This is a genomic window from Burkholderia sp. WSM2230 (assembly GCF_000472445.1).
In the GTDB taxonomy this organism is placed as follows: domain Bacteria; phylum Pseudomonadota; class Gammaproteobacteria; order Burkholderiales; family Burkholderiaceae; genus Paraburkholderia.
The window spans coordinates 1-56,887 of the sequence record NZ_AXAJ01000022.1 but is presented as its reverse complement, the minus strand read 5'-3'; the positions used below and the strand labels follow the sequence as shown (position 1 = coordinate 56,887).

The 56,887-nt window shown below is 61.7% G+C and carries 53 protein-coding genes (1 of these 53 cut by a window edge); 32 read left to right on the top strand and 21 right to left on the bottom strand.

Translation table 11 applies throughout. The features are described 5' to 3' along the window. Positions 1–455 carry the start of a D-xylose ABC transporter substrate-binding protein gene (xylF, locus tag A3AC_RS0127680; protein ID WP_025602717.1) on the bottom strand. Its footprint begins 574 nt before the window's first position, so only the first 455 of its 1,029 coding nucleotides appear in the window; it begins with the start codon at positions 453–455; the stop codon falls past the left edge of the window. Positions 456–601: 146 nt separating this feature from the next. Further along, positions 602–1,924: a xylose isomerase gene (gene xylA / locus A3AC_RS0127675; RefSeq protein ID WP_025602716.1), complete on the bottom strand. Its 1,323-nt coding sequence runs from the start codon at positions 1,922–1,924 to the stop codon at positions 602–604. 265 nt (positions 1,925–2,189) lie between these two features. Here xylA and A3AC_RS0127670 point away from each other — a divergent pair, with 265 nt between their 5' ends. The 5 genes from A3AC_RS0127670 to A3AC_RS0127650 all read left to right on the top strand — a co-directional run bounded on the left by A3AC_RS0127670 (position 2,190) and on the right by A3AC_RS0127650 (position 6,495). Further along, positions 2,190–3,413: a XylR family transcriptional regulator gene (locus tag A3AC_RS0127670; protein ID WP_025602715.1), complete on the top strand. Its 1,224-nt coding sequence runs from the start codon at positions 2,190–2,192 to the stop codon at positions 3,411–3,413. A gap of 34 nt (positions 3,414–3,447) precedes the next feature. Continuing rightward, positions 3,448–4,521: an aldose epimerase family protein gene (locus A3AC_RS0127665; protein ID WP_025602714.1), complete on the top strand. Its 1,074-nt coding sequence runs from the start codon at positions 3,448–3,450 to the stop codon at positions 4,519–4,521. A gap of 173 nt (positions 4,522–4,694) precedes the next feature. Next, positions 4,695–4,988, top strand: coding sequence for a DUF4148 domain-containing protein (locus A3AC_RS0127660; protein ID WP_025602713.1), 294 nt, complete (start codon positions 4,695–4,697; stop codon positions 4,986–4,988). Positions 4,989–5,128: 140 nt separating this feature from the next. Next, on the top strand, positions 5,129–5,509 hold the full coding sequence (locus A3AC_RS0127655) for a hypothetical protein (protein ID WP_025602712.1): 381 nt from the start codon (positions 5,129–5,131) through the stop codon (positions 5,507–5,509). Between the two features lie 353 nt (positions 5,510–5,862). Further along, a complete protein-coding gene (locus A3AC_RS0127650) occupies positions 5,863–6,495 on the top strand; it encodes a helix-turn-helix domain-containing protein (RefSeq protein WP_025602711.1) in 633 nt (210 codons plus the stop codon). A 13-nt stretch (positions 6,496–6,508) separates the two neighbouring features. On the opposite strand, the gene A3AC_RS0127645 is transcribed toward A3AC_RS0127650, so the two are convergent. Continuing rightward, positions 6,509–7,630, bottom strand: coding sequence for a 4-hydroxyphenylpyruvate dioxygenase family protein (locus A3AC_RS0127645; RefSeq protein WP_025602709.1), 1,122 nt, complete (start codon positions 7,628–7,630; stop codon positions 6,509–6,511). 261 nt (positions 7,631–7,891) lie between these two features. Then, positions 7,892–8,890: a pca operon transcription factor PcaQ gene (pcaQ, locus tag A3AC_RS0127640; RefSeq protein WP_025602708.1), complete on the bottom strand. Its 999-nt coding sequence runs from the start codon at positions 8,888–8,890 to the stop codon at positions 7,892–7,894. Positions 8,891–8,997: 107 nt separating this feature from the next. Between pcaQ and pcaH the strand changes: the two genes are divergently transcribed. Beyond that, complete coding sequence (gene pcaH / locus A3AC_RS0127635) at positions 8,998–9,702, top strand: protocatechuate 3,4-dioxygenase subunit beta (protein ID WP_025602707.1); 705 nt, start codon at positions 8,998–9,000, stop codon at positions 9,700–9,702. Positions 9,703–9,705: 3 nt separating this feature from the next. Next, complete coding sequence (gene pcaG, locus A3AC_RS0127630) at positions 9,706–10,293, top strand: protocatechuate 3,4-dioxygenase subunit alpha (protein WP_025602705.1); 588 nt, start codon at positions 9,706–9,708, stop codon at positions 10,291–10,293. A 317-nt stretch (positions 10,294–10,610) separates the two neighbouring features. Here pcaG and A3AC_RS0127625 read toward each other — a convergent pair whose 3' ends face one another. Next, entirely contained in the window at positions 10,611–10,877 is a 267-nt protein-coding gene (locus A3AC_RS0127625) for an H-NS family nucleoid-associated regulatory protein (protein ID WP_025602703.1), read from the bottom strand. Positions 10,878–11,362: 485 nt separating this feature from the next. Between A3AC_RS0127625 and A3AC_RS0127620 the strand changes: the two genes are divergently transcribed. The 4 genes from A3AC_RS0127620 to A3AC_RS0127605 all read left to right on the top strand — a co-directional run bounded on the left by A3AC_RS0127620 (position 11,363) and on the right by A3AC_RS0127605 (position 14,877). Further along, the gene (locus A3AC_RS0127620; RefSeq protein ID WP_025602701.1) at positions 11,363–11,998 is read left to right on the top strand and encodes a LysE family translocator; all 636 of its coding nucleotides are present in this window, start codon (positions 11,363–11,365) and stop codon (positions 11,996–11,998) included. A gap of 387 nt (positions 11,999–12,385) precedes the next feature. Beyond that, positions 12,386–12,589, top strand: a complete 204-nt coding sequence (locus A3AC_RS0127615) for a cold-shock protein (RefSeq protein WP_013341906.1) — start codon at positions 12,386–12,388, stop codon at positions 12,587–12,589. 292 nt (positions 12,590–12,881) lie between these two features. Continuing rightward, positions 12,882–13,106 carry a hypothetical protein gene (locus A3AC_RS0127610; RefSeq protein WP_025602699.1) on the top strand — a complete coding sequence of 75 codons (225 nt, stop codon included), beginning with the start codon at positions 12,882–12,884 and terminating at the stop codon, positions 13,104–13,106. A gap of 211 nt (positions 13,107–13,317) precedes the next feature. Beyond that, positions 13,318–14,877, top strand: a complete 1,560-nt coding sequence (locus A3AC_RS0127605; RefSeq protein WP_025602697.1) for a methyl-accepting chemotaxis protein — start codon at positions 13,318–13,320, stop codon at positions 14,875–14,877. A gap of 123 nt (positions 14,878–15,000) precedes the next feature. Here A3AC_RS0127605 and A3AC_RS0127600 read toward each other — a convergent pair whose 3' ends face one another. From A3AC_RS0127600 to A3AC_RS0127595, 3 genes are all read right to left on the bottom strand, one after another. After that, on the bottom strand, positions 15,001–16,143 hold the full coding sequence (locus A3AC_RS0127600; RefSeq protein WP_025602695.1) for a porin: 1,143 nt from the start codon (positions 16,141–16,143) through the stop codon (positions 15,001–15,003). A 743-nt stretch (positions 16,144–16,886) separates the two neighbouring features. Then, complete coding sequence (locus tag A3AC_RS29570) at positions 16,887–17,087, bottom strand: hypothetical protein (RefSeq protein ID WP_035476003.1); 201 nt, start codon at positions 17,085–17,087, stop codon at positions 16,887–16,889. A 123-nt stretch (positions 17,088–17,210) separates the two neighbouring features. After that, entirely contained in the window at positions 17,211–17,684 is a 474-nt protein-coding gene (locus tag A3AC_RS0127595; protein WP_025602693.1) for an Lrp/AsnC family transcriptional regulator, read from the bottom strand. An 11-nt stretch (positions 17,685–17,695) separates the two neighbouring features. On the opposite strand from A3AC_RS0127595, the gene A3AC_RS0127590 reads away from it, so the two are divergent. The 8 genes from A3AC_RS0127590 to A3AC_RS0127555 are packed head-to-tail and all read left to right on the top strand — an operon-like array spanning position 17,696 to position 26,176. Beyond that, positions 17,696–18,697: an alpha/beta hydrolase gene (locus A3AC_RS0127590; RefSeq protein ID WP_156924675.1), complete on the top strand. Its 1,002-nt coding sequence runs from the start codon at positions 17,696–17,698 to the stop codon at positions 18,695–18,697. Next, positions 18,694–19,635, top strand: coding sequence for a tryptophan 2,3-dioxygenase (locus tag A3AC_RS0127585; RefSeq protein WP_025602689.1), 942 nt, complete (start codon positions 18,694–18,696; stop codon positions 19,633–19,635). Before A3AC_RS0127590 ends, A3AC_RS0127585 begins: the two co-directional genes overlap by 4 nt. After that, on the top strand, positions 19,635–20,867 hold the full coding sequence (kynU, locus tag A3AC_RS0127580; protein WP_025602687.1) for a kynureninase: 1,233 nt from the start codon (positions 19,635–19,637) through the stop codon (positions 20,865–20,867). The genes A3AC_RS0127585 and kynU overlap by 1 nt, the downstream gene beginning before the upstream one ends. A 54-nt stretch (positions 20,868–20,921) precedes the next feature. Next, on the top strand, positions 20,922–22,322 hold the full coding sequence (locus A3AC_RS0127575; RefSeq protein WP_025602685.1) for an amino acid permease: 1,401 nt from the start codon (positions 20,922–20,924) through the stop codon (positions 22,320–22,322). Then, positions 22,319–23,380 carry a carbon-nitrogen hydrolase family protein gene (locus A3AC_RS0127570; RefSeq protein ID WP_025602683.1) on the top strand — a complete coding sequence of 354 codons (1,062 nt, stop codon included), beginning with the start codon at positions 22,319–22,321 and terminating at the stop codon, positions 23,378–23,380. Before A3AC_RS0127575 ends, A3AC_RS0127570 begins: the two co-directional genes overlap by 4 nt. Further along, positions 23,373–24,470 (top strand): cupin domain-containing protein, encoded by a 1,098-nt coding sequence (locus A3AC_RS0127565; RefSeq protein ID WP_025602681.1) that lies wholly within the window; start codon positions 23,373–23,375, stop codon positions 24,468–24,470. Before A3AC_RS0127570 ends, A3AC_RS0127565 begins: the two co-directional genes overlap by 8 nt. A 21-nt stretch (positions 24,471–24,491) precedes the next feature. After that, the gene (locus A3AC_RS0127560; protein WP_025602679.1) at positions 24,492–25,406 is read left to right on the top strand and encodes a fumarylacetoacetate hydrolase family protein; all 915 of its coding nucleotides are present in this window, start codon (positions 24,492–24,494) and stop codon (positions 25,404–25,406) included. A gap of 11 nt (positions 25,407–25,417) precedes the next feature. Next, the gene (locus tag A3AC_RS0127555) at positions 25,418–26,176 is read left to right on the top strand and encodes a maleate cis-trans isomerase family protein (RefSeq protein WP_025602677.1); all 759 of its coding nucleotides are present in this window, start codon (positions 25,418–25,420) and stop codon (positions 26,174–26,176) included. 16 nt (positions 26,177–26,192) lie between these two features. Here A3AC_RS0127555 and A3AC_RS0127550 read toward each other — a convergent pair whose 3' ends face one another. From A3AC_RS0127550 to A3AC_RS0127530, 5 genes are all read right to left on the bottom strand, one after another. Further along, positions 26,193–27,443 (bottom strand): aminotransferase-like domain-containing protein, encoded by a 1,251-nt coding sequence (locus A3AC_RS0127550; RefSeq protein ID WP_025602675.1) that lies wholly within the window; start codon positions 27,441–27,443, stop codon positions 26,193–26,195. Between the two features lie 182 nt (positions 27,444–27,625). Continuing rightward, positions 27,626–28,798, bottom strand: a complete 1,173-nt coding sequence (locus tag A3AC_RS0127545) for an NAD(P)/FAD-dependent oxidoreductase (RefSeq protein ID WP_025602673.1) — start codon at positions 28,796–28,798, stop codon at positions 27,626–27,628. Positions 28,799–28,947: 149 nt separating this feature from the next. Next, complete coding sequence (gene amaB, locus A3AC_RS0127540) at positions 28,948–30,447, bottom strand: L-piperidine-6-carboxylate dehydrogenase (protein ID WP_025602671.1); 1,500 nt, start codon at positions 30,445–30,447, stop codon at positions 28,948–28,950. Between the two features lie 164 nt (positions 30,448–30,611). Next, a complete protein-coding gene (locus A3AC_RS0127535) occupies positions 30,612–33,557 on the bottom strand; it encodes an FAD-binding and (Fe-S)-binding domain-containing protein (protein ID WP_198018039.1) in 2,946 nt (981 codons plus the stop codon). A gap of 73 nt (positions 33,558–33,630) precedes the next feature. Further along, on the bottom strand, positions 33,631–34,659 hold the full coding sequence (locus A3AC_RS0127530; protein ID WP_025602667.1) for a DUF1338 domain-containing protein: 1,029 nt from the start codon (positions 34,657–34,659) through the stop codon (positions 33,631–33,633). A 158-nt stretch (positions 34,660–34,817) separates the two neighbouring features. Here A3AC_RS0127530 and A3AC_RS0127525 point away from each other — a divergent pair, with 158 nt between their 5' ends. Both A3AC_RS0127525 and A3AC_RS0127520 read left to right on the top strand, forming a co-directional pair. Then, the gene (locus tag A3AC_RS0127525; protein WP_025602665.1) at positions 34,818–35,723 is read left to right on the top strand and encodes a LysR substrate-binding domain-containing protein; all 906 of its coding nucleotides are present in this window, start codon (positions 34,818–34,820) and stop codon (positions 35,721–35,723) included. Between the two features lie 106 nt (positions 35,724–35,829). Continuing rightward, a complete protein-coding gene (locus A3AC_RS0127520) occupies positions 35,830–36,558 on the top strand; it encodes a YrzE family protein (protein ID WP_025602663.1) in 729 nt (242 codons plus the stop codon). Positions 36,559–36,672: 114 nt separating this feature from the next. Here the strand turns inward: A3AC_RS0127520 and A3AC_RS0127515 are convergent, their stop codons facing one another. Beyond that, the gene (locus A3AC_RS0127515) at positions 36,673–37,632 is read right to left on the bottom strand and encodes a LysR family transcriptional regulator (protein ID WP_025602661.1); all 960 of its coding nucleotides are present in this window, start codon (positions 37,630–37,632) and stop codon (positions 36,673–36,675) included. Between the two features lie 98 nt (positions 37,633–37,730). On the opposite strand from A3AC_RS0127515, the gene A3AC_RS0127510 reads away from it, so the two are divergent. From A3AC_RS0127510 to A3AC_RS0127475, 7 genes are all read left to right on the top strand, one after another. Then, positions 37,731–39,788, top strand: coding sequence for an NADH:flavin oxidoreductase (locus A3AC_RS0127510; protein ID WP_025602659.1), 2,058 nt, complete (start codon positions 37,731–37,733; stop codon positions 39,786–39,788). 413 nt (positions 39,789–40,201) lie between these two features. Continuing rightward, entirely contained in the window at positions 40,202–40,450 is a 249-nt protein-coding gene (locus A3AC_RS0127500) for a hypothetical protein (protein WP_025602656.1), read from the top strand. Between the two features lie 140 nt (positions 40,451–40,590). Then, positions 40,591–40,983: an RcnB family protein gene (locus A3AC_RS0127495; protein ID WP_025602654.1), complete on the top strand. Its 393-nt coding sequence runs from the start codon at positions 40,591–40,593 to the stop codon at positions 40,981–40,983. 549 nt (positions 40,984–41,532) lie between these two features. Then, positions 41,533–43,851, top strand: a complete 2,319-nt coding sequence (locus A3AC_RS0127490) for a sigma 54-interacting transcriptional regulator (RefSeq protein WP_025602652.1) — start codon at positions 41,533–41,535, stop codon at positions 43,849–43,851. Next, on the top strand, positions 43,841–45,067 hold the full coding sequence (locus A3AC_RS0127485; RefSeq protein WP_025602650.1) for a DUF917 domain-containing protein: 1,227 nt from the start codon (positions 43,841–43,843) through the stop codon (positions 45,065–45,067). The genes A3AC_RS0127490 and A3AC_RS0127485 overlap by 11 nt, the downstream gene beginning before the upstream one ends. Next, complete coding sequence (locus A3AC_RS0127480; protein ID WP_025602649.1) at positions 45,064–45,789, top strand: aspartate/glutamate racemase family protein; 726 nt, start codon at positions 45,064–45,066, stop codon at positions 45,787–45,789. Before A3AC_RS0127485 ends, A3AC_RS0127480 begins: the two co-directional genes overlap by 4 nt. An 810-nt stretch (positions 45,790–46,599) precedes the next feature. After that, positions 46,600–46,791 carry a hypothetical protein gene (locus tag A3AC_RS0127475; RefSeq protein WP_232231993.1) on the top strand — a complete coding sequence of 64 codons (192 nt, stop codon included), beginning with the start codon at positions 46,600–46,602 and terminating at the stop codon, positions 46,789–46,791. 27 nt (positions 46,792–46,818) lie between these two features. Here A3AC_RS0127475 and A3AC_RS0127470 read toward each other — a convergent pair whose 3' ends face one another. The 4 genes from A3AC_RS0127470 to A3AC_RS0127455 all read right to left on the bottom strand — a co-directional run bounded on the left by A3AC_RS0127470 (position 46,819) and on the right by A3AC_RS0127455 (position 51,622). Then, complete coding sequence (locus A3AC_RS0127470) at positions 46,819–48,027, bottom strand: MFS transporter (protein ID WP_025602645.1); 1,209 nt, start codon at positions 48,025–48,027, stop codon at positions 46,819–46,821. Positions 48,028–48,126: 99 nt separating this feature from the next. Further along, the gene (locus tag A3AC_RS0127465; RefSeq protein WP_025602643.1) at positions 48,127–48,525 is read right to left on the bottom strand and encodes a hypothetical protein; all 399 of its coding nucleotides are present in this window, start codon (positions 48,523–48,525) and stop codon (positions 48,127–48,129) included. A 70-nt stretch (positions 48,526–48,595) separates the two neighbouring features. Then, positions 48,596–50,665 carry a TonB-dependent receptor gene (locus A3AC_RS0127460; protein WP_051361691.1) on the bottom strand — a complete coding sequence of 690 codons (2,070 nt, stop codon included), beginning with the start codon at positions 50,663–50,665 and terminating at the stop codon, positions 48,596–48,598. Positions 50,666–50,971: 306 nt separating this feature from the next. Continuing rightward, a complete protein-coding gene (locus tag A3AC_RS0127455; RefSeq protein WP_025602639.1) occupies positions 50,972–51,622 on the bottom strand; it encodes an FMN-dependent NADH-azoreductase in 651 nt (216 codons plus the stop codon). 125 nt (positions 51,623–51,747) lie between these two features. Between A3AC_RS0127455 and A3AC_RS0127450 the strand changes: the two genes are divergently transcribed. After that, positions 51,748–52,635, top strand: a complete 888-nt coding sequence (locus A3AC_RS0127450; protein ID WP_025602637.1) for a LysR substrate-binding domain-containing protein — start codon at positions 51,748–51,750, stop codon at positions 52,633–52,635. A gap of 60 nt (positions 52,636–52,695) precedes the next feature. Here A3AC_RS0127450 and A3AC_RS0127445 read toward each other — a convergent pair whose 3' ends face one another. The 3 genes from A3AC_RS0127445 to A3AC_RS0127435 form a co-directional block, all read right to left on the bottom strand. Continuing rightward, a complete protein-coding gene (locus A3AC_RS0127445) occupies positions 52,696–53,649 on the bottom strand; it encodes a universal stress protein (protein ID WP_025602635.1) in 954 nt (317 codons plus the stop codon). Between the two features lie 51 nt (positions 53,650–53,700). Continuing rightward, complete coding sequence (locus tag A3AC_RS0127440; protein ID WP_025602633.1) at positions 53,701–54,390, bottom strand: CBS domain-containing protein; 690 nt, start codon at positions 54,388–54,390, stop codon at positions 53,701–53,703. 148 nt (positions 54,391–54,538) lie between these two features. Then, entirely contained in the window at positions 54,539–55,435 is an 897-nt protein-coding gene (locus tag A3AC_RS0127435; protein ID WP_025602631.1) for a LysR family transcriptional regulator, read from the bottom strand. Between the two features lie 217 nt (positions 55,436–55,652). Between A3AC_RS0127435 and sdhC the strand changes: the two genes are divergently transcribed. The 3 genes from sdhC to A3AC_RS29565 all read left to right on the top strand — a co-directional run. Further along, positions 55,653–56,069: a succinate dehydrogenase, cytochrome b556 subunit gene (gene sdhC, locus A3AC_RS0127430; protein WP_025602629.1), complete on the top strand. Its 417-nt coding sequence runs from the start codon at positions 55,653–55,655 to the stop codon at positions 56,067–56,069. 2 nt (positions 56,070–56,071) lie between these two features. Further along, positions 56,072–56,440, top strand: a complete 369-nt coding sequence (gene sdhD, locus A3AC_RS0127425; protein ID WP_013341961.1) for a succinate dehydrogenase, hydrophobic membrane anchor protein — start codon at positions 56,072–56,074, stop codon at positions 56,438–56,440. Positions 56,441–56,444: 4 nt separating this feature from the next. Further along, positions 56,445–56,887: FAD-dependent oxidoreductase (locus A3AC_RS29565; RefSeq protein ID WP_035475999.1), on the top strand; the 443-nt coding region annotated here is incomplete at its 3' end.

Here is a 56,887-nt window from a genome sequence, read left to right as displayed (position 1 = left end):
TGAAACACGCCTTGCGCCTGCAATTCGCCGACCTTTTCGTTGTCGAACGAAATGTAGGCATCTACGTCGGCATCCAGAATCAGGCGGTCATACGAAACCACCTTGATTCCGGATTTTCGCGCTTCGGCGACAACGTTGCCGAGCGTCTTTGAATTGAACGGCACGATCACGATCACATCCACGCCGCGCGAGATCAGGTTTTCGATCTGCGAAATTTGCCGTGCCTCGCTGGCATCCGCGGATTGCACGGATACTTTCGCGCCGAGCTTTTCCGCGGCGGCAACGAAATAGTCGCGATCGCGCGACCAGCGCTCGACGCGCAGGTCGTCGATACAGAAGCCGATTTCAGGGTGATCCTTGCTCGCGTGCGCAAGCGGCGCGACAAGCGACAGGCTGGCCAGCACCGCTCCACACACGAGCGAACTCAGTACAGTACGACGCGTTGCGAATTTCATCTCTGTCTCCTTCTTCTGATAGCCGGAATACCGGATTGGACGGCCTGCGCTGCGAGCCGCAGGTCCGGACAAGCGACAACCCAAAGCTTCTTTTTGTTTTGGCGCGAGGTATGCTCGCGCGCTTTCTTCAATTGCAACGATGCTCGTTAGCGTCCGCTATAAATAGCCTGATTGACGATGTTTTCCATGCGTTCCTGCTGGCCGCTTGAATGCTGCGGATTCAGATCGCGCGACAATGCTTCGGCGGCGAGGGTTGACAACGAGTAGTCGCCGGAAAGAATCTTGCGCCCAAAGTCTGCGTCCCAGCCCGCATAACGCTGACGCTTGAACTGACCGAGTCGGTCGTTCTCGATCAATACGGCCGCGCGTTCGACCGCCAGCGCCAGGTTATCAATGGCGCCGATGTGGCCGTAAAACAGATCTTCCGCATCCACGCTTTGTCGGCGCACTTTCGAGTCGAAGTTCATGCCGCCCGTCGTGAAGCCGCCGTGCCGCAGAATCTCGTAGAACGCAAGCGTGAGTTCTTCCACACTGTTTGGGAACTGATCCGTGTCCCAGCCGTTTTGCGGATCGCCGCGATTCGCGTCCACGCTGCCGAAGATGCCGAGCGCATAGGCCGTTGCAATTTCATGGTGGAACGAGTGGCCCGCAAGCGTCGCATGATTGGCCTCGATATTCACGCGAATTTCTTTCTCGAGCCCATATTGCAGCAGAAAGCCGTGAACAGTGGCGACGTCGTAATCGTATTGATGCTTGGTCGGCTCCTGCGGTTTCGGCTCGATCAACAGAGAGCCTTTGAAGCCAACTTTGTGTGCATGCTCTACCACCATATGCAGAAAGCGCGCGAGTTGCTCGCGTTCGCGCACAAGGTCGGTGTTGAGCAACGTATCGTAACCTTCGCGTCCGCCCCACAACACATAGTTCTCGCCGCCGAGCCGTTGCGTCGCATCGAGCGCATGGCGCACCTGCGTCGCGGCAAACGCGAAAATCTCCGGGTCCGGACTTGTCGCCGCGCCGGCCGCATAACGCGGATGCGAAAACAGATTGGCCGTGCCCCACAACAGTTTGATGCCCGCGTCCTGCTGTTTGCGCGCGAGGTAATCCACTATGCGGGAAAAGTTCTCGCTGTATTCTTTCAGGTTCGTGCCTTCTGGCGCGACATCGGTGTCATGAAAGGTGTAGTAGGGCGTGCCCAGCTTCGAGAAGAATTCGAATGCGGCATCCGCTTTCAGACGCGCCATTTCCATCGCGTCGCCTGCCTGCTGCCATGGGCGCCTGAAGGTGCCCTGGCCGAAAATGTCCACGCCGGGCCATACAAACGTATGCCAGTAACACACCGCAATGCGCAGATGTTCTTCGAGCGTTTTGCCGAGCACCTTTTTGCTCTTATCGTAGTGACGGTACGCAAGCGGGTTGTCCGATTGCGGGCCTTCGTAATGGATCTCGGGAATATGTTCGAAGTAGGACATCAGCGTCTCCTTCCCATCTAAAGGGATTATGTTGCACCGCAACCCCGCAACGAGGCCGGGCCGGTCAATAAGGTGACGCCATGCTGCCGCTTGACGCAGGCATCGGCAATTGCGAAATTGCGCAGTGTGCTTGATGTTTCTTACCGCCTGCCATTTTGTTTTGCACCGGCGCGCGATTCGCGGCCTAGAATAACTGGACGCTTAAAAACAAGGACCAAGGAGACAAGGTACTGTGGGTTTTACGATCCGCATGCCGCTCACCGCCATGACCCGTCCGCAAACACCACAGACCACGCATCGCATCGCGCTGCTGTTCAATGCGAACAAGGTCTACGACCGCGAGATCATTACCGGCATCGGCAACTACCTGCTGTCCACGCGCGTGGCCTGGGACCTGTTTCTCGAGGAAGACTTTCGCTGCCGCCTGACGGGCATCGAGCGCTTTGACGGCGACGGCATCATCGCCGATTTCGACGATCCCGCGGTGAGCGAAGCGCTGCGCGATTGCCCGTTGCCGGTGGTCGCGGTGGGATCGTCATTCGAGGACCCGGCGCAGTACCCTCCGGACTTACCCTATATCGCGACCGATAACAGCAAGCTCGTCTCGCTCGCCTACACGCATCTGATCGGCGCGGGCCTCGAGCACTTTGCGCTTTACAGCCTGCCCCAAGCGCAAGAGAACCGCTGGGCGCAGCAGCGCGAACTCGCGTTCGCTCATTTACGTAGTGCGGACGGCCACAGCGCAGAGCAGATTCACAGCGAAATTTATCGCGGCCTGTCGACCAGCGCGCCTTCGTGGAACCAGGCGACCGAACAACTCACGGCATGGCTGCGCGACTTGCCGAAGCCGGTCGGCATCATTGCGGTGACCGATGCACGTGCGCGGCATTTGCTGCAAGCGTGTCTGATAGCGGGCATTCCGGTGCCCGAGGAAGTGGCGATTATCGGCATCGACAACGACCCGCTCACGCGCACACTGACGCGCATTCCGCTTTCTTCGGTCATTCAGGGCACTGAGGAAATGGGCCGCACTGCAGCTCACCTTCTGCACCAGATGCTGCGTGGCGCACGTTTTCCGGGGAGGCGCATTCTCGTGCCGCCCGTCGGTATCAACGTGCTCGAATCGACGAAGCACCAACCGCTCGCGAGTCCGTACGTGATGCGGGCACGCCATTTTATCCGTCAGTACGCGTGCCAGGGTATTCGCACCGAGCAGGTTGCGGACTATGTAGGCGTGTCGCGCTCATCGCTCGAGGAGTACTTCCGGCGCGAGAGAAAGTGCACCGTCCACCAGGAAATCTTGCGCCATAAACTCGATGTCGCAAAAGCACTACTCGCGAAGCGCGATGCGTCGAGTGCGGAAGTGGCAATACGTTGCGGCTTCACGTCGCTGCAATACATGTACGCGGTATTTCGTCGTGAACTTGGATGCACGCCGCGCGAGTATCAGGAGCGCGCGAACTCCACTGAGGCTTCGACGCCAGGCTGAGCATGCCTTTACTCTTTTATTTCTTTTCGACGACATGATCAGCATCGCACAACTTTCTTCCGAATCATGGGGCACGCTCAACGGCGCAGACCCTGTGTCGCTCTTCACGCTGCGCAATGCGCACGGCATGAAGGTCGCAATCAGCGATCTTGGCGCGACGCTCGTTTCGTGGCATGCGCCGGATCGTGCGGGACGTCTCGGCGATATTCTGCTCGGCCACGATACGCCTGCTCAATATGTTGCGGCCACAACTTATATGGGCGGCCTGATCGGCCGCTGGGCCAACCGAATTGCCGACGCGCGCTTTACGCTTGATGGCATCGAATATACGCTCGACCGCAATGAAGGCACGAAGCTCCTGCATGGCGGTAGCGTCGGCTTTCATCGTGCGATATGGGACGTGAGCGAAGACCATGGCTCATTGCTCATGCGACTGGAGTCGCCAGAAGGCGACGCCGGCTTTCCCGGCAATGTCACAACACAAGTGCGCTATACGCTCGACGACGACGGCACGTTGACCATCGAGTACGAAGCCATTACCGACGCCGCCACGCCGCTCAATCTCACGAGTCACGGGTACTTCAATCTGACGGGCCGGCCAGGCACGGATATTCGCGGACATATGCTGTCAATCGACGCCGATCAGTTCTTCGAAGTCGACGCAGCCATGATCCCATCAAGACTCGCCGACGTGGCGGGCAACGCTTTCGACTTCCGGCAAAGCGCGCCAATCGGCGCCCGCCTCGACTGGCCGCACTCGCAGCTCGTGCAGGCAGGCGGATTCGACCACTGCTACGTATTGCGCGATGCGGCGGACGGCGCGGGCAGTGTGCGTGAAGTCGCCTGCCTTTATGACCCGGCCAGCGGCCGCGAAATGACTGTGTCGACCGATCAGCGCGGCTTGCAGTTTTACAGCGGCAACTGGTTGAAAGGCGAGGCGGGACGCGGCGGAGTTGCCTATCACGCGCATGCCGGCCTCTGTCTCGAAGCGGGCGGCTTTCCGAATCAGGTGAACATGCCGGCGGAACACGAAGAACTCATTCTGCGGCCGGGCCGCACGTACCGCCAGGTTACCGCGTATCGCGTTGGCGTGCGCGAGGGCGTTTGACAAGAAGCCTTCATTGTTTACGCGCTCCATTACAGCGCGCCGACTTATCAATTGCTGCAAGAGTGAATTACTGTATTGGGGGTTTTCCCTGGAATAACCGCTTCCTACAATCCGCGCATGGTGCCGACGATCCGTTGCGGCATCCGAAGACATCATCCCCGGAGGGAAGCATCATGAACACACTGATCAAGGCCGTCACGCTTTTCGTTGTACTGGCCGCGCCGGTGGCATCGTTTGCACAGTCCGAGCAGCCGCTCACGCGCGCCGAAGTCAAGGCGCAGTTGAAGCAGATTCAACAGGCCGGTTATAACCCGGCGACTGCGGTGGATGCGAACTACCCCGCCGATATTCAGGCGGCGGAAGCCCGCGTTGCCGCGCAGAATGCAATGGCTCAAAGCGAGACCACCGGGTACGGTTCGACAGCGACGGGAACCTCGCAATCAGGGTCCGGCACGCCGGCTCAGTAACGGCGGGTCTTACTTTCTTTTCGTTATTTGCTATGCGTTGAAAGGCGCAGTTCATGCGGACTGCGCCTTTTTCATTGGTACCCAAGAAGCGCTTTCGCTCCATTCGATCTAAGATTGATGCCCGGAAAAAGGGAGCGCCTATGGGATCGACCGTCAAGAATTCATTGCTGTGGGTCTTTGATCCTTTCGAGGACGATCCCGGCTTCATGAGAAAGCGCCTGTTCGGCTTTGAAGCCGCTTATATGGATGGCCTGCTGTGCCTCGCGGTCGGCGACGGCGAAGAGCCATGGAATGGACTGCTGGTGTGTACGTCGCGTGAGCGGCACGCTGGTCTTATTGGCGAGCTGCCAGAACTCGCGCCGCATCCTGTGCTGGGCAAATGGCTTTATCTGTCGCAGAAGAATGAGGACTTTGAAGCGATTGCCGGCGCGGTGGTTAAGCTGGTTAGCAGACGAGACTCGCGCGTTGGGGTTGAGCCGGGCGCGAGGAAGAAAAAAGCAAAGAAGATGATTGGGAGTTAGGCGCCGCGCGGTCGTTTCACTCCGGCCAAGCCGTGCAACACGCGCACGATTCGCCCGCCTCATGAAGATGCCAGTTGAGCGACTGCTCGCGCGCATAAGCGGCCGTTTGCGGCGAGCGCTGCGCTTTGCGAAGCGGCTTTCTGCGCGCGTGATTCCCTGAAACCAGGCTCGCATCCCCACATGGGTTTCCAATCAGAAAGCCACGCTCTCAGCCGCTTAAAACGTCGAAGCCGCGACCAACGCCCGCATCGCACGGTCGCCGGGGGGGCTCGAATGTTATTATCGGAAACATTCCACAGTCGCCGTCAAACGCGACCACGCGAGCAACAACGCAGCAATAAGCGTAGCAATCCATGGACACAAACACCACCAAGCCCGTCGAACCGTCTACCACCGACCTCGGCCGGCGCGTGCGAGCCGCCCGTCAGTCGCAGGACCTGACGCTAGAAACCGCAAGCCGCCTTTGCGGCGTCTCGCGCTCGACACTCTCCAAGGTCGAAAACGGCCTTATGTCCCCCACTTTCGACGTGCTGCAAAAAATCGTCCTCGGTCTGAAGATTGAAATCGGCGAGTTGTTCGGTTCGACGCCCAAGGTCAGCGCAAGCGGACGTCGCGCGTTGACGCGCAAAGACGAAGGGCAGCGCCACGCCTATCGCGGCTATCAAATGGAATTGCTCGCGACCGATCTTGCGCACAAGGCGATGCTGCCGTTTCGCATCCGCATTTCGGCGCATACGCTCGACGCCTTCGACGACTGGGGCCGTCACGAAGGCGAGGAGTTCCTATACGTGATCAGCGGCAGCGTGTGCCTCTATTCCGAGCTGTATGCGCCGACGCATCTGAACGCCGGCGATAGTCTCTACTTCGACAGCCGCACTGGTCACGCCGCGGTCTCGACAAGTGAAGAGGATGCCGAAGTATTATGGATGGCGACGAGTGCCGACATTCCACAAGCGCCGGCCCACGACGAATCCTCAAAAAAATAGCGCTATTCCCGGGTTACGCACGCGCCTGCGCGAGTGCGCTAAGGTTGCCTTCGCCGAATCCATGATGACCCTGGCGTTGAACGATCTCGAAGAAAATCTCGCCGGCGCGGCGGCGCACGAAAGTCTGGAAAAAGAGTTGCGGCACGCCGTCGGCGCCGATCTCGCCATCCACGAGAACATGCGTGCGTTTTAGCCGCTCAACGTCGAGGCCGTGCCCCGGCAAACGCGCATCGAGCTGTTCGTAGTAGCGCGGCGGCGGCTCGACGAATTCAACGCCGTTTGCAAGCAACTGCTCGACGCAAGCAAAGATATCGTCCGTGGCAAGTGCAATATGCTGCACGCCTTCGCCGGGATGATCGGGCAGGTACTCGTGCATCAGATCTGTCCGGCGTGTGCCCTCTTCATACAGCGGAATGCGGATCGCGCCGCACGGCGACACCATCACGCGCGATTCGGCCGACACATGCCAGTTGGCGTGGAGCTCGTGAATCTCGCGGAAATTCAGCAGGTCGCGGTAGAAGTCGAGCCACTCCTGCATGCGGCCTGCGCCGACCGTTTGCGTCAGATGATCCACCGCGACAAGGCCAGTGCCCGCGTGGCTCAGGTCGGCATGCGCAGTGTCGATCTGTATTGGACGGAAGTCGATGTCGAAGATGGAGATGTCGCCAAGCCCGCCGCGCTGGCCGCCGCGCCCGCGCCAACGGTCGACGAAGTAGATGTGCGAATCGCCAATGCCCTGAATCGCGGGAATCAGCAACTCGCCGGCGCCGATTCTCTCGCCTTCGAAGGCCCACGCTCCGAGTTCGATGGCGCGATCGAAAGCGCGCTGCGCATCGGCCACGCGAATGCCGATCGCGCAAATGCCCGCACCGTACTCTTCGGCATAACGCGCGGCAAACGAGTCGGGCTCCGCATTGATCAGGAAATTCATTTCGCCCTGCCGGTACAGCGTGACGTCCTTGCTCACGTGGCGCGCAATCGCCTTGAAGCCGAGCCGGGTAAACGTGTCGCCAAGCGCCTGCGGATCGCGCGAGGCGAACTCCACGAATTCGAGGCCGGCGGTGCCGAGCGGATTGTGCTCAGGCGCCGAAACGGCGCGTAGCGCGGCCTCTGGAGTGGGCAAGTCGCTGGGCATGGCAATCTCCTTGTATTGTCTTTCGACGCTGGTTCCCGTGTTGCTGATCATGTTGCTGATCGCGGTGCAAGCCGTACTGCTCCATTCACAGTGTGACACTGCCGGAGCGATGTGACGCGCCCTCGCGCGGGCTCGCGGCCGCTTTTGCACCGTGTTTTTACACCGGCTCGCGCCAGATTCGCAACTTCATTTTGTACCGGATGGTTCACCACAGTCAGGATTCGCGATTGCAACTGCTGCGCTGGGCGAGCGGTGACCCGGCTAGCTCGCCGGCGCGGCGCGGCGCACGCGCTTGCGCGCCACCTTGCTCGCCGGCTTGCCGACGCTCGCCGCCATCCGCAATTGCGCGACCTCCCGCACGGCGTCGATAAACGCTCGTCCCACTGGGGAAGGCTGCGTGTCGGAGCGCCGGATCAGCCCGACCGGTTCGTCCGTGCCCGCAAACGGCAGAGGCAAACGCACGAACATGCCGTGCGCCAGCTCGTACTCCACCGCGCTCAGCGGCACGAACCAGACAGCGTCGTTCTGTAGCGTCAACGCGCGCCCCGTCGAAACCGACAACACCTCGACGAACGCCGACAACGGCAGCACGCCCCACGCGCTCAGCAGGCTGTCCGCCGACTGCCGGATCAGCGTGCCGAACGGCGGCAACACCACAGGAAAGTCCTGCAATGCAGCGGACGGCAAGCCCGCAGCGGCGTCGAGCGGATGCCCCGCGCGCACGACGGCGATCAGCGGCTCGCTGAACAACTGCTCGAAGCTGAGCCCGACCATTCGCTCGGGGTCCGCGAGCCGCCCGACTGCGAACTCGATCGTGCCCGCTTTCAGACGCTCGAGCAATTCGGGGTTCGCGCCCGTTGCCAGACGCACGATCACGCGCGGCCAGAGCGACGCAAAACGCTTGAGAACGGGCGGCATCAACGCGCCGGCTACGGTCGGCAGAATTCCGACTTCGAGCGTGGCCGCGGCCGCGCCTTCCGCGCGTGCGAGCAGATCCACGCCCTGGCGCAACGCGCTGACGCAAGCGCTCGCGTGCGGCATGAAAAGCTGCCCCTCGCGCGTCGGCACGGCTCCGTGACGGCCGCGCTCGAACAGTTTCACGCCGAGAATGGCTTCGAGTTCGGCGACCGTCTTCGAGACGGCAGGTTGCGTGATCGACAGGCTGCCAGCTGCCCGCTGAACGCTCCCGAATTGGGCCACGGCCAGAAAGCATTGAAGGTGACGGAATTTGACGCGGCTGTCCGCGAGGCTGCGTTGCATAACGGCAGGTTATATCAAAAACGCCAAAACGTCATTTTTCATAACCGGACAGTTTGGATAAAGTCACTCCATAACGACGTATCCCGCAATCCCCGAAGGAGACATCGATGGACGATTCCTTTCTCAGCGCGCGCGATTTCGCGTCGCATCCCGAGTACATCTATCCCGGCTACGGTTCGTCGGTCAAACGCGGCCCAACCCGTCCGCTGATTCCACTGAAGGAAAAGCTGCGCGACCAGCGCGTGCCCGTCTACGGCACCGAAGACCTCGGCGCGCTCGATAACGACCTCACGCGCAACGCTGTTCGTAATGGCGAGCCGCTCGGCGAACGCATTATCGTGACGGGTCGCGTGCTCGACGAAGGCGGCCGCCCGGTACGCAATACGCTCGTCGAAATCTGGCAGGCGAATGCCGCCGGCCGCTACGTGCACAAGGTCGATCAGCACGACGCGCCGCTCGATCCGAACTTCCTCGGCGCCGGCCGCTGCCTGACGGATAACGAAGGGCGCTATCGTTTCCTGACCATCAAGCCTGGCGCGTATCCCTGGGGCAATCACCCGAACGCGTGGCGTCCGAATCACATTCACTTCTCGCTGTTCGGCGAGCATTTCGGCTCACGCCTCGTCACGCAAATGTATTTTCCCGGCGACCCGCTGCTGGCGTTCGATCCGATCTTCCAGGGCACGCCCGAACACGCGCGCGACCGGCTGATCGCGAACTTCTCGCTCGACACCACGCAAGAGTCCTACGCGCTCGGCTACGACTTCGACATCGTGCTGCGCGGCCGCAATGAAACTCCGATGGAGCGCTAAGCCATGACCACTCTCAAGCAAACGCCCTCGCAGACGGTTGGACCGTACTTCGCGTACGGCCTGTGCCCGCAGCAATACGACTTCGACTTCAAGAGCCTCTTCACACCGGTTCTGGCAGACCGTGAGGCGGCCGGCGAACACATCGCGATTGTCGGCCAAGTGTTCGACGGCGACGGCAAGGTGATCGGCGATGCCATGCTGGAAGTGTCGCAAGTGGACGCGAATGGCCACTATCCGGAATCGCGCGAGGAAATCCTGAAGACAGGTTTTCGCGGCTTTGCGCGCGTCGGCACGGGCACGGACCCGCATAAGCGCTTCATTGTGGAGACGGTCAAGCCTGGCCGCGTGAGCGCGGACGAGGCGCCGCATCTGAACGTGATCGTCACGATGCGGGGCATGCTGCTGCACACGTTCACGCGCATCTATTTCGAGGACGAAGCGCAAGCCAACGAACGCGATCCTGTATTGGCGGCGGTTCCGGCTGATCGACGCGATACGCTGATTGCACGCCGCGATCCGGACACGGCCAACGTGTATCGCTTCGACATCTATATGCAAGGCGACAAGGAAACGGTGTTTTTCGACCTGTAACGCGGATTTCTCCCACTTTCATATAGCCTTCATCTACACTGAAAGAGATCCGTCCAGCGACTGGATCGCGAACCTCCGAGTAGTTGAGCCCGCCTTGCGCGGGCTTTTTTTCGCGCCCGCTGAAAAAGCGGACACCGATTATCGCAATGAGCAACGCAGCCAGTGGCGGATACAGATCACGTGCAGAAGGAAAACGCAGCGAGCGCGCCATCGGCAACGAGCCGAAATGTTGAGGGAGATCGCGCACACGATCAACGGCAGAAGTCCACGCGGGTTGGCCGGCAACCGGCACGCGCTGCAACGAATCCGGCTCGCGCTCAGCAGCGAAAGTGCTCGATGTTTTGCCCCGCGTAAATCGCGCGCGCGAGCCGGTCCGGTTTCTCGCCATGTCCGTCCCACGTATTACCGAATGCATCGCGATAAATGACCGCGCGTGTAGCGGTGGCGTCTGCTTCAATCGACTCGGCGAGCGCTTCGATCGTGATGCCGTATTCGTCCATGCGCCGGCGTATCCATACGATCAGGCGCTCACGCGCATTCCCGTCGAGGTCGAACAGCCGCTGTTGTTCTTCTCGCTCTTTCATAAGTACCGGTGTCGCAGCTAATAATGCTCGCGGTGGAAAGAAAAAGATCTGGCTAAAAGAATGCGAAGCCTTCCGGTATTCACGAATGACGGACATGAATTGCGCGCAAGTTAAGCTTGCAACGCATCTCCCGATGCGCAGAAAATCGCATGCGGAAATCATGCACAGCCAATCCAGGATTTGGGGAATTCGCCGCTACTGCTCGAACTGCACCTCGTGCCCCGGTGTCCCGAAGCAGCTTCAGCGTATGGAAGGCGATTCTAGCATTCAAATAATTCTGCTTGCAGCCAGCGTGTACGTTCTTGCGTTGCGTAGAGCTTCTTATTGCTTATTGCATGATGACTACCTGTGTGCGAAAACGATTCAATAAAGCGGACGCAGAACGCCGGCGCCCATGCTATGTTTCAACGACGTTGCCTATTCAGAAGCGATAGACAGCAATAGACAGCAATGGACCGCACCAGACCGCCCAAGGAGACACGACCATGCCAGCCTCAACCGCCATCCTCACCATTCTTGTCGCGCTGCTATTAGGCGCAATGAGTCCGGGACCGAGCTTCGTCATCGTCGCGAGGAATTCAATTGGTCTGTCGCGCGGCGACGGTCTGGCCACGGCGCTCGGCATGGGAATCGGCGGCGTGTTCTTTAGCGGTATTGCCCTGCTCGGCTTGTACACGTTGCTCGCCACCGTCGAATGGCTTTATATCGGCCTGAAAGTGGCCGGCGGACTCTACCTTATTTATCTGGCCTCGAAGATCTGGCGCGGCGCCGCCAAACCGCTTGCATTCGACGCCGGCCAAAGCGCCTCGACTAATCCACGTAAGTCTTTCTGGGTTGGCCTCAGCACACAACTCAGCAATCCCAAGACAGCGGTTTACTACGGCAGCATTTTCGCGGCGCTTTTGCCGCAGCATCCGCCGCTGTGGTGCTATTTCGCATTGCCGCCCGCGATCTTCGGCATCGAGGCGGGCTGGTACACGATCGTCGCATTGTGCTTTTCAAGTCGGCGTCCGCGCGAAATCTATCTGCAGTGGAAAGCGTGGATCGACCGCATCGCCGCGAGTGCAGTCGCCGCGCTCGGCTTGCGCCTGATCGTGACGGCGCACAAAGTGGGGATCTGATGATCTCGTGCCTATGCATGCGGCCTGGCCTCAGCGGCCTCGCTTCAGTCCACGAAAGACCGAGCCGCAAGCGCGACGAGAGCGAGACCACAGCAAGGCCAAAGCAAGGCCAAAGCAAGGCCAAAGCAAGGCCCAAGCGAGCCCCAAACGGGGCCACATAGCAAACCCCCAGCGGCACTAACCCCGAACGGCACACCAGAACAGTTACAAGTTAACTGTTGACGCTGGTGTGCCGCAGCGGTTACTGTGGCACCCGAAGTTCAAGAAGTTCGATTGCTGTTCATCAATGTCTCGCTCCTCAGCGGTATTCGTTGTCCTCTCCCTCCTTGACGCTTCTCCGGCTCTTTCACAGAGCACATTTTCTATTTCTTTCCTCAGGGGTTCTTCATGGATACCGGTACCGTTAAGTGGTTCAACGACAGCAAAGGCTTTGGCTTCATCACCCCGGACAAGGGCGGCGACGACCTGTTCGCGCACTTCTCCGAAATCAAGGGCAATGGCTTCAAGACGCTCGCTGAAAATCAGAAGGTGAGCTTCGAAACGAAGCAAGGCCCGAAGGGTCTGCAAGCGGCCAACATCACGCCGCTCTAAGCAAAGTTTGAAGGGCTCGGTGTCCGGCATCGGACATCGGGCTGCAGCGACATCCTCGCGGAGTTTCCTCTCCCACAGTTGGCGCGCGATCGCTTCAGAGTTGCAGTTGTATCCGCAATTCGCCCGAGCGCCAAACGCCTCGTTGCACCTCATTCCCCTTTCGGCTTCCACGCCTTTTTTAGCTTTCCGGCTGCGTTCTGATTCGGCTCGCAATGGCTTTGAATCGGCTCGTCCGCGCGACTCAATGAAATTTCGCACGGCGGCGCGCACCCGCACATTATTAAAATACAAAATGCAAAACAAACATATTCATCATTACAACGGCTATGCCGTCAAACCCTCGGCGCATCGTTTGCCAGATGGTACTTTCTCGTCCAACCTGTTGCTCGAACGCGCTGACAGCGCCCGCGCGGAAGGTCTCTACCAGTTCTATTCGCTCGATTACTTCGCCGACGAAGAACAGGCCTTGCAGCATTCCGCACGCTGGGCACGCGAGTGGGTCGACACGCGCGGTTGACGCGCAAATAAGGCGCACATGAACGCGCAAAGTTCGACGTTATGAACTTTTGCCGCTTTTCTGGAAGGGCGCTGCAAGCGCAGCCGCTCTTTCCCCTGCCTGTTTTGTCGGCACGCGGATAAAGAATCCGCCTCGACAGCCGTTATGCGAACTATGGCGCGGCCTCGCCCGCGCATCCCATTCCGCATCCAACGCACTGTCGAATCCGATAATGAACCGTCTGACACTGAAACAGAAGTTGTGGGTACCGCTGCTGCTTTGCTGGGCAGCACTGCTGATCGTAACCATAGTCAACGCGCTCGACGCGCGTAGCGCGCAGATGGACGCGCGGCGCTCGGCTCTTGCGGACGTCACCGACATGGCGGCATCGATCGTTGCGGATTACGCGAAGCAGGCGGACGCCGGCAAGCTTTCCGTCGACGAAGCCAAGCAGCAGGCCATCGCCCGCGTCACCGCGCAGCGTTACGGCATGTCGGGCTACGTGACGATCGTGCGCGGCGACTCTGTGATGGTCGCTCATCCGATGAGCCCGCAGCTCAACGGCAAGGACATGAGCGGCTTTCGCGACGCGAAAGGCACCGCGCTCTACCACGATATCGCCGCGGCGGGCGGCTCCGCGGCAGGCTCCGGCTATTTGCGTTACTGGTGGCCGAAACCCGGCGAGACGAAGCCCAGCGAAAAAATCGGCTACGTGAAGCGCTTCGCGCCATGGAACTGGGACTTCATTGCCGGCGCCTACATGGACGACATCCAGGCGCAGTTCTACGAAACGCTATTGCGCTCGGGCGGCATGCTGCTGGTGCTGGGCGTGCTGGTGTCGTTCGTCGCGTCGCGTGTGGTGCGCAATGTGTCGCGCTCGATCGGCGGCGAGCCGTCCGCGGCGGCGCAGATCGCGATGCGCATCGCTCGTGGCGACCTTGCGACGCCTATCGACCTGCGCCGCGGCGACACGGCCAGTCTGCTGTTCTCGCTGCGCGAAATGCGCGATCAACTCGCAGCCACAGTCGCGCGCATCAAGACTTCCGCTGAGACGATCACCGTCGCATCCAGGGAAATCGCCGCCGGCAACCTAGATCTGTCGAGCCGCACGGAGGAACAGGCGGCTTCGTTACAGCAGACCGCCGCCAGCATGGACGAACTGACCAAGACCGTCACGCAGAACGCCGACAACGCCGCAACGGCTTCCGGTCTGGCAAAAGACGCCTCTAGCATCGCCGCGCGCGGCGGCGAAGTGGTCAATGACGTCGTCGAGAAAATGGCCGGCATTACAGAGAGTTCGCGCAAAATCGGCGAGATCATCAACGTGATCGAGGGCATTGCGTTCCAGACGAATATTCTTGCGCTCAATGCCGCCGTGGAGGCGGCGCGCGCGGGCGAGGAAGGCCGCGGCTTTGCGGTCGTCGCGGGCGAAGTTCGCAATCTCGCACAGCGCAGCGCGACAGCGGCCAAGGAAATCAAAGTGCTGATCGACCAGTCCGTCGAGCAGGTCGGCGAAGGTTCGACGCTGGCCGGGCGGGCCGGCAGCACCATCGGCGAAGTGGTCGAGGCCGTGCGCCGCGTCACGGCGATCATGAATGAGATTTCGGCGGCCTCGAAGGAGCAAAGCTCCGGCATCGGCGAAGTGAACCTCGCGATTCGCCAGATGGACGACGTCACCCAGCGCAACGCGGCACTCGTCGAGCAGGCAGCGGCCGCCGCCGGTTCGCTGGACGAGCAGACCGGGCAGTTGCGCGAGGCGGTCGCCGTGTTCAAGGTCGGGCAACCGGCCTGATCCGGCAACTCGAGCTGCAACAGGCCGTCGCGTCACAGTTGCATTGATGCACGTTTCTCGCGTGCATAAAAAAAGGTGCCCCGAAGGGCACCTTTCTGTACAACAAGCAGCTTCTGCTGAAGCTTAGAAGCGGTGACGCAGACCGACCGTAGCAGCCGTCTGGTTCTTCGACGACGACGGAGCTTGCGTGATGTCGCCGCTGTAGATCGAAGCGACACCGCCGTCGCCCATTGCGTGCTGGTACACGGCTTGTGCGTAGACGTCCGTACGACGCGACAGCGCGTAGTCAGCCTGCAGGCCGATCTGGTGGTAACGCACCGAGGTCGAGCCGCCGTTTGCAGCAACGCCGTAGCCCTTGCCGTCCGTGAACGTGTACGCCACGCCCAGGCCCAGAGCCGGAGTCAGGTTGTACTTGCCGTTGACTTCGTAGTTGTTAGCGCGCAGCGATTGCTGAACGCCTGCAACGTTGTCGATACGCGATTGCGTCCATGCCAGACCAACGGTTGCCGGGCCGAACGAGTACGAACCCGCTGCACCGAACTCACGCTGACGGAAGTTGCCGGTCGCGCCGAGGAAACCGCCGTCCGTAGCGCCGCCGTTGCTTGCCGTGCCTGCTGCGTTCGTTGCGCCCGGGTTGTTCTGCTGCGCGTAAGCAGCGCCCAAACGCAGACCTTGCCACTGGTATGCAGCGCCCAGGCTGTATTCACGGTTGTTCGCGAATGCGCCAGCCTGGTTCGAGAAGCCGTACGTGCCGCCGAACGTGAAGCCAGCGTAGTTGGCGCTCGAGTACTTGATCGAGTTGTTGACCGCGAAGCCGCCGTTCGTGTTCAGGTTGTCGTTGTTGAACGGATGCGCGAAGTACGTGCCGCCCCAGCTGCCCGTTGCCGTCAGCGGTGCCAGGAAGTCTTGCGCTGCGTCGTATTGACGGCCCAGCGTGACGGTACCGAATTGCGCGCTCGACAGACCGACAAATGCCTGACGGTTGAACATGCCGTTGTTGTTCGCGAAGCGGCCGTTGTTGACGTTAAAACCGCTTTCCAACGTGAAGATTGCCTTCAGGCCGTTGCCCAGGTCTTCCGAGCCGCGCAGACCGAAGCGGCTCTGGTCGATGCCGCCGCTGCCGGCTGCCCACTTCGAGTTGTGAGCAACGTTGCTCGTGTAGGTCACGCCTGCGTCCAGCAGACCGTACAGGGTGACGCTGCTTTGTGCGTGAGCGACGGAAGCGAACGATGCGGCAACCGCAACGACGATGAGACTCTTTTTCATGCGTGGGACTCCTGTTCGATAAATTTTCGTGGGGGAGCGGGACCAGCCTCGACAGCGCGCGGACACGCCGCCGCCCTTTCGCCGAACCTTGGTGGCACGGCCGGGCACCCTTTAAACGAAGCGTGAGTGTAGGGGGACACCCTAATACCAGCGCGCGCAATTCTCACAACACGGTCTTGCACGATCGGCAATAATCACGCCCCGCCGGCGGCTAAGTTATTGAATTCCAGCGAAAAACTGCAAAAAGGGACAGGAGGGGCGTCTGCGCGAGCCATAAATAATTTGCAACTTTTCAATAAATAAAGTTGCGCGAATGCAACAGCTCGTAATACGGGTGAAGTAATCGGGAAGGCAAAAAGCGCGGGTGCACCGGGAGCGAGTTGCTTATTAATTAAGCAATATCGATCGCATAGAATTGCGCGGTTAGTTTATTGCAGAAAGCGTGGAACTTAAGCTGACGGCTATTGTCGGCGAATACACACGTTTATTTGTGAGCTCGCGTAATTGGGAGAAAATGAAAAGCCGCCCATCAGGCGGCTTTCTTGCAATGGCGGGGCGAAGGCGCAGCATGCACTTATATCGATGGCTATTCAGTGAAGCCTTCAGCACGGGCGTGTCCGGAGGTGATCTGCGGCGCCGACCGCCGCGTGACTCACCCTGTGCTGAAAGCGGACGGCAATGCATCGAACAGCCTTCCATCCACACTAACGGCACGGCCGTTCGTCTTTTTACGCGTAGTTTCCCTAATTCCGGGAACTGGCCTCGTTGAACCAAGACTGCTTTTGGGATTGCCCGAGAGCGTCCTCGTCTTCCGGAGAACTGCCGGGCGCCAGCGGATCGGTGTCGGGTGGCGTACCGGGCAGCGGACGCGGCTGCTCTTCGGGCGCGTCCAGCGGCTCGTTTGACGGATCGGCTACGGGGTCAATCGTGGGGTCGGTTTGCATGATCGTGCTCCTGTGAAGGGAAGTTCTCCCACCTCACCCGGCGCAACCGTTATTCCTGCCGCAAACCGTCTTCGCCTGCCGACCCGTTTGCCTGCTGCCACTGCCCGAACCCCGAGCAGCGCCCTATAGGGCTAGCGGCAGCCGGTTCGTCTCCTTGATTGTATGCATGACGAACGCGCTCCTTACTTCGCGCACGTGCGGTAACGTGGCCAATACTTTTCGACTGAAATTGGCAAATGCGTCGAGGTCCCTTGCGACCACACGCAACAGATAATCCTCTTCCCCAGAGAGGATGTAGCACGACAACACTTGATCCACGACCTGCAATGCACGCTCGAACTCAATGGCGTCGCGCTCGTGGTGCGAAGTGATCTTCACGAATACGAACGCGTCGATTCCAAGGCCGAGGGCTTTGCGGTTCAGCAAAAGACTATAGCCGTCGATCACGCCGGATTCCTCCATCCGCCTCACCCGCCGCCAACACGGCGAGACCGAACTGTTGGTCTTCTCGGCGAGCGCGGCCATCGAAATGCGGGGATCTGTCTGCAGGATAGCGAGTATTTCCCGATCGGCAGACGAAAGCAGGGCTTGGTCCATGAGAGGCTCCGTTGGCACCATTGATTTGCGAGGCATCGCCTCAACCAGACAAGACTTACCTTCTACTCGAATATAAGCGAAATTTCTTGCCGATATCCAGGGCCGTGCGGGCAAAGATAGAAAAAACCGATCTCCTCGCCATTCATAGAATGTGGTCAGGTCTGGGAGCAATCATGTGCAATGAACTGACGCCTGACGATCCGGACTTGGCGTACTCGCCGAGTTCAGTCGCCGCCAACTACCGCGAAGTGATCGCGGACTACGAGACAAAGAGCCTCGCGGCCCTGAGGCATGCCAATGCGATACGCGTGCCCTACGGCAAGACATCGGAGGAATATACGATCGTCTTCGAGCCGGCGGGCAGTGCGCCTGACGCAATGCTGGTTTTCTTTCACGGCGGCTATTGGCAGGAGCTTTCCGCAGAGGTTTCATGCTTTCCCGCGGATTCGCTGCAGTCGCGAGGCCATGCCTATGCGGCAGTGAATTACACGCTGGCCCCTCATGCGACGGTGTCGACGATCGTCGCCCAGTGCGCGACCGCGCTGATCTCCCTTGCAACACGAAGGCCGCACGCGCGAATGGTAATTGCGGGTAGTTCCGCCGGCGCCCATCTCGCAGCGATGCTCATGTCTGTCGACTGGAAGATTTTCGGGTTAAACGCCGCACCGTTTCACGGCGCGGTGCTCATTTCCGGCATCTACGACTTGCGTCCGCTTGTCACGACTTATATCAATGAGCCGCTTCGGCTAGACCTTGAAGGCGCGGCTGCCATGAGTCCGCAATTGCTGCCGTTGCGGGTCCGGGTACCGACCGTGGTGTGCTGGGGCGAACACGAAACGTCTGCGTTCAAGCAGCAGAGCCGCGACTATGCCGCTTTTATTGCGCAGTCTGGTGGCGACGTATCGCACTACGAAGTCGCCAATAGAAATCACTTCGACATTCTTTTCGATCTATCCGATTTTGCGAGCCGGCCCGGCATCGACACCTTCAAATTACTTGGAGACAAATCATGAATAGACCACGCAAGCGCGTCATCCCTGAAGTGCGCAACCCGGCGCTCGAACGGTCGCTCATCAAGGACGTTTCGATTTCGACGAACGCAAGCCGGGAAGAAACCGCCAGGTCGACTTCCGGCGAACCGTTGATTGCATTCGATGGCAAGAGCAATCCCTTCATCGACTACCACCGCAACGACTTGCTTTTGAGCATTCAGCACATGCGCAGCGAAGGCCATGATGAGATGGTCTTTATCCTGATGACGCAATGCAAGGAGCTAACGTTCAAGGCAATTCACTATGAAGCCTACAACATGCAGTTGCGCATCAAGGACGACGACATCGCCGGCGCACTGGCGTTAGTGCCTCGGATCAAGCGCCTTTTCGAATACCTCGTTAAGACGTGGGACGTGCTCTCGACCATCACGACCAGCGGCTTCAACGAATTCCGCGACTGTCTCGGCGTTTCGTCGGGGCAGCAATCGTATATGTATCGGCATGTCGAGTTCATTCTCGGCAACAAGTCGGTACGCCTCGCGCAGGCTCACGCGAACAACCCCGACGTTTATCCGCAACTGAAGGCGTCCCTCAATGCGCCCAGCCTCTATGACGATGTGCTGGCGCTACTGCATCGGCGCGGAATCGCAGTTCCCGCAAATGCATTGCAGCGCGACTGGTCGGAAACGTACACGTCGAACCCCGAGGTCGAGAAAGCATGGCTCGAGGTCTACGGCGATCCGGCGCCCGATAACGATCTTTACCTTCTCGGCGAAGGCCTCATAGAAATCGCGGATCTCTTCTCGCAGTACCGGTGGCGCCATTTCACCTCCGTCGAGCGCATTCTCGGCTTCAAGCCAGGTACAGGCGGATCGGCGGGTGTGGGCTGGCTCAAGCATGTTGTCGAACATCGCTTCTTTCCCGAGTTGTGGGCTATCCGTACCGTGTTGGGGGCGTAATGGATCGCAGCGCAATAGCCACACCGGCCATGGACGCCTGCGGCACGCTGGCAGAAACGCGTGACAGATTCTGCATTCCAGAAGGCGTCCGCTATTTCGACGGCAACTCGCTCGGCCTGATGCCCAAGGTCGTCCAACTGCATGCGTCGAATGTCATCACGCACGAATGGGGCACCGGCCTCATTCATTCGTGGCATGACGCTGAATGGCGTACCTTGCCGCAACGCACGGGCGCCAAGATCGCCGCGCTGATCGGCGCAAAACCTCATCAGGTCGTGGCTTGCGACTCGACGTCGGTCAACCTTTTCAAAGTGCTGGTGAGCGCGATACGGCTTCGGAGTGGCCGGAAGAAAATCGTCACGGACTCCGACGCATTTCCGACCGACCTGTATATAGTCGAGCAGGTCGCCAGGCTCTTTGGCCTGACGGTCGTCGCAGTCCCCGCGCGCGAGATCGGGAGCAATCTCGACGACGAAGTCGCGGCAGTGGTACTCACGCACGTGGACTACCGCAGCGCAGAAATCTACGACATGCACGGCTACACGCAGCGGGCTCACGACGTGGGCGCGCTCATTGTCTGGGATCTGTCCCACACGGCGGGCGCGGTGCCGTGCGATCTCGACGGCAGCGGCGCGGACTTCGCCGTCGGATGTGGGTACAAGTACCTCAACGGCGGCCCCGGCGCACCGGCCTATCTGTACGTCGCGGAGCGCCACGCCGACGCCTGCGAGCAACCACTCGCTGGGTGGTTCGGCCATGCACGCCCGTTCGACTTCGCGCAGCACTACACGCCCGCGCGGGGCACTGCACGATTCTTGTGCGGAACGAACCCCGTCATTGGTCTTTCGGTTCTCTCACGGGCACTAGACATCTTCGACGGAGTGTCTCTGAGCGACATCCGAAGTCGAAGCACCGAGCTCACCGGCCTTTTCATTGAAGGCGTGGACAGGCACCTGAGCACGCACGGCGTCGTGGTCGCTTCGCCTCGCGACGCGACCCTGCGAGGCAGTCATGTGTCGCTGCGTCATCCGCATGGCTACGGCGTGATGCAGGAACTGGCAAAGCGCAAGTTCATCGGCGACTTCCGCATGCCGGATTACATGCGATTCGGCTTTGCGCCGCTCTACAACACCCCGGATGACGTCCATGCGCTGATCGATGCGTTGGACCAGATCATGACCACCCGCGCGTGGGATAAGCCAGAGTACCAGCAGCGGCGCGATTTCACGTAAAGCAGCCCCCGGCGCGTCGAATCGCGCCGGGCAACGATTACAAAAGGAGACACGATGTCAGCAGGAAACTTCGATTCGATTGCCGCGCGCGAGAGCGACCTCGAAAAGCGTCTCACACCCCGGCAACTCACGATGATCGCCATTGGCAGCGCGATCGGCACGGGTCTTTTTCTCGGCAGTGGAGCCGCGATTAAGATGGCAGGACCGAGCGTGATCGTCAGCTATGCAATAGGCGCGCTGGTCGCTCTGCTATTGATGGGCTGCCTCGCGGAAATGGTAATCGCGCATCCAACCACGGGTTCGTTTGGCGCATATGCGGAGCATTACCTCGGTGCACGCGCCGGTTTCATCGTGCGCTATACGTATTGGGTGTCAGTGGTTCTCGTTATCGGCGCGGAGGTCACCGCCGTTGCCGTGTACATGCAGTACTGGTTTCCGGCAACACCGGCGTGGCTCTGGATAATCGGCTTTTCCGCGCTGCTGATCGTGGTCAACGCAAGCAGTGTCAACGTATTCGGTACCGCCGAGTACTGGTTCGCCGCGGTGAAGGTGGCCGCTATCGTGGGCTTTATCGTTATCGGCGGTTTGACGGTGTGGCAAGCACCCGAGGGCGGAGCCATCGGCTTTGGCAACTATTTCGCTAACCAGGGCTTCTTTCCGAAGGGCTTTTCGGGCACCTGGTACGCCGTGGTGATCGCAATCTTCAGTTTTATCGGCATCGAATTCATCGCCGTTGCCGCCGGTGAAGCGAAACAACCGCAGCAGGCCGCGCGCACGGCATTCAAGTCCGCCGTGTTGCGGCTACTGGTGTTCTACATCGTCACGATTGCATTGACGGTGGCGATCGTTCCGTGGCAGCGCGCGGGCACGGGAGAAAGCCCGTTCGTTCTCGTCATGCGCCTGCTCGGCATTCCCTTCGGCGCGAGCGTGATGAACTTCGTCGTCCTGACCGCCGCTTTGTCGGCCATGAACGCTCAGTTGTACGTAGCAACACGGATGATTTTCAGCCTGTCTCGCGGCGGCCAGGCGCCCGCCTTTCTCGGCACCATTGGCCGCAACGGCGCGCCGTCTCGCGCGCTTCTTTTTTCGACGTCGGGCGTGGCTTTCGCAGCCGTTTGCAGTGTCTTTGCGCCCGGAGATTCGTTCTTGCTCGTCATGTCCATAGCGATGTTCGGCGCCCTGTTCGCATGGTTCATGATCTTCGTCACCCACTACCGTTTCAGGCGCGTCGCGGAGCGCGACGGAACCCGCCTCACCTTCCGCATCTGGGGATTTCCTTTCCTCACGATCGCCGGCGGCGGGTTGATGTTCGCCGTCCTCGCAACAACGCTCGTGCTGCCCGCGTTCCGCATGACGCTAGTAACAGGGATCCCGCTGCTGATTGCGCTGGGCATCGCTTACAAGTTCGTCAAGGATCGCCCGAATGCGCAGCTCGCGGAGAAGGAGGCACTGTGAAAACCTATCCCACGCCATTCATTGCCGCGGCTGTGCAGGCGGCACCGGTCTACCTCAATGCGGATGCAACCGTCGAACTCGCCTGTTCGCTGATCGGCGCTGCCGCAGGTGAAGGCGCCCGTCTCGTCGCGTTCCCCGAGGTGTTCGTTGCAGGCTACCCGTACTGGAACTGGACCATGACCCCGGTTCAGGGCAGTTCATGGTACGAGCGGCTTTACGTCAACTCGATCGACGTACCGGGCCCTCACGTCGGCCGGCTGTGCTCAGCAGCGCGCGGGGCGAACTGCTTCGTCGTAATCGGCGTGAACGAACGCGGGGCAAACAGTTACGGTGTGCTGTACAACACCGTGCTGTTCATCGGCGCGGACGGCACCCTGCTCGGCCGGCATCGCAAGCTCGTGCCCACCTGGGCGGAAAAGCTGACCTGGACGGGCGGCGACGGCAACTCGCTCACCGTGTACCAAACGGAAATCGGTCCGCTAGGCGCACTCGCCTGCGGAGAAAACACCAACACACTCGCGCGTTTTTCGCTGCTTGCGCAAGGTGAACTGATTCATGTGGCGAACTACATTGCTTTGCCTGTCGCGCCGAAGGACTACGACATGGTCGAGGCGATCAAGCTGCGCGCGGCCGCCCATGCGTTCGAGGGCAAACTGTTCTCCATCGTTTCCTGTTCGGCTGTCTCCGAGGAGATCGTCGACCGCGTTGCGGGCGACGACGCCCATGCTCGCGCGCTTCTCGAGCGCGAGCACAGCGCGTTCTCGGGCATCTTCGGTCCGGACGGCCGTTTGTTGACCGAGCCGCTGATCGATCGCGAGGGAATCGTCTATGCAGAAATCGACCTGTCGCGCTGCATACAACCAAAGCAGATGCATGACATTGTCGGTCACTACAACCGTTTCGATATCTTCAATCTGACCGTTGACAAGCGCAGGCAGGCGCCCATGCAGATCACCGGCGAAGCAGCGGATAAAGCACCTTGCGAACCACGCGAAAATGCCGCCGCGAGTCCCGCAACTGCGACGTCCGCCGCTATAACGGAGAAGCGCCATGCATGACGATAATGTAGCGGGACGCGCGCGCGTCGTCGAAACCCCCGAGCTTTCCGCGTTTTATGAAGCGCTCGCGCAGCACGAAGCCGGCGCGCTGTGGACGGTGGCCAATGAAATCGAGCCATGGGAACCCAGGCCCCATGCCGTTCCCATGTTATGGAGTTATGAAGCACTGCGCCCCATGGTGCTGCAATCGCTCGAGCTCGTTCGCCCGGAGGATGCCGGACGACGCGTTGTCATGCTTGTGAACCCGAGGCGGCGCGACGTCAGTGCCGCTGTCGGTTGGCTCTACACCGGAATACAGGTGATGAAACCAGGCGAGGCGGCATCGGCGCACCGGCATATGGCTTCGGCGCTGCGCTTCATTATTGAAGGCAGCGGCGCTTACACGATCGTCGACGGCGAACGTCTGACGCTCGCAGCAAACGACTTTGTGATCACACCCAACGGCACCTGGCATGAACACGGCAACGACGGCGGCACGTCGCCCTGCATCTGGCAGGACGGACTCGACATTCCGCTAATCAACGCGCTGGAAGCCAACTTCTATGAAGTCCACCCTGAACTCCATCAGGACGTCGCTCGGCCCCTGAACGCCTCTCACGCCGCGTATGCCAGCCCTGCGCTCAAACCGCTAGAGCCGGACTGGCGCAAGCCCTACTCGCCGCTATTGAAGTTCAGTTGGGAAAGCACGTACGAAGCGCTGCTTCGCTATGCGAAGGTCACCGACGGTTCGCCGTTCGACGGTGTCGTGATGGAATACGTGAACCCGCTGACAGGCGGCTCGGTGATGCCGACCATGGGCGCGCAGATGCAGATGCTGCGCGCAGGGGAAAGCACGCGGGCGCATCGGCACACGGGCAACGTGATCTATCACGTGGCAAAAGGGTCCGGCCACTCGGTTATCGGCGGCAAGCGGTTCGACTGGAAAGAGCACGACATTTTCTGCGTACCGTCCTGGACCTGGCATGAGCATGCGAATGCGTCGGCAACCGACGATGCCTGCCTCTTTTCCTTCAACGACTTCCCCGTCATGAAATCGCTCGCGATCTATCACGAGCAAGCCTACCTGCCGGACGACGGACACCAGACGTAATAAGCGACCATCGAGGAAAATATGCAGTTAGTCACCTATCAGGATCTCGCGCGCGAGCAAGCGGCGCGTGTGGGCGTTGTGCTCGACGAACAGGTCATCGACGTCGCGCTATTGGGCTTGCAGGCGAACGTGAGCCTGCCCTCGACAATGCTCGGGCTCATCGACGCAGGCCCGGCGGCGCTGGATTTGTTGCGCGAGCTTCTTGCGGCGCATCGCGCGCGCTGGCCCGTGGGCACTGCCACGTGGCTCAGCAACGTCAGATTGCTTGCGCCGATTCCGCGACCTCGCAAGAACCTCTTCGGTATCGGATTGAATTACGTGGACCACGTCGCCGAATCAAGCCGCTCGCTCGACACGGACAACGAAATGCCCGCGAAACCCGTGGTTTTCAGCAAGCCGCCAACCACGGTAATCGGCCCGAATGAAGCCATTGAACATAACAGCGAGATTACGCAGCAACTCGACTGGGAAGTCGAACTCGGTGTGGTGATCGGACGGACCGCGAAACGCATTACGGAAGCCGACGCGATGGCTCATGTGTTCGGCTACACAGTGATCAACGACATCAGCGCGCGCGACAACCGCCGTGCAGGCCAATGGATTTTCTCGAAGGGCCAGGATACCTACTGCCCGATGGGCCCTTGCATCGTCACGGCCGACGAAATCGCCGATCCACATGACCTCGAGTTGTCGCTGACCAAAAACGGGCGCGTCATGCAGCAGGCGAGCACCGCGCAGATGTACTTCAAGATTCCTGCGCTGATCGCGGATATCGCCTCGGCAATGACACTCGAACCCGGCGACATCATCGCGACCGGTACGCCGTCCGGAGTCGGCGCCGGCCGCACGCCGCAGGAGTGGATGCATCCCGGCGACATTATCGAAGCACGCGTCGAGCGCATCGGCACGCTGCGTAATCCCGTTGTCTCCGTCTAGCAGGAAGCCCCATGATTTCCAGCAAAACTTTTCGTATCGGCCAGATTGTTCCGAGTTCCAATGTAACGATGGAACGGGAAATTCCGGCAATGCTTCGTTTGCGCGAAACCGTCGAGCCCGAACGGTTCACGTTTCATTCGAGCCGTATGCGCATGAAGCAGGTAACAAAGGAAGAACTCGAGTCCATGGATCGCGACTCGGATTGCTGCGCGGCGGAATTGGCCGATGCAAGGGTCGACGTGCTCGGATATGCGTGTCTCGTGGCCATCATGAGCATGGGTATCGGCTATCACCGCGTGTCTGAGAAGCGCCTGAAGGGGGTCGCGGAGAACAATGCCTGCAATGCGCCGGTAGTGACAAGTGCTGGCGCGCTCGTCGACGGCCTGCGCGCGCTAGGTATCAGACGTATTGCGCTAATTGCGCCTTACATGAAACCACTCACGCAACTGGTCGTCGACTATCTGGAACACGAGAACATCCGCGTGGTGAGCCATCTCGCACTCGAAATTCCCGACAACCTGGAAGTCGGCGCACGCGATCCAAACGCCTTGCGCTCAATTTACAGGCAACTCGATCTTTCGCAGGCGGACGCAGTCGTGCTTTCTGCCTGCGTGCAGATGCCGTCGTTCGAGGCAATCCAGGCAGTGCAGGATGAGTGCGGCAAGCCGGTTGTTTCGGCCGCGGTCTGCACGACCTTTTCGATGTTGAAGAAGCTGGGCCTGCGCACCTATGTGCCGAATGCCGGAGAACTGCTGTCAGGACGCTACTAGCGAGCGCGGGGACGGGCTAACGCCCGTCCGTGTTCCGTGTGTATGTCCGGCCTGTATCCGGCCAGGCGCCATACGCGCGCTTTAGCCGCCTTACGCCTTCCTCGATGTCGGCAATGCCCGGCGCCGCAAATGACAGGCGCAGCGACGCGGCGTCCACCTTGTCCGCGAAAAACGCCTTGCCCGGCACGAAGATGACCTTGTTCTCAATCGCGCGTTGCAGGAGCGCGGAGGCGTCGATAACGCTGCCACTGTCGTTCTCATTCAGACGCGCCCACACGAACATGCCGCCCTCGGGCCGATGAAACTCGAGAGCACCGCCGAGTTCCGAATGCAGTGCATCGGATAGCGCCTCGCATTTGCGCCCGTACATTGCGGTAATACGCGGCAGGTGTCGTTCGAGTGCGCCATCGGCGAGGTATTCGGCGGCAATGGCTTGCGTCCACGGCGTGCTGCAAAGGTCCACGGTCTGCTTCGCGATCACGCAGCGGCGTGCGATTTCTGCCGGTGCAATCGTCCAGCCCACGCGCAAGCCCGGCGCGACGATCTTCGAGAGACTCGCGAAATGAACGACCCAGTCGCGCGATCCGTCTACTTGCGCCGCAAGCGAGAGGATTGACGGTACCGCGTCGCCGGAAAAACGCAGATCGCCATACGGGTCGTCCTCGACGATCACGAATTGATATTGCACCGCCAGCTTCAGCAATGCGATGCGGCGCTCACGCGTGATGGTTGCGCCCGTCGGGTTCGCAAACGTGGGGACCGTATAAAGCAGCTTTGGGCGCGCGATCGTCCCGGAGGCGAGAAGCGTGGCGAGATAGTCGACGTCGAGCCCGTGCGCATCGACCGGCAAGCTCACGATGTTCGCCTGCTGAAGCCTGAGCGCCTGAAGCGTTGCCGGGTACGCCGGCTGTTCGGTCAGTACGACATCGCCCGGATTCACCAGCACGCGAAGCAACAGGTCGAGTCCCTGCTGCGATCCCGTGGTTACCAGCATCTCATTCGGCGAACACGACACGCCGCGACGTGTCATCAGATTGACGAGTTCGTGCTTCAGGCGCGGCAAACCGTCGGTGGGTCCATACTGGAGACACAGGTTCGCGTCCTGGTAGGCGCGAGCCGCAGCCTGCTGCAGACCTTCGACGTCGAACAGATCGCTGGCGGGATAGCCGCCCGCAAACGAGATCATGCCCGGCTCGGCGAGATACTTGAACAGTTCGCGAATCGGAGAGCCTGAGGGATTCTGGAAAGGAGCGGTGAATTCGTACATGTTGTCGTTAGCTGGGAGCCCGGGCATTCAGGTGTTCATTGTGGTCAGCCGTTACATCCGCAGCAAACGATATCTATGCACTACGTAGTGCGCTTTTATCATCAAGCGGGCCACTACCAAAAGAAAAGCCCGGCAATGGCCGGGCCCTCGCGCACTCGAATGCGTGCGAATCGAACCGCGCGCTAAACCACGTTCTTTTCCACAATAGGACGGTTTTCCAGCAAGCGCTGCCAACTCAACGAAGACAGATCGAGCGACACATATCGTCCGTTGAGAATCAGCTCGGCCACGCCACGGCCTGTGGCCGGACCTTGCTGAAGGCCATGCCCGCTGTAGCCGTTGGCAAACACGCAGTTATCGATTTGCGGGTGGTAGCCGATGATCGCGTTGTGATCGAATACGTTGTACTCGTAATAGCCCGACCAGCAGTTCTCCACACGCAGTGCCTCGAATTCCGGCACGCGGTGCGCCAGTGTCGGCCAGATGACGTCGTCGAACAGAGCGTGGTCGACTTCGTCGAGCGGCAGGTCGTCAGGATCGTTGTCCGCGCTCGGCGACGCGCCGCAAATATAGGTCTTTCCTTCAGGACGGAAGTACACGCCGGTCGGGTCGATCAGCAGCGGACAAGCCTCGAGGCGAGCCGGCGAAGACACATTGAAAATGCTGCGGCGGCGAGCAAACACCGGAATATCGATGTCCATCATCGCGGCGATCTTGCGCGCCCAGGCGCCCGCCGCGTTCACCACCGTATCGCATGCATACCGCTCGCCGTTGCCTGCAATCACGTGACTGATGTTGCGGTCTTCGCGAACCACGCCCGTTACGTCCGCCGCGATATAGCGCGCACCGAGCGACTGCGCCTTCTTGCGAAGCGCCTGCACGAGCCCATAGCCGTCGAACCACCCTTCGCCGCTTTCACCGAACGCGCCGGACACCAGGTCCTCGACATTCAGCCACGGGAATCTGGCCTTCAGCGCCTGCTGATCCATCAGATTGATGTCCGCGCCAAGGCTCTTCTGCAACGCGTGGTTTTCGCGCAGCGTTGCGTCGCCGGCGGGCGTGGCGAGAAACAGGTAACCGCCTTCATGCAGATCGATTGACGGCCTGTTGCCGTCGACTTCGAGCAGCTCGCCGATATTGCGCAGGAATTCGATACCGTACAGCGACATCTGAATCGACAGCGGCGTGGAAAACTGCTGCCGGATCGAAGCGGCCGATAACGCCGACGATGACTTTGCGTAACTCGGATCGCGCTCGATCACAGTCACCGCAACGCTCGGGTCCGAAGCCCGCAAGAAGTAAGCGATAGAACTGCCGATAACCCCGCCGCCGACAATAACGACTTGAGAACTCACGACTTGCTCCAGATAGCTCATGACCGGATGGTTCGCAAGAAACGCCCGCCGGCAGAGCGTGACCAGCGTTGTCTTGCACGTCCGAAAAAGCGATACGCCTTAAAAAAACGGCCGTCTTGCAACGGCCGTCGATATGCAGCGCAATACGCTTAACCGATGTTGAAATCGATACCCTGCGCAAGCGGCAGTGCCGACGAATAGTTGACCGTGTTGGTCGCGCGGCGCATATAGGCCTTCCACGAATCCGAGCCGGATTCACGTCCGCCGCCGGTTTCCTTTTCGCCGCCGAACGCGCCGCCAATTTCCGCGCCGCTCGGTCCGATGTTCACGTTCGCGATACCGCAGTCGCTGCCCGAGGCCGAGAGGAATCGTTCGGCTTCACGCAGGTCCGTCGTGAAGACGCACGACGAAAGGCCGTGCACGGCTGCATTGTTGCCGTCGATCGCGTCGTTGAAGTCGCTGTACTTCAGCACGTAGAGGATCGGCGCGAAGGTTTCCTTCAGCACGACCGGCGTCTGTGAAGGCATTTCCACAATGGCCGGGCGGACATAGAAGGCCTTCTCGTTGCCTGCAACCGTGTGGCGCTCGCCGCCGAACACCTTGCCGCCTTCGCTCTTCGCCTGCTCCAGTGCCGCCTGCATGCGATTAAACGACTGCTCGTCGATCAGCGGTCCCATCAGCACGCCCTGCTCCAGCGGATTGCCGATCACGACCTTGCTGTACAGCGTCTTCAAACGTTCGACAGCCTTGTCGTAGACACTTTCGTGAACGAACAGGCGGCGCAGCGACGTGCAGCGCTGACCTGCCGTGCCGACCGCCGAAAACACGATGCCGCGCAGCGCCAGTTCGAGATCTGCGGTGCCCGAGACAATGCCCGCGTTGTTGCCGCCGAGTTCGAGAATCGAGCGGCCAAAGCGGCGCGCCACTTCCACGCCGACCGTGCGGCCCATTTCCGTGCTGCCCGTCGCGCTGACGATATTCGAGCGCGGATCGGCAACCAGCTTCGCGCCAACCTCGCGGCCTCCGTTCACCACACACGTGAGGCCATCCGGTGCGTCGCCGAATTCCTTCAACGCGTCCTGCAGAATCTTGTCGACGGCAAGTGCGGTGAGCGGCGTCTTTTCCGATGGCTTCCAGATCACCGCATTGCCGCACACAAGCGCGAGCGCCGCATTCCACGACCACACGGCCGCCGGAAAGTTGAACGCCGAAATGACGGTGCACACGCCCATGGGATGCCAGGTCTCGGCCATGCGATGACCAGGGCGCTCCGACGCGATGGTCAGACCGTAAAGCTGACGCGACAGACCGACCGCGAAATCGCAGATGTCGATCATTTCCTGAACTTCGCCGAGGCCTTCCTGAAGAATCTTGCCGGTCTCGAGCGTGATGATGCTGCCTAGCGCGTGCTTCTGCTCGCGCAACTTGTTGCCGAGCAGGCGCACCAACTCTCCGCGGCGCGGCGCCGGCACGTTGCGCCAGCTTGCATAAGCCTTCTGCGCGTTGGCCAGGGCGGCTTCGACGTCGGCAACCGTCCTGCTCGCGACGCGGCCGATGAGTTCGCCATTGATCGGCGAGTGGACGGCGATGTCGCCCGCTTCAGCGAGGTGGGAAATGCCGAGTTCCGAGAGAATTGTCGATGCTTTCACGATTGAGGCCTCTTTGAATTTCCAATACGAAATTTTGGTACGTTCGGAAACTATACACGCCCAGGTTTTCGGCGGCAACACAAAACGTGTCACGCTAAATGCATGAACCGCAAGCCGCTATTTCTGATCGGAAATAGCGGCCAGGAGCTTGCAACGACGGTGGGTCAGTCGGAGGTTCTGCGCGACGCCGTCGGCTGGCCGAGCGCTTGCATGACCAACTGCGCGATATGCATCGACTGTCTGCCGGCTCCGTGCTGGATCTGCTCGCGGCAGCTAAAGCCATTGGTCACGACAATCGCCTCAGAGGGCGCGTTACGCACGAGCGGCAACAGCTTGTCTTCGGCGATTTTCATCGAGAGTTCGTAGTGGTCCGTGTTGAAACCGAATGAGCCGGCCATGCCGCAACAGCCGGTATCGAGCAGCGTCCAACGCACGCCGAGTTTGTCGAGCAATGCAGTGTCGCCCTTCATGCCGAAGATCGACTTCTGATGACAGTGTCCGTGCACCACGACGTCTGCGTCGAGTTTTGGCCATTCAAAATCCGCGCGCGCAACGAAATCCGAGAACAGGAAGGTCTGGTCCGACAGCTTTCTTGCATCCGGATCGTTGGGAAGCTGCTTGAGCAGTTCATCCTTGAAGACGGACAGGCAACCGGGCTCGAGCCCGACTATCGGCACGCCGGCGCGAATGTCGTCGGCGAGTTCATCAACGGCGCTGCGAAGCAGCGCGCGCGCTTCGTCCAGCAAGCCATAATCGTATAGCGGCCGCCCACAGCAAAGACGCTTGCGCGGCAATACCACCTGATAGCCGATGCGCGTCAGCACGTCGAGCGCGGCCGTCGCGATGTCGGGCGAGAAGTGGTCGTTGAACGTGTCGACCCACAGAATGACTTTGCGCGAACGCTCGCTTGCAGCGGCACTGCCTTCGGCGGCGCGACGCCTCTCGATTGCCCGGAAGGTGCGCGGCGCGAACACCGGCAGATGCCGCTCGGCAGCGACGCCCGCGACCCACTTGCTGATATGAGCCAACGGCTTCGCGGATGTCATGAAATTGGTCACGCGCGCGAAGCGGCTCGCAAGCGGCGCCCATTGACCAATGCGGCCCATGAACATCGCCTGACGCGGCCGACGGTGCCGTTCGTAGTAGTGCGACAGAAACTCAGCCTTGTACGACGCCATGTCGGTATGCGTCGGGCAATCGGATTTGCAGCCTTTGCATGCAAGGCATGTGTCCAGTGCTTCCTTGACCTCGACGCTGTTCCAGCCGTCCTCGATCACTTCGCCCTGAAGCATTTCCCAGAAGAGGTGCGCGCGGCCCCGCGTCGAAAATTTTTCCTCGCGCGTCGCGCGGAAACTCGGGCACATCGTGCCGCCGTCGAGCGAACGGCATTTGCCCATGCCGATGCAGCGTTCCACCGCGCGCTGCATGCCGTCGCCCTCGGGGCTCGTGAACGCGAGCTTTGTGGTGAGTGTGACCGGCTTGTAGGCGGGACCCATGCGCAGGTTTTCGTCGGCGCGGTACGCATGAACAACCTTGCCCGGGTTCATGCGATTGAGCGGATCCCAGATCGCCTTGAATTCCTCCATCGCCCGCATGATTTCGGGGCCGTACATGATGGGCAGAAATTCGGCCTTGGCCTGGCCGTCGCCATGTTCGCCCGACAACGAGCCGCCGAAATCGACCACCAGTTGCGCCGCCTCGCGCAGAAAACCGCGCCATTTGCCGACGCCTTCGGCGCTCCGTATGTCGAACGTGATGCGCGCATGCACGCAGCCGTCGCCGAAATGGCCGTACAGGCAAGTCTCGTAACCGAAACGGTCCACCAGCGCCTGAAACCTGCGCAGATAATCGCCGAGCCGCAGCGGATCGACTGCCGCATCTTCCCAGCCGACTATCGGGTCGGGCTTCGACGGATCAACCGACAAGGCCACCGCCGACGCACCCGTTTCGCGTATCGACCAGATCTTCTGCTGCTTCTGCTTTTCTTCGACCACCAACCCGCTGATGCCTGCGCCCGCCGCGCCCGACTTGAAGTACGCGTCGGCTTCATGCGCCTGCGCGAGCGCCTCGGCAACCGTGTCGGCGCCGAATTCGAGCACGACCCATGCGTCGCCGTCAGGCAACAGCGCGATTTCCTCGCGCTTCAGGCCGCGCGCCTGCAAGCCGCGAATGATCGCGCGGTCGAGGCCTTCAATGGCGATCGGCGAAAGACGGTTGAAGTGCGGGACGGCATCCGCGGCCGTGTAGATGTCGCTGAAACCGAGCACGAGCAACACGCGGCACGCCGGGCTGTGCACGAGGCGCACCTTCGCCTGCAGCGTGACCGCACATGTACCCTCGGTGCCCACGAGTGCGCGCGCGACATTAAAGCCGTTTTCCGGCAGCAACTGATCGAGATTGAATCCGGATACGCGGCGCCTGATTTGCGGAAACTCGTCGCGAATGCGCTCGGCGTAGCGGTCGCGCAAGTCGCGCAGCTTCGCGTAGATCTCACCCTGGCGCCCGCCCTTTGCGATGATGGTTTCCAGTTCGGCGTCGCTGGTCGGTCCGACCCAGAAGCGCGCACCGTCGTACGTCGCGATCTCCAACGCCTCGATGTTCTCGACGGTCTTGCCACCCATCACCGAATGCGCGCCGCACGAGTTGTTCGCGATCATTCCGCCGAGCGTGCAACGGCTGTGAGTTGCAGGGTCCGGTGCAAACGTGAGGCCATGCTTTTCGGCCGCATCGCGCAGCGTGTCGCAGACCACGCCCGGCTCGACGATCGCGTTTCTGCTTTGCGGATCGACGCTGACGACGCGGTTCACGTACTTGCTCGCGTCGGCCACCACCGCGACGTTCACGCACTGCCCGTTTTGCGACGTACCGCCGCCTCGCGTCAGAAACGGCACGTCGTTGCGGCGGCAAACTTCGAGCGCTGCAACGAGATCGTTGACATCGGCGGGCACCACTACGCCCAACGGAATCTGCCGATAGTTCGACGCATCCGACGCGTACAAGGCCTTCGATCCGGCGTCGAAGCGCACTTCGCCTCGCAGCGCGGCGCGCAGATCGGCCTCGACCCGTTGGAGCAGGCGCGCGCCTGCCTCGAACGGCGCGGCCGGTTTCACTGCAGGTTCCGGCGCATGGTTCAACGCCAGTTCGGCCGCGCTTTTTACCGCATTTTCCACGGGTTTCCCACCTCTACTGCGCCGCGTTCGCGGTCATTTTGAAAATGCCCTGCGCGTTGCCGGCGTCGAAGCGCAGGTCGGTGACCCAGCTACGCGACGCCTGATCGAACGTGCGCTTGCGCGTAATGAACTCATAGAACGAACCGGGAACGTCGCGCGTGACGAGTTTGCCGCCCGCCGAGCGGAACTGACGCTCAACCGTGTCGGCGCGATACGCCGTCTGGAACACACGGCCGGAACGCGAACGCTCGACTTCCGGCTTCATTGGCCGGCCCTTGCTCTTCTCTTCGTCCGAGAGCGTGAAGACGTCTTCGACGCGGTCCGTCGCGTGATTGAACGCGTTGCCTTCGGTGGAAATCCACGCCATTTCCGCGGATTCGCGCAACAGCACTTCGTAATCCGCCTCGCTCGGCACATCGTGCTGACGCGCGAACGCGCCGACAATCACCGGCAGCAGCGCGTGCGCGGCGTCGATAGGGAGCGAGCCTTCGCGCTCCAGCTCCCAAAGCTGCGCAACCGCGAGCGGCGTCAACGGATCTTTCGACGAACTCACCACATTTGTCACGGCCTGCTGGAATTCGACGGAGAAACGCTCGGGATGCAGTTCGCTCACGAAGAACTGCGCGATCTGGTCGGGTGCATCTTCATGCGCGTAGGCGCGGCCCGTCATGCCTAGCTTGTCGAGCGGATAGCGCCCGTTCAATCTGAAGCCGAGCGGACGAAGAATGCGGGTAAACGCCGCCTCGCCTGGAGGCAGTGCGCCATTGTTCTCCCAACGCACCGTGCGCAGTGCGCCGTGATCGAAATGGACAGAACCGCCGTTCGCGATCGCCTCGCTCGTGTAGGCGCGCCCATTCGGCGAACGCTCCAGCAGGTCCTCGAACAACGCCATGTTCATTGCCTGTGCGAGTTCGGCGCGCGTGACGGTGCCATCTTCCCAGTCTTCCAGTGCCGTTGGGAAGTTCAAGGTCGTAAAAAGCGACTCCGTTTTAGCCGGACCCAGCAGCTTCAATAACAGGCTTTCAACGTTCGAATTGCGCATTTGCTTCTCTCTCACGGCGCAGCGCCGCAATGGGAATGATGGTTCATCTGACGCGGCGGCTAAATGGTAGCCAGCCTTACCGAAATAGCATTATTCAAACTGTTGCGTGCTGCGTAAAGCGAGATTAAATTGTCACTTGATGATTTTTTGGAACAAACATGCGCAAGTTCAAGATTCCCAACATGAGTGCGCTCTTGGCGTTCGAAGCCGCCGCGCGGCACGAAAGCTTCACTCATGCCGCGAAGGAGTTGTTCCTCACCGAAAGCGCAATCTCGCGGCAGATCGCGACGCTCGAAGCGAATCTCGGCGTGCGGCTTTTCGTTCGCTCGAAGCAGCGAGTGATGCTCACTCGCGCAGGGCGCCTGTATGGCACGCAGGTGCGCCGCGCGCTGGAGAATCTGGATCGCGACACGCTGTCCATCATTGCGCACGGCAGCGGCGGCGGCTACCTGGAACTCGCGGTGCTGCCCACCTTCGCGTCGCAATGGTTGATTCCGCGCATGAAGGACTTCAACGACCGCAACGCGGACGTGCGCATCAATATGGGCATTCGCACGGACCTGTTCTCTTTCGAGGAAACGCACTTCGAGGCCGCCATTCATTATGGCAAGCCTACGTGGCCGGGCACCTCGTCCGACTATCTGTTCGGCGAGGAAGTGGTGCCCGTGTGCTCGCCGTCCCTGCTGGCAAAGCCGATAAGGAAACCGCACGAACTGCTGAAGTACCCGCTGCTTCATTCGACCACGCGCCCCGACGCCTGGTCCCGCTGGTTTTCGAATGTCGGTGTAGAAGACAACGCGACCATGCAAGGCGTGCGCTACGAACTGCACTCCATGCTGATCAGCGCGGCCGCGGCAGGTCTCGGCATTGCGCTGGTGCCCAGGTTTTTCGTCGACGAACAGCTCGCGCAGTTGGGCCTCGTGATTCCGTTTGCCGCCACCACCGTCGAAGAATCCGCCTACTACCTGGTCTACCCGACCGAACTGAGTCACGGCAAGCCGCTGGAACTGTTCAGGACATGGCTGCTCGAGGAAGCCGCCGCGTATAACGCCCGGAACGGCTGATACGCGGGCTCGCATGCGGTTCACGGCATGGCGCTTGCGCAGGCGCAGAGGCCGGGCGACGTGCGCGGCAACAGGCGACCTCTTCCTCTCTCTTGCAGGAGACACCATGAAACTGCTCACCACACAAGACGGCCTGCCTCGGCTGTCATGGGGCCCGATTTTCGCGGGCGTGATTCTTTCGATGATCGTCTATCTGATCATGAGCGTGCTCGGCACGGCCATTGGCGCATCGCTGCTCGCGCCGATGTCCAGACCGGACCCGCTGCACGGCTTCGGCTTCGGCTCGGGCGTGTGGGTGATCGTGACGACGGTGCTGGCGGTACTCGTCGGTTCGTACTACGCAGGACGTTGCGCGCCCGTGCTGGGCTGGCTGCACGGGCTGCTGGCGTGGGCGGTCATGACCCTTTTCATCGTCTACGGGATGACTTCGCTCATCACCGGCGCGGTGAGCACCGCCGGCAGCGTAGCGGCGACGGGTGCGCAGGTCGGAGCCACGGCGGGCAACCAGGTGGCCAACCAGGCGGGCGGAACCAATCCGGTGGTGGATACGGCGAAGCAGCAAGTGCAGTCGGCGATTGCGTCGGCGGCATCGATGGCCTCGAGTCCCGAAGCCGGGCAGCAGGTGCGCGAAACCGCAGACGCCGCCGCGCGCGGCGTCGCGCGCGCAAGCTGGTTCTCATTCGCAGCGCTGGTTGTCGGCGCGATCATAGCCATCGTGTCGGGCAATGCGGGCTTCCGGCATCAGCCGCCGGTTGAAGACAGCGGCGGCTCGGGTGTCGATCGCAACGCAGTCCCCGGACACAATCGCGTTGTTTCGCCGCGAAGCAGAGCCTGAACGCGAACTGACAATGACAGCAAGCGGCCCGCCCCGGGGCCGCCTGCCGTTAGCTGCTGCGCGTGACCCAGGCCGCGCTGCACGCCGAAGACGTCAACCAGCGCGTCGCAATCTTCAAACCGGCGCGCGAGTTTGCACGCTCTCGGCGCAAGCGAGCATCGGCTGGGCCTTCTCCAACTCCACGCGCATTTCGTCGATGAGCCATTGCGCCACCTCCCGCATCGCGCGTGTCGGCTCGCGGCTGCGGCACTCCAGCACGTAGTTGCAACCCGTTTCGACGAAGCGTCGCGACGCCGGAACCACCGTACCGGCGTTGAGCGGCGCGGCGACTGCCAGCAGCCAGCCGAGCATCACGCCATGCCCGAGCATCGCCGCTTGCAACGCGAGACCCGCATCGGAATAGCTGACATGTTTCGCACACGCGCGGTTTGCGATTCCCGTCACAGCGAAATAGTCGGTCCATGTGTGCGTGGTCGGCTCAAGATGAATCAGCGTATGGCCGCGCGTTTTGTCATCGGTTGGACGCGGCGCGTCCAGCGGACCGTGTTCGGCGAGATAGTCCGGCCTGCATACGGCGATGATCACCTCCGGGCAAAAACACAACGCGTCGCTCCCGGAGCCCGGCTTGTGCAAGCGAATGCCGAGATCGGCGCCGTCGAGCGGCCCATATAGCCGGCTCGCCATCACCTGCAAGCGCAGGTTCACTGACGCAAACGCAGCCTGAAAGCGCGCGTGTCGCGGCAGCAGCCACTGAGCGGCAAAACCGCTGGAGACGGAAAGCGTGACCGTCTCGTTCTCCTGCTGCCGGCTTTTGAGTTCGTGGATGGTGTCGCTCACGAGGCCGAAGCCGGAGGCCACTGCCGCTTGCAGCTTCGCGCCCTCGTCGGTGAGAGCGAGCCCTGTCTTCGTGCGTGCGAAGAGCCTGAAGCCAAGCGCGTCTTCGAGACGCGCCACCATGCGGCTCACCGCCACCGGCGTGACATTCAGCTCGTGCGCCGCGCGCGTGAGGCTCAGGTGACGCGCGGCGGCCTCGAAAACGTGCAGCGCCTGAAGCGACGGAAGTCGAAGTGCCATCGGCTAACACCATGTAATTCGCGTTGACGAAGATGTAAATTGACGCGCTTTGAGGGCCACCTTAGTTTTGTCGGCAGACCGTTCCGGAGAATGCCGACATGACCTTGCCCACCGCTGACGACGCGCGCCTCGCCGCTTCGTCCGACCCGCTGCTACAACCGCTGACCATCAGGCAACTCGTGCTCAGAAACCGCGTGATGAGCACGAGCCACGCGAGCCGCCTCATTGAAGGCGAATTCCCGCAGGAAGTCTATCAACGCTATCACGAGGAAAAGGCGCGTGGAGGCATTGGCCTCACGATGTTCGGCGGATCCTCGAATGTGAGCATCGACAGTCCCAATACCTTCCAGCAGATCAACATGGGCGTCGACGAAGTCGTGCCGCATCTGCAGCGTTTTTCCGAACGCGTGCATGCGCACGGCGCGGCGTTGATGTGTCAGATCACGCATCTCGGCCGGCGCGGCGATCCGTACGCCGAACCGTGGCTGCCGATGCCCGCTCCCTCGACGCGCCGCGAGACGCTGCATCGCGCGATCCCGCAAGCCATGAGCGATCACGACATCAAGCGCATTGTGAGCGACTTCGGACGCGCCGCGAAACGCTGCATGCAAGGCGGACTGGACGGTTTGGAAACACACGCCGGCGGCCATCTGATCGGGCAGTTTCTCGATCCGACCGTGAACCTGCGCAGCGACCGGTACGGCGGTTCGGCCGCGAACCGCTGCCGTTTCGCGCTCGAGGTTCATGAGGCGATCCGCAAGGAAGTCGGCGACGAGTATCCCGTCGGCCTGCGCTTCGCACTCGAAGACGGCTGCAGCTTCGAGGAAAGTCTGGAAATGGCGCGCGTTCTTGAGCAAAGCGGTCTCTTCGATTTCTTCAACGTCGTCTATGGACGTATGGACACGAAGATGTCGCTGATCGTGAACAGCATGCCGGGCATGTTCATGCCCTCGGCGCCGTGGCTTTCGAAAGCCGCCGCGTTCCGGCGTGCGGTGCGGCTGCCGGTCTTTCACGCTGCGAAGATCGCCGACCTCGCGACCGCACGCTATGCGATCCGCGAGGGCCTCATCGACATGGTCGGCATGACGCGCGCGCATATCGCGGAGCCGCATCTCGTGCGGCTCATCCAGGAAGGGCGCGAAGAAGCCGCGCGGCCGTGCGTGGGAGGCTCCTTTTGCCGCAACGCGAAAGCCACGTGCATCCACAATCCGGCGACCGCCCGCGAAACTTTTTTGCCGCACGACATCGTGCCGAGCGAGACACCGCGCAAGGTGCTGATTGTTGGCGCAGGACCGGCGGGGCTCGAAGCGGCACGCGTTTGCGCGAGCCGCGGCCATCGCGTGACGCTGCTCGAAGCGGCCCATCGCGCCGGCGGGCAGTTGCTGCTCGCGGCGTCGGGAAGCTGGCGCAAGGACCTGATCGGGATCGTGGACTGGCGTGTCCGTGAGCTGGAGCGCCTCGGCGTCGAAGTCCGCTACAACCAGTATGCGGAACTCGACGACGTGCTCCAAGCGCAACCTGACGTGGTGACCGTGGCCACGGGCGGCATTCCCGATCTTGACGGACTGGCGGGCGGCGAATGGTGCCGCTCCGTGGCCGATGCGCTCTCGGATACGCCGCCACAGGCGGGACGCGTGCTCGTCTATGACGGCACCGGGCGCCACAACGCGTATCTATGCACCGAGCGCTATGTGTCCGCGGGACTCGACGTGCGCCTCGCCGTGCTCGACGCGCTGCCCGCGCAGGAAACCGGCGGCAAGGGCGACGACCTCGTGTGGATGCGCAGCCTCGAGAAATGGCAGGTGCCGGTCCGCGCACACGTGGAACTCGTCCAGGTGCAGCGCGGCGACGCGGGCGTGTTGCGGGCAGTTTTCAGGCACCAGCTAACTGGCGAGCTCGTGCAGATGGAGGCGGAGCAAGTGGTGGTCGAACGCGGGACCATCGCTGTGGACGATCTCTTCGAGGCCGCGCGCGTGCATTCGGTCAACGACGGCCAGATTGACCTTGCGGCTTTCGCGCGCGGCTCGGCGCAGCCGGTTTTGCAGGCGGCGAATGGAGGCGGGCAGTTTCATCTGTACAGGATCGGCGACGCCGTGGCATCGCGCGACATTCACACGGCGATTTACGACGCGTACCGGCTGTGTGTGGCGATGTAGCGAAAACCAGTCGTGGTGTGGCTCGATAGCCTTGCAACGTCATAGTTGCCGCTTGTGGCGCTCTGCTCGAGCGGTGTCAGCACGAATTGCCCGCTGTTGTCCGCAACGGTGAACAGGGCTTTTATGGAGAATCCCTCCGTCATCATTGTTGTGGCCTGAGGGATATGAAATCCCCCGCAAGGAAAATCGTGCCATTTGCAACGGACGGTAACCCGGCAGATTTGACATTCTTTGTCATATCAGGCGAGACTGGCACTCGCGACTTGCATATGATGCTTCATGAGTCCGCTAAAAGCCGCCGCCAGTCCTTTAGCCGTGCGGCCTATACCAGCCCAATTGGTTATTTGCCGGATTTGGACTAAGGTTTAATGGCTCTTGGTTACACAACAAGAACGAACGTTGCGAGGTGGGGCATGCTCACACTAATCGACCTGGAGATCGCGCATCTTGCGCGAGTCATGCGCGCATCAATGGCTGGGGATCTCGCGGGGCCTATCCTGCCTGCCGCTTACTGGCGCGAGCGGCTTCATCAACTGCTCGATTCACAGCACCTCACCAATGCGCAATTGCGTTCAATCGACGTGCTTCTCCTGCAACTGGACGAACTCGAAGCCCAGGTCTCCAATAGCAGCGCTCACGGCGTAGCAATCGGCACGAGATAATGGGCCGCAATACGGCCAATACGCAGCGGAAATTTTCAAACGCATATTTCAGGCGCGTGGCATCGCGCAATTGCGGCTGCCAACGCGCTGGTTTTTTGCTTTCTTTACCCTTGAGCCACCAGTTTCAGAGGAGATAGGTAATGAAAAAATCCCGCATATTCCTCGCGTCGACAATTGCGGCGAGTCTGCTCGCATCGTCGTTCGCGCTTGCCCAGCCGCCGCAAGGCAACCCCGGTCATGGCGGAGATCACGGGCCGGGACCAAATAAACGCAAAGGACCGAATGATCACGGGCACAAGCAGACGCCGCCTGGACACGGTCCCGATGGTCCGGGCAACTCGGAAAACGCGCCGGGACATTGGCGCAAGGGTGACCGTCTGCCTCCGGAATACCGCGACCGTCAGTACGTGATCGACGACTGGCGCGCGTACCACCTCGCTCCGCCGCCGCGCGGTTACTCATGGGTCGGCATCGGCGGCGACTATCTGATGGTGCAACTTTCCTCCGGCGTAATTCTGCGAGTCGGACCGTAAGCGGCGAGTCTCTCGCGGCCGCCGGACGCGGCCGCTCTAGCGCTTACGCGTTCGGCTTACGCGTTCCATTTGCTGGCGGCTCAGCACTAGCCGCCCCTTAGCTGCCCCCTTAGCTGCCCCTTAGCTGCCCCTCAGCGGCCGCGTCCAGCCACCCCCGCCTCACCGCTAAAGAATCATCCAGACGCCGCCGTTATATCCGCTATGCATAGCAAGCGGATTGCAACTGGCTTGTTCTGCCACGCGAAGCTGTCCTGCGCACGTTATTCGTGCGCGCGCTCGACCCCGGCTGGCGCCGCCGCCGTGCCTGTTCGCGTTGCCGTCTACGAGCTCCAGGACATGGCGATGACAGGCGCAACGCAACCGGCGCAAGGATTAATTTCGAAAGACAACATCGGCAGCAAGCCGTCATACTCTGTCTCTCCTAGGGCGAAACATTCTGACAGCGGAATCGGAAGTTTCGTCAGACACCCAATCGATGCATGACCGCCGTCGCCAGACGGCCATTTCCGCGTTGCGCCGCACGCGGATCATGTGGAGCGTACCTGTTAAATGAGTTATACCCCTGTCGTTCCGTTCGCCCAGGAAAAGGCCGAATCCGGCTCCTTCGTGGGCGGCGCGCCGGCGTTTCGCCAGTTGGTCCGAATGATCGATCGCGTCGCGCCCACCGATCATCCACTGCTGATTTTCGGGCCGACCGGTTCGGGCAAGGAACTGGTCGCGCGCCGCGTACACGCACACAGCCAGCGCCAGGATCAACCTTTCGTCGACGTCAATTGCGGCGCGATTCCCGAGCATCTCGTCGAAGCTGAACTGTTCGGACACGTCAAGGGCGCGTTCACCGGCGCGGGCGAAAACCGTCAGGGGCTTTTCCAGCAGGTCGGCAGGGGCACGCTGCTGCTCGACGAAATCGGCGAGTTGCCGCTCGCGCTACAGCCCAAGCTGCTGCGAGTACTCGAAACGCGAACCTTCCGCCCGCTTGGGTCGTCAACCAGCCTGCAGTTTGCCGGACGCGTCGTGGCCGCGACACACCGCGACCTGCGCGAACTCGCGCGCGAGGGGCTCTTTCGCGAAGACCTGTTCTACCGCCTCGCCGTGTTCGTGCTCGCGGTGCCAGGACTCGAGCAGCGCGTGGAAGACATTCCCGCGCTCGTCAACCACTTCGCGTCACAGCACGCGCGCCGCCTGCAGTTTTCACCGGCGGCGCTGCGGCGTCTTGCGCAGCATCCGTGGCCGGGTCACATCCGGCAATTGCGCAATCTGATCAGCCAGTTGAGCGTGCTATCCGAAAGCACGGATATCGACGTCGATACGCTCGAGCCGTTTCTCGCCAACGAGGCGAGCGGACCGGTGTCGCGCGCGAGTCTCGCGGACATGCTGTTGCAACTCGAGGGCCGCGACAAGCTGAGCGCCGCCGAAGACCTGCTGATCGATCGCGCGCTCGAACGCACGAGCGGCAACAAGAGCGCGGCCGCCGCCCTGCTCGGCGTGGGCCGCAAGACCATCGAACGGCGCCTGAAGTCGCGTGAGGAACATCATCGGGAAGCGCGCAAGTGCCTCGAACATGCGACGGCGTTGATCGAAGAATCGAAATTCGCTGAAGCGATTCCGCCGCTGCGCCGCTGTCTCGACGTGCTGCAAACGCCGAACGAACAGGAAGCCGTGCGCCGCCTTCAGTTCGACGCCTATCGCCTGCTCGGCATGAGCTTGCGTAGCGTGCACGGCTGGCTGTATGCGGAGGCCACCGCATGCTATGCCGCGGCACTCGCCATCGGCGAAGGCGTTTGCGCGCCCGCGGAAATCGCCGCGATCCAGTTCGGCATCTGGACCACGCAATTGACCACGCTGCAACTGAAGCAGGCGCGCGCGACCGCGCAGAACATGCTGGAGCGCGCGCAGAACGGCGGCGACCGCGTGTCGCTCGACGAAGCACACGTGGCGATGACCAACACGCTGTTCTGGCTCGGCGACAGCGAGGAAGCGCTTGCCTGTCTCGCGCGCGGCAATCTGCTCGGCGTGGGGCCCAACGACATTCGCACCGGCTCTCAAGGCATCGATCTCGCGAGTCTCGCGCTCACTTTCGAAGGGCTCGCCGCGTATCAGATCGGCGCCTTCGCACAGGCGCGCCGCGCGATGGAAATGCTGATCCTGCGTGCGTCGGAGCCGGGCGTGCACGCGCTCGCTCACGTCGTCAATCTGCAAGGCGCCGCATGGCTCGCCGCGCTCTTCGATGACATCGACCGGCTCGGCCGCCTCGCGAGCGAACTGGAATCGGTGTCCATCGCCTATGGCTTTGCGTTTTATCGCGGCGTCGGCCAGGTGCTGCGGGCCTGTCATCTCAGCGCGCTCGGTCAATCCGAAGAAGCCGAAACTGTCATGCTCGACGGCTACGATAACCATGTGGTTTGCAATGGCGGCGCGCTGTTCTATTCGTTCAAGACGTGGCATCACGGAGAACTGCTGCTGCGCGCCGGACGTGCCAGGGAATGCGAAGCAATGCTCGCAACCGCGATCGACGAAACGCTTGCCCGCCAGGAACGCGTCTACCTGGGCAAGCTGCTCGTCACGCGCGCACGCGCGCAGTGGGCGCTGGGCGACGTGAACGCGGCGGAACTGGGTCTGCGCACCGCGCTGTCGACGGCGCTCGCGTTCGGCTCCGTGCCCGCGCGGGTGGATGCCGCGCGTTACCTCGGGGACCTCTTGCGCTCCACTGGCCGCGTCGCGGAAGCGATCGAGACACTCGAGCGCGGCTTGCGTTCCTTGCCGGTAGACGCAACGCCGCGCGTGGCAGGCGCGGCAAAACTGCTGTTCGAACTCCAGCAACAGACTTCTTTCGACAACTACACCAAAGGAATCGTAAATGGCATTTGACCTACGCCGGGAAGATCTGGAACCGCTGCTCCTGGGCGCGGCTTTTTTCGGAAGCGGCGGGGGCGGCACGATCGAGTCCGCCCGGCACCTGGCCGCACATTTCGTGGCCGGCGACTACTACCCGACCGACACGGTCAAGGTGGTTTCCGTTGAAGAAGCCACCGAAGGCGCGGCCGTCATGGTCGCGTATCTCGGCGCGCCCGAAGCGATCAATTCGGCGACCTATCCGCTTGGCCCTGTGACAGCCGTGCAGAAGGTGCAGGCGCGGCTCGCATCGCAATCCACGAAACTCGCCTACGTGATGCCGCCGGAAAGCGGCGCGCTCGGCTTCACGGTGGCGGCGCTGGTGGCGGCCAAGCTCGGCCTCGCGGTGATCGACGCCGACGGCGCCGGCCGCGCCGTGCCCTCTTTGCCGATGCTCACGTTCGCCGCCGCCGGGATCGACCCGCGGCCTGCGTTCCTCGTAAGCCAGGGCGGCCTGTGCGTCGAACTCGACGTGACGCCACGCAACGGCAACTTCGGCGCCCCGACTCATCAGCGCGACGTGTCGGCGATTGTCGAACAGATGATGCGTCCGGTCGTCGCCGATCCCGAGTTCGGCCAGTTCGGCGGACTAGCGATGTGGGTCATGCAAGCGGCCGATATCGGTCGCGCGACACCGATTCGCGGCACGCTCACACGCGCGCTCGACCTCGGGCGTGCGTTGCAGGCAGGAGCAATTAGCAGCGCGCGGCAAATGGCCGACTATCTCGTCGAGCGTTGCGGGCTGGCGGCGCGGACCGTGTCGGAGCCGGGCGAACTGGTGTCGGCGGAAGTGGATACGAGCGGCGGCTTCGACGTCGGCAAGATCCGCATTCAGGCGCAGCAGCATACCTACACGGTGATGTACCAGAACGAGTCGCTGCTCGTATGGGACAGCGCATGCCCGCAGCCCATCGTGCTTGCGCCGGACAGCATTGCGTATTACGTCGGCGGCGAAGGTCAGTCTGTCTTCAGCAACGGCGATCTCGTGAACTCCGACGGCTCGTTGAACCCGGCAATCGGCAAGCGCCCGGTGACGCTGATCGCCTGGCGCGCAGAAGCGGAACTCCGCAAGCCCGGCCTGATTCTGGACAGCTTCATGCAACTGCTCAACTCGCTCAACTACCTGGGCCCGTATGTGCCGCTGCGGTCACAGCAGTCACTGCAATCCGCACGCAAGGGGGAGGCATCTTGAACTCGCCCATTCGCATCTGCGTGCTCGTGCCTGTGGCCACATCGAACTACAACCAACGCATCATGAAGGCCATCGCGCCCGTCGTGCCGCCGGACGTGCAGGTCGAGATTCGCAACATCAGCACGGGACACCCCGACATCGAGAACCGCACGAACTGGCTGCAAAACGGCATGCCGGTGGTCGAGCTCGCGCAGGCCATTGCCAACGACGGCTTCGACGGCATCTGGCTGACCGACTTCGATATGTGCGGCGTGGAAGCCGCGCGCGAGGTGATCGACATTCCGATCATCGGCGGCTTTCCGGCTTCGGCGTTCACGGCGCTTGCGCTCAGCCAGCGTTTCTCGATCGTCACGATCCTGCCGAGCACGCTCGCCATGCAGCGCGGCCATCCGCAGACATACGGCATTCAGGACACGTTCGCGTCGATTCGCGCAATCAATTGCCCGGTTGCGCAGCTCGACGACATGGACGTCGTGATCATCCGCACCTTCGACGCCGCGCTGAAAGCGATCAAGGAAGACGGCGCGCAATCCATTCTGCTCGGCTGCACGGGTTTCGTGGACGTCGCAAGCCGTGTATCCAGGATGCTCAGCGACGAAATGGGCGGCTATGTTCCGGTGATCGATCCGAATCAGGCCGGCTTCAGCTTCCTGGTGTCGCTCGTGCGGATGCAGGTGCGCCCGAGCCGGCTGACATACAGCAAGGTCAGCCTGCAGTCGTAAGTTGTCGAGTCTGTCTATCTGAGTTCGTCCGGCGCGGCGCCCGCTTGCCGCGCCGGACGTCTCGCCGGGGCCGTTCGCGCCTTGGTGTTTTCCCTGACTGCCTTCAGCTGTCCCGTCCAGATGCGGACGAAAACGCCCCTCTACGCGCCTTGCATGGCCACATGGACGAAACCGTCCACTTTTAGCACCCAACCTGGACGGGATTGACCAGAAACGCGCGGCAGGTCGACTCTGTTCGCCCGCGCATACGCGGTCTCAACGTATGGCACGGCCATTGCTTATATGAGGGCTCGCGCCGTTGAGCACCGACCGGTGCGACCGAATCTGTCCGAAATGCCGGGAGCCCGAGAGACCAAACAAGGATCGTGTGCCGTACTGTGTTCGAGCTCCGGCGTCTGGCCATGTCCCCGCCGCTCGCCGAACGATCGCCATTCATGATCGCGATGCGTCGATTAGTTATACGAACGAGTGCGGAAGCACCGACCACACCGACGACAAAGCGTCGTCGGCACCAAACCGAGAGAGGGCTGTGCTGTAGCAGTGACAGTGCGTGACCATCGCGAGCGAATGCTTCCATAGAGAAGCGGCTCACGATGCAACGCACTGAATGGCGGAAAATCCTTTGGCTATGTACCAGACGATCCGCTACGGGGTTGGTCTGGCCGCCGTTGCGTGCCCTTCGAGGGGCGGCAACGGCGGCTCGTCCTGTGTAGTGAGTCGCACAAGAACAGGCTGCATGACCAGTTCTACGCGGCGTCAGACCATTAACGACGCTGCGGGCTGACAAGACTGGCCACCACGGGTGGTTCAATGATGCACCACCACATTCTCGAAAACGAGCTCGTTCACCTCGAGCGCGTTATCTCATCGGTGTCGCAGAAGCCGTTTTCGCCGACCTATTGGCGCGAGCGGGTCGAGAACCTGAAAAGCTCGCCGCAGGCGCCGATGTACCAGCATCGAATTGCCCGCCTGTCGCGTCTCATCGCAGAACTCAACGAATAACGCGGCGTCGGCATGGCGATGCGGTAGTCAGCGCGTCGCCGTGCGCGTGTCGGGCGCCTTGCCGGCAACGAGCAGCACGATGGTGGCGATGCAGAACACCGCGCCCGCATGAAACGCGGTGGCAGCGCCCAGCTTGTCCCACAACTCACCGGCGATCACGCTCGAAAACAGCGTGACGATGCCGCTCAGCAGGTTGAAAAAGCCGAACGCGGTGCCGCGAAGCTGTGCCGGCGCGGTATGCGAGACCATAGTCGCAAGCAGCCCTTGGGTCATGCCCATGTGCAAGCCCCACAACGCGACGCCCAGCAGCACGCTGACCCAGTGGTTCCCTTGTGCGAGCACGAGATCCGCCGCGATCAGCACGAGAAGGCCTGCCATCAGCAGCCTCGTGTGGCTCATCGTGTCGGCGAGCTTGCCGAATGGATAGGCCGACAGCGAATACACGATATTCATCGCCACCATCACAAGCGGGACGAAAGCGACGGGCACGCCGCTACCCATCGCCCGCAAGACGAGGAATGCCTCGCTGAAGCGCGCGAGCGCGAACACGCCGCCAATGGCGACAACCCACCAATAGCTTGCACCGAGCTTCTTCAGGGTCTCGAGCCGGATTGGATTGACGCGTTTCGCGCCGGGCTCGCGCGCCGGCTCGTGAATGCCGACGGTCAACAGCGCGACGGCCAGCAAGCCTGGGATGACTGCAAGCCAGAACGCGAGCCGGAAGTTGTCTGCCCACACCGACATGATGACGACCGCGCACACCGGCCCCAGCACCGCGCCGATGGTGTCGAGCGACTGGCGCAAGCCGAACGCGGCGCCGCGCAAATGAACAGGCGTGACGTCCGCAACTAGCGCATCGCGCGGTGCTCCACGAATTCCCTTGCCGACTCTGTCGATCACGCGCGCGCTCACAACCACGCCGACCGTCGGTGCAATCGCGAAGAGCGGCTTGCTCAGCGCGCCCAATGCATAGCCCGCCACCGCGAGCCACTTCCGGTTGCCGAGATAATCGCTGAGCGCGCCGGAGAACACCTTCACGATGGGCGCCGTTGCCTCGGCAATGCCTTCTATCAGACCGATGGTCGCGGCGCTCGCGCCGAGGCTCAGCATCAGGAACATCGGCAGAAGGCTATGGATGATCTCCGACGAGACGTCCATCAGAAGGCTCACGCAGCCTAGTACCCAGACGCTTCGCGGGATGCTTTCGAGCACGCTGATTCGGAATCGGACTTGCATCTGTGTGTTCCGTATGCGAAAGGGTCGCGCATTGAACCGGCACAATCAGAGGAGGCGGAGAAGCGCGGGGACGGCCACGAGGCGCAAGACTCTGGCGACTCACTCCTGGCACTGCACGTCCTTTCTCGGCACCGCGATGAGAACGGGATAGGTGCCGTGGTCGAGTTCGACGCGTGCAACCACGGCGGTCAGCGAACTGTCGATCTGATCGTAGACACTGACCTGTTCCCGCCGCAGCGTGGTGATGCCGGTACATGCGGACGCACGGCCCTCATCGGAAATCCGGCATTGGATCGGATTGTCGGCCAGGTAGCGATACTGGTCGCGCGCGGGCGTCGCAAGGTATTCGCGCACGCTCTGCTCGGACCCGCCCACGCCGGTGACTTTTCCGATCGCACATTGCAGTGCGCCGGTATCGCCTTTTGCGGACGTTTGAGCGTTAGCGGCCGTACTCGCTGCGAACGCTGCAGCAAGGGTCAATGCAAGGTGGTATCTCATCGCGCATGTCACGTTGTCGGGCTGAAGTGCTGAATTGTAAAGGCACCTCGCCCGACCGGCTCACTGCGCGTCAGAACCGCGTGCGCAAGCCCACCATCACGCTTCGGCCACCCTCTGGCGCGATGTCCCGGACCACTGAACTCGCATAGCGAATGTCCTGGTTCGTCAGGTTATCGCCGCGTAGATACGCGAGCCAGTTCGTCGCGCCAACGCGGAACTTGTAGGTGAGAAGCAAGCCGAGCTTCGTATAACTGGCCGTCGGCAGATCGTTCTCGGGCACGCGGTGCTGACCCCACGCGTGCTCGAGTTCGGCACGCGCGCCGAATGCCCCGTAGCCATAGTCGACAGCGACTGTGGCGCGCAGCGGCGCGATGCGCGGCAACGCCTGATCGTTGTCCACGTTGCGCGCATGCGTGTAGTCGCCGGCGACCTCCACGTCCACCTGATGCAGGCCCTTCTGCAAAACGCGCCACTTGCCGTCGAGTTCGATGCCGTAAAACTCCGCGGCCACGCCGCGGTACACGGCTTCGTTCAGCGCGCCGTCGGTGCCGGGCGCGACGACCTGGTCGGAGTCGTCCACGAGACGCCCTGTGTTGAACTCGGTCAGATAATTTTTGAAGCGGCTGTAAAACACGCCGACGCTGCCCTTGTTCGGGCCGCTTGCGAACCGCAGCGACAGATCGGTCGACACGGCCTTTTCCTTTTGGGCATCCGGGTTGCCGATCAGGTACTGGCCGGTCGCGCCATGCGGACCGTTGGCATACAGCTCGTACAACGCAGGCGCCCGCTCGGTGTAGCCGACGTTGCCCGCCACGGACCACAGCGGTGTCAGCTTGTAGAGCGCGCCGAGCGATGCGCTCACCGCGTTGAAGTCCCGGTCGCGCGCGCTCGCGAACTTGTCGTTGCCGGCCGCCGTCGGCTGCTGTTTGACGTGCTCGTAGCGGGCGCCGGCGCTCAGCGTGAGCGCATCCGTGACGTTCCACTCTTCCAGCCCGAAGAGTGCGACGTTCGTCGTTTGCGTGGTCGGTACGAGCGCCTCGTCGCCCAAGGCGGAAAAAGTGTTCTGGCTGAGCTGAACGCCAACCGCACCCTCGAACGGACCCATCTTGCGATGGCGGGCCTCGATGCGTGCCTCGTAACCATGGTTGCGGAACGTGGTGCTGGTCTCGCCGTTGTCGATTTCCTTGTGCTCGTAGTCCGTATAGCCGAAGTCGAATTTGAGTTGCGAGAACGGTCCGCGCAGGTTGCGCACTTCCGATGCAAAGGCCACATGGTCCTGGCGCATGCGCAGACGCACGTTGTCCTCCGCGACCGAGCCGTAGTTCGCCTCGTAGCCGTTGTACGACAGGCCCGCGTAACCGTCGGCCCATGTGTAGGCGCCGCCGAGCGCGCCGCCATGCCAGCGGCCGTCGCTGTTCGGCAGGCTGCCGTAGGCCTCGTCCGCGTCGGGACCGTCGAGCGCGCGCTGGCGGTCCGAGTGCGCAAAGCCGGGAATGCGCTCCTTGCTCGTTTCGCGGTCGAACGCGTCGACGTGAAACGCAAACTGCCCGTTGCCGCCCTCCACCTGAGCCGCGCCGGCGCGCGCGTTGTTTGCGCCGCCGTAGCTCGCATCGACGCCGCCCGTCAGCCCCTTGATCGGCTCACGCGGAATCCGGTTGTCGATCGTGTTCACCACGCCGCCGATCGCATTGCCGCCATACAGCAGCGCCGCCGGTCCGCGCACGATCTCGACGCGCTCGATAGTGAGCGGCTCCTGTGGAACCGCATGATCGTAGGACAACGACGACGCGTCCCACGCGGCCACGCCGTTCTGCAGAATGCGGATGCGGTCGCCGTCCATGCCCCGGATGATGGGGCGCCCCACCATCGGACCATAGGTCGTGGTGGACACGCCGGGCAAGCCGTTTAGCGTCTCGCCGAGCGAGTTGGTCTGACGGCGCGTCAGCGCGTCGCCGTACAACGCAGTTGCGGGAGCGATCAGGTCGGTATCGCCCAACGGATTGGCGGTGACGAACACCGGTGCGAGCGAGCCGGCCGGCGTCTGCGTTGCATTCTGAGCCGGACCCGAGGTATCGGACTGCGCATGCGCCAATGCGGCGAGCAACGCTAGTGAAAGCGGCGACAACCGAAGCGCGCGCATGGAAGTGCGTCGAGAGTATTTATTCACAGTCTTTTCGAGGGTTCGCTTTTACACCGGGCGCGCTTTTCCAGCAACGTTAGAACGTTGCGCTCCATAAGCGAACTATTCCGGACTGACACTGAGGGACCGGGACGTGCGCTAAAGACTGCGCAGCAACTCGTCCCGCTCAATGCAGGCGGAATGATATAACGTAACATTTCTTGCGTAAACTAACATCCAACCAACGGCGTGACGGCGAGTGCAGGCACGACCGCAAGCAAGCGTCGCCAGTTGCAGCGACGCCGCACCTCGCGCACTGCGCCTCAACTACTTTGCGGCACAAACAGCGCTCGACCTCGCGAGAGCAACGGCCCGCTCGCACGCCGCCTGTCTCGCAGCGTGGTCGACCTCCGGTCCCAACAGCGTCTTCTCGACGACGATCGACTCGACATCCGTCACGCCCACCGAGCGCAACCACGCCTCCATGAACGGCCGTTGATGATCGAATGAATGCGCGGGCGTGATCGAGTCGATCGAGTAATCGAGACCTCGCGCGTAAATCACCACGACGTTCTTGCCTCGGAGCAGGCCGGTGAGTCCTCGATCGTCGAAAGAAAAGAGCACGTTTCGTTGCGATACGACGTCGATAAAGTGCTTCAGCTTGTACGGAATCGAGAAATTCCACAGCGGCACCGAGAACAGCAGCGTGTCCGCGTCGTGCAACCGCTGCGCGAGTTGGCGAATCCGGGACCACGCTTTCTGCTGTCCTTCAGTGAAGGCCGTACCGCTCAGGTCGGCGTATTTGGCCTCGAGGGTATCGCCGTCGAATTCCGGCAATTCGGTCGACCACAAATCGAGCACGTCGATTCGAGGGTCCGGATGAACTTCCCAATAGGTGTCCAGATAAACGCGCGCCACTTCGAGCGACGCGGACCGCTTTTTACGCGGCGACGATTCGACATGCAGCAGGGTCGGCATGAGCTTGCTCCACACAGGTTGAGGTGCAGCAATCACAACATATTTCAAAGAGAAATTTAAACGAAGTATAGTGAGCCGATTCAGTCGCAATCGCACTGAATCGGCTATTCGAAGGGGAGCGTGCCGTGTTCGATACCGTCTTGTTGCGTTCGTTTGTGGCGGTCGTGAAGGAAGGCGGCTTCACGCATGCCGCCGCGCGTCTGAACCTGACGCAGTCGGCGGTGAGCGCTCACGTGCGGCGCCTCGAGAACCAGATTGGCCGCGAGCTGCTCGCGCGCACCACGCGCTCCGTCGCGCTTACCGCGGACGGCGAATTGCTGCTCGGCTATGCGCGCGCGATCATCGCGCTGAACCAGGATGCGCAGGCGCAACTGTCGCGCGCGCCCAACCAGGGCGAGGTCCGTGTGGGCCTATCGGAGGACCTCTCCAACGTGCGGCTGATGAACGTGATGCAGGCGTTTGCCGTGCGCTACCCTCGCATCGCTTTCAGTGTGCGCGTCGGGATTCCCGCCGATCTGCTGGTCGCGATGGATCAGGGCGAACTGGACGTGGTGATCGGCGGCCGCTGCGACGGCGGTCGTCCCGGGCAGGTGCTGTGGCGCGAGCCTTTGGTGTGGGTGGGAGCGGAATGGTCTTCGCTGACGCGGGGCGTGTCCGTACCGCTCGCGCTGTTCCCCGAACCGTGTCCTTATCGCGAGGCCGCGCTCGCCGCACTGGCGCGCGCCGGCGTGGAATACCGCATCGCGCTCGTGGGCTCGAGCGTCGCGGGCCTGCGCGCCGCGGCGCAAGCCGGCTTTGCGGTCACGCCAATGGTCCATACGCAACTTGTGAACGGCTTGCGCGTGATGCCTGCCGATGCCGGTCTGCCTGCGCTGCCGGACGTCGAGTTCACGATGTTCGCTGCGGGCGGCTCCTCTCCGAACATCGCTGATGAACTGGGCAGCGCGGTCGCGCAGGCGTTCGCGCACATGGCGGATGCGGCAGAAGCGCGACGGGCGCGGGCAAACGCGTAACACCCATACCCGCACAAACGCCTGGCTGGCGTCGTGAACGGCGCTCCGGCGGCCGCCGGTTCATTCGCCGCGCACAGGCCGCGCGAGCAGGACTGGCGTACAGGCCAGACGCGCAGTGCGCGCGGCGACACTGCCGAGCAGCCAGCGCGCGACGCCGCGTCGTCCATGCGTGCCGAGGACCAGCAGGTCCGCATGCCACCGCTCTGCATCACGCACGATGGCGTGCGGCACATCATCGCTGACGGGCTCTGTTTTAACGAGCGCGGTCTCCGCCCTGTTCGCGACAGTTTCGAAGACGCTTCTCGCTCTTGCCAGAGCCGCCTCGCCTTCTTCGGTGAAAGCCTCCTCGAGGACATGGATCGGCACGAAATCCGTCAACCGCACCGCACGGTCGATCACATAGATCGCGCGCAAACGCGATTCCGGCCGGGCGAGCCGACAACCCGCATGCAGCGCATCCAGCGACGCCGCGCTGCCGTCGAGTGCAAAAAGAATCCGCTGAGGCGATGGACCGATGTCGGCCTCATAACCGGCAGGCACGATGAGTATCGAACACAGCGCGCGCGTGCTGACGAACTCGGACACGGTGCCCTCCACCCAGCGCATGATGCCGTGATGCTGACGCGCGCCGACGACGAGCAGATCTGCGTTCCATTCGGCCGCCGCATCGATCAGCGCATTCGCCGTGTAGCCGCCTTGCCTTGAAATTTCGATCACGCCCGACTCGACCTCGATACCCGCGTCCACGAACATCTTTCTTGCACGCTCCGCCGCCTGTTCGGCATCGCGTGCGAGTTCGGCTCGCGCGAGCCGCAGCTCGGCGTCCGTCATCGATCCGAGCGGCAACAGAATGCGGGGATTTTCAGCCACGCTCACGATGCGGATCAGCGCGCCGGGCAGCGTCATGTGGCAAACGTAGTCCGCCGCGCGCGCCGATTCCGGCGAGGCGTCCACGGCAAGGAGAATCCGCGTGATTGCACGGGCGGCGTCGACGCCGCGCTCGCTTGAACTCATGATCCCGTCTCCACGTGGTTCGGCTGGCGCAGCTGCGCCGGCCGGCGGTTCTCAAATGCCCGGCATCACCGGATACGGCTCGGTGTGGTCTTCGATGCGTTTGACGCCCGGTATGTTTTGCGCGGCGACGCGAACCGCATTCACAGCATCCGCCGACTGAAACACACCCCACAGATGCACGACGCCATCGGTCACGAGGATGTTGCGGCCGGCAAAAGCCCATTTGCGGCCCGCCAGTTCGCCCATCAGAATGGCGCGGATTTCGGCGTCCGAAAGCGTGGCCTTCGAAACCGGCTCATCCGGCACGCTTGCGAGCGCCTGCACGAGGTTCGCGCGGCTGACGATGCCGACGAGCCTTCCCGCCTCCGTCACCGGCACGCGCTTGATGCGTCGTGTCTCGAGAATACCGGCCACCTCGCCGAGCGGCGTGTCGGGCTCGACCGTGACCACGTCCGTGGTCATTACATCGCTCACTTTGGCCGCATGCGTTTTCACGTAATCGCGCGCGTCGTGGCTCGCGGACCAGAAATCGAGCCACGACACGCGCTTGCGTTCGTCGGTGCCAATTTCGCTGCGTCGAAGCAGATCGCCCTCGCTGATCATGCCGAGGACGCCGCCCTCGGGATCGAGCACCGGCGCGCCGCTGATACGGTTCTCGATAAACAGTCTGGCGACCTCGCGAATGGTCATGTCGGGTGTGACCGAGATGACGTTGCTGGTCATGACATCGGATGCGCGCATGGCAAGCCTCCTGAGTTGTTACATGATGGTGTGATTCCAGATTAGGACGGCGCCGCGTATCCCCGTTTGACATGGATCATGCCGAAGCAGCCTGGACGCATTCGTGCGCGCATCCGTCTCGGCGCTCTTTAGGAGCGGGCGTGAGCCTTCAAGTGATGGACGCGCCCAGCGCAAACGCCTTCTGAAGAAAATTTGCCGTCTTCGCCGGCGCTGCCTCCATACGCGAGGCCAGCGAGAGCCGGATCGAAATGGCGTTGCCGAGCACGTCGGTATAAGCGACGCCTTCCACGCGGATCTGACACACGGAAGCCGGCACCAGCGACACACCGAACTCCGCCGCCACCAGATTCACCACCGACGAGAGCTGCGGCGCCTGTTGCCCGGCGATCGGCTCGAAGCCCGCCTCCCTGCACGCCCCGACGATGACGTCATGCAGCGTGGGACTCGCCTCTCGCGGCAACATCACGAATGGGTCTTCGGCCAACGCCGAGAGAGGAATTCTGCGTTTCTTCGCGAGACGATGCGTGGCCGGCAAGACGACCCGCATAGGCTCGATTGCGATGTGATGGAATTGCACGCCCGCCGGCGACTGGCTGCCAAGGCGCACGAAAGCCACATCCACGCGGCCGTCGCCGAGATAGGCGAGCAGTTGCGCCGTGTTGCCCTCCGCGAGCGTGAGCGTGACGTTCGGATAATCCTGCCGATAACCGCGAATCAGCTTCGAGACGACCGGGTTGAACGCAGCGGACCCGGTAAAGCCGATATTCAACTGCCCGATCTCGCCGCGCCCCGCGCTCTGCGCTTTTTCGACCGCCAGGCGCGTGTCGTACAGGATGCGCTGCGCGTCGACGGCGAATGCCTCGCCTGCCTCCGTCAACACGACGCCATGGCCTGTGCGGCGAAACAGCCGCACGCCGATTTCGGCTTCGAGCGCATGAATCTGCTGGCTGAGCGGCGGCTGGCCAATCCCCAGTCTTTCGGCCGCGCGCGTGACGTTGCGCTCCTCGGCGACTGCAAGAAAGTAGCGGATATGGCGCAGTTCCATCTGATATCTATAAAAACTATTTCAGTAAGACGCGATAGATATTGGACAGTATATCAGCGGTGCGACAAAATATCGCCATCGCGCAGTCCGCGTCCTATAAGTCTCCCCGCAATGCAGAGCCTTTCATTTTTATGCGATGAAGGCAGGACGAGCCGCGCCGATCGGGGCGCGCGGCGGTGCGCCGTTGTATTTATCTAGTGAAGCGAAGGGGTCTACTGTGGCTGACACATTAAAAAAACCGAGGCCGGAATTCCGGAACATCGGTATCGGGCAGATATTGACGGCGTATCGCCTGCCTCTTGCAGGGCGCGTGTCGATCCTGCATCGCGTGAGCGGCGGCCTGCTGTTCGTCGCCCTGCCGTTCCTGCTTTACCTCTTCGACCAGAGCCTGACCTCCGAGCTGAGCTTCGAGGGCTTCAGGGCCTTTTTCTCCAACCTCATCGTCAAGCTCGTCGTGCTGGTGCTCGGCTGGGCCTACCTGTTCCATTTCTGCGCGGGCGTGCGCCATCTGCTGATGGACACCAACCACGAAGCGGTCACGAAAGAAAAGGGCAAGCAGACCTCGATCGTGGTGTTCGTCGTGTCGTCGCTGCTGACTCTCGCCTTCGCGCTCAAACTCTTCGGAGCATTCTAAAAATGGCAGCCCCTAACCGGATCGGCTCAAAGCGCCTCGTCGTCGGCGCGCACTACGGCCTGCGCGACTGGCTCGCGCAGCGCCTCACCGCCTGCGTGATGGCCATCTACACGGTGATCCTGCTCGCCTGGTTCTTCGGCGCGCGCGACTTTTCCTACGAGGGCTGGGCCTCGATCTTCGCCACCCAGTGGATGAAGCTCGCCACCTTCGTCACGCTGCTCTCGCTGTTCTATCACGCGTGGGTCGGCATCCGCGACATCTGGATGGACTATGTGAAGCCCGTTGGCACGCGCCTGTTGCTGCAGGCGCTGACGATCGTCTGGCTGCTCGCGTGTGCGGGCTACGCTGCGCAGATTCTCTGGAGAGTATAAAAGCATGGCTGCAATCAGGAATGCCCTGCCGCGTCGCAGGTTCGACGTGGTCATCGTCGGCGCGGGCGGCTCGGGAATGCGCGCGTCGCTGCAACTGGCGCGCGCCGGTCTGTCGGTGTGCGTGCTCTCGAAAGTGTTTCCCACGCGCTCGCACACGGTCGCCGCACAGGGCGGCATCGGCGCCTCGCTTGGCAACATGAGCGAGGACAACTGGCACTATCACTTCTACGACACGATCAAGGGCTCNGACTGGCTNGGCGACCAGGACGCGATCGAGTTCATGTGCCGCGAAGCGCCGAACGCCGTCTACGAACTCGAGCACTTCGGCATGCCGTTTGACCGCAACGCGGACGGCACGATCTACCAGCGCCCGTTCGGCGGCCACACCGCGAACTATGGCGAAAAGCCCGTGCAGCGCGCCTGCGCGGCGGCTGACCGCACCGGTCA

Excerpts from the sequence above, each read along its gene's own strand:
- xylA (WP_025602716.1), bottom strand. The coding sequence starts at position 1,924 with ATGTCCTACTTCGAACATATTCCCGAGATCCATTACGAAGGCCCGCAA.
- A3AC_RS0127670 (WP_025602715.1), top strand. The coding sequence starts at position 2,190 with ATGACCCGTCCGCAAACACCACAGACCACGCATCGCATCGCGCTGCTG.
- A3AC_RS0127665 (WP_025602714.1), top strand. The coding sequence starts at position 3,448 with ATGATCAGCATCGCACAACTTTCTTCCGAATCATGGGGCACGCTCAAC.
- A3AC_RS0127660 (WP_025602713.1), top strand. The coding sequence starts at position 4,695 with ATGAACACACTGATCAAGGCCGTCACGCTTTTCGTTGTACTGGCCGCG.
- A3AC_RS0127655 (WP_025602712.1), top strand. The coding sequence starts at position 5,129 with ATGGGATCGACCGTCAAGAATTCATTGCTGTGGGTCTTTGATCCTTTC.
- A3AC_RS0127650 (WP_025602711.1), top strand. The coding sequence starts at position 5,863 with ATGGACACAAACACCACCAAGCCCGTCGAACCGTCTACCACCGACCTC.
- A3AC_RS0127645 (WP_025602709.1), bottom strand. The coding sequence starts at position 7,630 with ATGCCCAGCGACTTGCCCACTCCAGAGGCCGCGCTACGCGCCGTTTCG.
- pcaQ (WP_025602708.1), bottom strand. The coding sequence starts at position 8,890 with ATGCAACGCAGCCTCGCGGACAGCCGCGTCAAATTCCGTCACCTTCAA.
- pcaH (WP_025602707.1), top strand. The coding sequence starts at position 8,998 with ATGGACGATTCCTTTCTCAGCGCGCGCGATTTCGCGTCGCATCCCGAG.
- pcaG (WP_025602705.1), top strand. The coding sequence starts at position 9,706 with ATGACCACTCTCAAGCAAACGCCCTCGCAGACGGTTGGACCGTACTTC.
- A3AC_RS0127625 (WP_025602703.1), bottom strand. The coding sequence starts at position 10,877 with ATGAAAGAGCGAGAAGAACAACAGCGGCTGTTCGACCTCGACGGGAAT.
- A3AC_RS0127620 (WP_025602701.1), top strand. The coding sequence starts at position 11,363 with ATGCCAGCCTCAACCGCCATCCTCACCATTCTTGTCGCGCTGCTATTA.
- A3AC_RS0127615 (WP_013341906.1), top strand. The coding sequence starts at position 12,386 with ATGGATACCGGTACCGTTAAGTGGTTCAACGACAGCAAAGGCTTTGGC.
- A3AC_RS0127610 (WP_025602699.1), top strand. The coding sequence starts at position 12,882 with ATGCAAAACAAACATATTCATCATTACAACGGCTATGCCGTCAAACCC.
- A3AC_RS0127605 (WP_025602697.1), top strand. The coding sequence starts at position 13,318 with ATGAACCGTCTGACACTGAAACAGAAGTTGTGGGTACCGCTGCTGCTT.
- A3AC_RS0127600 (WP_025602695.1), bottom strand. The coding sequence starts at position 16,143 with ATGAAAAAGAGTCTCATCGTCGTTGCGGTTGCCGCATCGTTCGCTTCC.
- A3AC_RS29570 (WP_035476003.1), bottom strand. The coding sequence starts at position 17,087 with ATGCAAACCGACCCCACGATTGACCCCGTAGCCGATCCGTCAAACGAG.
- A3AC_RS0127595 (WP_025602693.1), bottom strand. The coding sequence starts at position 17,684 with ATGGACCAAGCCCTGCTTTCGTCTGCCGATCGGGAAATACTCGCTATC.
- A3AC_RS0127585 (WP_025602689.1), top strand. The coding sequence starts at position 18,694 with ATGAATAGACCACGCAAGCGCGTCATCCCTGAAGTGCGCAACCCGGCG.
- kynU (WP_025602687.1), top strand. The coding sequence starts at position 19,635 with ATGGATCGCAGCGCAATAGCCACACCGGCCATGGACGCCTGCGGCACG.
- A3AC_RS0127575 (WP_025602685.1), top strand. The coding sequence starts at position 20,922 with ATGTCAGCAGGAAACTTCGATTCGATTGCCGCGCGCGAGAGCGACCTC.
- A3AC_RS0127565 (WP_025602681.1), top strand. The coding sequence starts at position 23,373 with ATGCATGACGATAATGTAGCGGGACGCGCGCGCGTCGTCGAAACCCCC.
- A3AC_RS0127560 (WP_025602679.1), top strand. The coding sequence starts at position 24,492 with ATGCAGTTAGTCACCTATCAGGATCTCGCGCGCGAGCAAGCGGCGCGT.
- A3AC_RS0127555 (WP_025602677.1), top strand. The coding sequence starts at position 25,418 with ATGATTTCCAGCAAAACTTTTCGTATCGGCCAGATTGTTCCGAGTTCC.
- A3AC_RS0127550 (WP_025602675.1), bottom strand. The coding sequence starts at position 27,443 with ATGTACGAATTCACCGCTCCTTTCCAGAATCCCTCAGGCTCTCCGATT.
- A3AC_RS0127530 (WP_025602667.1), bottom strand. The coding sequence starts at position 34,659 with ATGCGCAATTCGAACGTTGAAAGCCTGTTATTGAAGCTGCTGGGTCCG.
- A3AC_RS0127525 (WP_025602665.1), top strand. The coding sequence starts at position 34,818 with ATGCGCAAGTTCAAGATTCCCAACATGAGTGCGCTCTTGGCGTTCGAA.
- A3AC_RS0127520 (WP_025602663.1), top strand. The coding sequence starts at position 35,830 with ATGAAACTGCTCACCACACAAGACGGCCTGCCTCGGCTGTCATGGGGC.
- A3AC_RS0127515 (WP_025602661.1), bottom strand. The coding sequence starts at position 37,632 with ATGGCACTTCGACTTCCGTCGCTTCAGGCGCTGCACGTTTTCGAGGCC.
- A3AC_RS0127510 (WP_025602659.1), top strand. The coding sequence starts at position 37,731 with ATGACCTTGCCCACCGCTGACGACGCGCGCCTCGCCGCTTCGTCCGAC.
- A3AC_RS0127500 (WP_025602656.1), top strand. The coding sequence starts at position 40,202 with ATGCTCACACTAATCGACCTGGAGATCGCGCATCTTGCGCGAGTCATG.
- A3AC_RS0127495 (WP_025602654.1), top strand. The coding sequence starts at position 40,591 with ATGAAAAAATCCCGCATATTCCTCGCGTCGACAATTGCGGCGAGTCTG.
- A3AC_RS0127490 (WP_025602652.1), top strand. The coding sequence starts at position 41,533 with ATGAGTTATACCCCTGTCGTTCCGTTCGCCCAGGAAAAGGCCGAATCC.
- A3AC_RS0127485 (WP_025602650.1), top strand. The coding sequence starts at position 43,841 with ATGGCATTTGACCTACGCCGGGAAGATCTGGAACCGCTGCTCCTGGGC.
- A3AC_RS0127475 (WP_232231993.1), top strand. The coding sequence starts at position 46,600 with ATGATGCACCACCACATTCTCGAAAACGAGCTCGTTCACCTCGAGCGC.
- A3AC_RS0127470 (WP_025602645.1), bottom strand. The coding sequence starts at position 48,027 with ATGCAAGTCCGATTCCGAATCAGCGTGCTCGAAAGCATCCCGCGAAGC.
- A3AC_RS0127465 (WP_025602643.1), bottom strand. The coding sequence starts at position 48,525 with ATGAGATACCACCTTGCATTGACCCTTGCTGCAGCGTTCGCAGCGAGT.
- A3AC_RS0127460 (WP_051361691.1), bottom strand. The coding sequence starts at position 50,665 with ATGCGCGCGCTTCGGTTGTCGCCGCTTTCACTAGCGTTGCTCGCCGCA.
- A3AC_RS0127455 (WP_025602639.1), bottom strand. The coding sequence starts at position 51,622 with ATGCCGACCCTGCTGCATGTCGAATCGTCGCCGCGTAAAAAGCGGTCC.
- A3AC_RS0127445 (WP_025602635.1), bottom strand. The coding sequence starts at position 53,649 with ATGAGTTCAAGCGAGCGCGGCGTCGACGCCGCCCGTGCAATCACGCGG.
- A3AC_RS0127440 (WP_025602633.1), bottom strand. The coding sequence starts at position 54,390 with ATGCGCGCATCCGATGTCATGACCAGCAACGTCATCTCGGTCACACCC.
- A3AC_RS0127435 (WP_025602631.1), bottom strand. The coding sequence starts at position 55,435 with ATGGAACTGCGCCATATCCGCTACTTTCTTGCAGTCGCCGAGGAGCGC.
- sdhD (WP_013341961.1), top strand. The coding sequence starts at position 56,072 with ATGGCAGCCCCTAACCGGATCGGCTCAAAGCGCCTCGTCGTCGGCGCG.